General features: G+C 43.5%; 44 protein-coding genes and 2 riboswitches (2 of these 46 cut by a window edge). Of the genes, 29 read left to right on the forward strand and 15 right to left on the reverse strand.

All coding sequences use genetic code 11. The annotated features are described in order from the left end of the window. The 10 genes from ACZ5Q7_RS08820 to ACZ5Q7_RS08865 form a co-directional block, all read left to right on the forward strand. Window positions 1-23, forward strand: the 3' end of a protein-coding gene (locus ACZ5Q7_RS08820) for an NAD(P)H-quinone oxidoreductase (RefSeq protein ID WP_343751115.1). It extends 967 nt beyond the left edge of the window; 23 of the gene's 990 nt are visible here — the last part of the coding sequence; its start codon lies beyond the left edge, outside the window; it ends in the stop codon at window positions 21-23. A gap of 406 nt (window positions 24-429) precedes the next feature. Beyond that, entirely contained in the window at window positions 430-648 is a 219-nt protein-coding gene (locus ACZ5Q7_RS08825) for a hypothetical protein (RefSeq protein WP_343751114.1), read from the forward strand. 219 nt (window positions 649-867) lie between these two features. Next, entirely contained in the window at window positions 868-1,017 is a 150-nt protein-coding gene (gene sspO / locus ACZ5Q7_RS08830; protein WP_343751113.1) for a small acid-soluble spore protein O, read from the forward strand. A 60-nt stretch (window positions 1,018-1,077) separates the two neighbouring features. Then, window positions 1,078-1,752 (forward strand): reverse transcriptase-like protein, encoded by a 675-nt coding sequence (locus tag ACZ5Q7_RS08835; protein WP_343751112.1) that lies wholly within the window; start codon window positions 1,078-1,080, stop codon window positions 1,750-1,752. A gap of 441 nt (window positions 1,753-2,193) precedes the next feature. After that, a complete protein-coding gene (locus ACZ5Q7_RS08840; protein ID WP_343751111.1) occupies window positions 2,194-3,387 on the forward strand; it encodes an exonuclease SbcCD subunit D in 1,194 nt (397 codons plus the stop codon). A 27-nt stretch (window positions 3,388-3,414) separates the two neighbouring features. After that, window positions 3,415-6,507 (forward strand): SMC family ATPase, encoded by a 3,093-nt coding sequence (locus ACZ5Q7_RS08845; protein ID WP_343751110.1) that lies wholly within the window; start codon window positions 3,415-3,417, stop codon window positions 6,505-6,507. 142 nt (window positions 6,508-6,649) lie between these two features. Beyond that, window positions 6,650-7,072, forward strand: a complete 423-nt coding sequence (locus ACZ5Q7_RS08850; protein ID WP_343751109.1) for a YugN family protein — start codon at window positions 6,650-6,652, stop codon at window positions 7,070-7,072. A 185-nt stretch (window positions 7,073-7,257) separates the two neighbouring features. Beyond that, the gene (locus ACZ5Q7_RS08855) at window positions 7,258-8,415 is read left to right on the forward strand and encodes an acetylornithine transaminase (protein WP_343751108.1); all 1,158 of its coding nucleotides are present in this window, start codon (window positions 7,258-7,260) and stop codon (window positions 8,413-8,415) included. A 110-nt stretch (window positions 8,416-8,525) separates the two neighbouring features. Continuing rightward, a complete protein-coding gene (locus ACZ5Q7_RS08860; protein WP_343751106.1) occupies window positions 8,526-10,349 on the forward strand; it encodes a MotA/TolQ/ExbB proton channel family protein in 1,824 nt (607 codons plus the stop codon). After that, window positions 10,339-11,031, forward strand: coding sequence for an OmpA family protein (locus ACZ5Q7_RS08865; RefSeq protein ID WP_343751104.1), 693 nt, complete (start codon window positions 10,339-10,341; stop codon window positions 11,029-11,031). Before ACZ5Q7_RS08860 ends, ACZ5Q7_RS08865 begins: the two co-directional genes overlap by 11 nt. 139 nt (window positions 11,032-11,170) lie before the next feature. Here ACZ5Q7_RS08865 and ACZ5Q7_RS08870 read toward each other — a convergent pair whose 3' ends face one another. Continuing rightward, window positions 11,171-12,487 (reverse strand): Na+/H+ antiporter NhaC family protein, encoded by a 1,317-nt coding sequence (locus tag ACZ5Q7_RS08870; RefSeq protein WP_343751102.1) that lies wholly within the window; start codon window positions 12,485-12,487, stop codon window positions 11,171-11,173. A gap of 155 nt (window positions 12,488-12,642) precedes the next feature. Continuing rightward, window positions 12,643-12,756, reverse strand: a riboswitch (SAM riboswitch). A 168-nt stretch (window positions 12,757-12,924) separates the two neighbouring features. Between ACZ5Q7_RS08870 and ACZ5Q7_RS08875 the strand changes: the two genes are divergently transcribed. The 11 genes from ACZ5Q7_RS08875 (at window position 12,925) to ACZ5Q7_RS08925 (ending at window position 29,531) form a co-directional block, all read left to right on the forward strand. Beyond that, window positions 12,925-13,677 (forward strand): DeoR/GlpR family DNA-binding transcription regulator, encoded by a 753-nt coding sequence (locus ACZ5Q7_RS08875; protein ID WP_343751101.1) that lies wholly within the window; start codon window positions 12,925-12,927, stop codon window positions 13,675-13,677. After that, a complete protein-coding gene (gene pfkB, locus ACZ5Q7_RS08880; RefSeq protein WP_343751100.1) occupies window positions 13,674-14,600 on the forward strand; it encodes a 1-phosphofructokinase in 927 nt (308 codons plus the stop codon). Before ACZ5Q7_RS08875 ends, pfkB begins: the two co-directional genes overlap by 4 nt. Beyond that, window positions 14,601-16,493 carry a PTS fructose transporter subunit IIABC gene (locus ACZ5Q7_RS08885; protein WP_343751099.1) on the forward strand — a complete coding sequence of 631 codons (1,893 nt, stop codon included), beginning with the start codon at window positions 14,601-14,603 and terminating at the stop codon, window positions 16,491-16,493. A gap of 684 nt (window positions 16,494-17,177) precedes the next feature. Then, complete coding sequence (locus ACZ5Q7_RS08890; RefSeq protein ID WP_343751098.1) at window positions 17,178-19,562, forward strand: hypothetical protein; 2,385 nt, start codon at window positions 17,178-17,180, stop codon at window positions 19,560-19,562. Then, on the forward strand, window positions 19,559-20,491 hold the full coding sequence (locus tag ACZ5Q7_RS08895) for an ABC transporter ATP-binding protein (RefSeq protein ID WP_343751097.1): 933 nt from the start codon (window positions 19,559-19,561) through the stop codon (window positions 20,489-20,491). The genes ACZ5Q7_RS08890 and ACZ5Q7_RS08895 overlap by 4 nt, the downstream gene beginning before the upstream one ends. After that, a complete protein-coding gene (locus ACZ5Q7_RS08900; protein WP_343751096.1) occupies window positions 20,492-21,370 on the forward strand; it encodes an ABC transporter permease in 879 nt (292 codons plus the stop codon). Between the two features lie 3 nt (window positions 21,371-21,373). Further along, window positions 21,374-23,047 (forward strand): coiled-coil domain-containing protein, encoded by a 1,674-nt coding sequence (locus ACZ5Q7_RS08905; protein ID WP_343751095.1) that lies wholly within the window; start codon window positions 21,374-21,376, stop codon window positions 23,045-23,047. Further along, window positions 23,043-24,041 (forward strand): AAA family ATPase, encoded by a 999-nt coding sequence (locus ACZ5Q7_RS08910; RefSeq protein WP_425542342.1) that lies wholly within the window; start codon window positions 23,043-23,045, stop codon window positions 24,039-24,041. The genes ACZ5Q7_RS08905 and ACZ5Q7_RS08910 overlap by 5 nt, the downstream gene beginning before the upstream one ends. Window positions 24,042-24,045: 4 nt before the next feature. Next, window positions 24,046-24,927 (forward strand): DUF58 domain-containing protein, encoded by an 882-nt coding sequence (locus ACZ5Q7_RS08915; RefSeq protein WP_464432763.1) that lies wholly within the window; start codon window positions 24,046-24,048, stop codon window positions 24,925-24,927. A gap of 4 nt (window positions 24,928-24,931) precedes the next feature. Beyond that, window positions 24,932-26,758: a VWA domain-containing protein gene (locus ACZ5Q7_RS08920; RefSeq protein ID WP_343751092.1), complete on the forward strand. Its 1,827-nt coding sequence runs from the start codon at window positions 24,932-24,934 to the stop codon at window positions 26,756-26,758. Further along, complete coding sequence (locus ACZ5Q7_RS08925; protein WP_343751091.1) at window positions 26,742-29,531, forward strand: VWA domain-containing protein; 2,790 nt, start codon at window positions 26,742-26,744, stop codon at window positions 29,529-29,531. Before ACZ5Q7_RS08920 ends, ACZ5Q7_RS08925 begins: the two co-directional genes overlap by 17 nt. 250 nt (window positions 29,532-29,781) lie before the next feature. Here the strand turns inward: ACZ5Q7_RS08925 and ACZ5Q7_RS08930 are convergent, their stop codons facing one another. After that, window positions 29,782-30,993: an MFS transporter gene (locus ACZ5Q7_RS08930; protein WP_343751090.1), complete on the reverse strand. Its 1,212-nt coding sequence runs from the start codon at window positions 30,991-30,993 to the stop codon at window positions 29,782-29,784. Window positions 30,994-31,129: 136 nt separating this feature from the next. On the opposite strand from ACZ5Q7_RS08930, the gene ACZ5Q7_RS08935 reads away from it, so the two are divergent. Both ACZ5Q7_RS08935 and ACZ5Q7_RS08940 read left to right on the forward strand, forming a co-directional pair. Beyond that, window positions 31,130-31,561, forward strand: coding sequence for a MarR family winged helix-turn-helix transcriptional regulator (locus ACZ5Q7_RS08935; protein WP_343751089.1), 432 nt, complete (start codon window positions 31,130-31,132; stop codon window positions 31,559-31,561). 134 nt (window positions 31,562-31,695) lie between these two features. Then, the gene (locus tag ACZ5Q7_RS08940; protein ID WP_425542341.1) at window positions 31,696-32,133 is read left to right on the forward strand and encodes a PCYCGC motif-containing (lipo)protein; all 438 of its coding nucleotides are present in this window, start codon (window positions 31,696-31,698) and stop codon (window positions 32,131-32,133) included. Between the two features lie 36 nt (window positions 32,134-32,169). On the opposite strand, the gene ACZ5Q7_RS08945 is transcribed toward ACZ5Q7_RS08940, so the two are convergent. The 9 genes from ACZ5Q7_RS08945 to ACZ5Q7_RS08985 all read right to left on the reverse strand — a co-directional run bounded on the left by ACZ5Q7_RS08945 (window position 32,170) and on the right by ACZ5Q7_RS08985 (window position 41,531). After that, entirely contained in the window at window positions 32,170-33,264 is a 1,095-nt protein-coding gene (locus tag ACZ5Q7_RS08945) for a GerAB/ArcD/ProY family transporter (protein ID WP_343751087.1), read from the reverse strand. Window positions 33,265-33,308: 44 nt separating this feature from the next. Then, complete coding sequence (locus ACZ5Q7_RS08950; RefSeq protein WP_343751086.1) at window positions 33,309-33,536, reverse strand: hypothetical protein; 228 nt, start codon at window positions 33,534-33,536, stop codon at window positions 33,309-33,311. After that, complete coding sequence (locus ACZ5Q7_RS08955) at window positions 33,533-34,720, reverse strand: Ger(x)C family spore germination protein (protein WP_343751085.1); 1,188 nt, start codon at window positions 34,718-34,720, stop codon at window positions 33,533-33,535. Before ACZ5Q7_RS08955 ends, ACZ5Q7_RS08950 begins: the two co-directional genes overlap by 4 nt. Continuing rightward, complete coding sequence (locus ACZ5Q7_RS08960; protein WP_343751084.1) at window positions 34,717-35,835, reverse strand: GerAB/ArcD/ProY family transporter; 1,119 nt, start codon at window positions 35,833-35,835, stop codon at window positions 34,717-34,719. The genes ACZ5Q7_RS08955 and ACZ5Q7_RS08960 overlap by 4 nt, the downstream gene beginning before the upstream one ends. Before the next feature lie 31 nt (window positions 35,836-35,866). Beyond that, window positions 35,867-37,426: a spore germination protein gene (locus ACZ5Q7_RS08965; protein ID WP_343751083.1), complete on the reverse strand. Its 1,560-nt coding sequence runs from the start codon at window positions 37,424-37,426 to the stop codon at window positions 35,867-35,869. Window positions 37,427-37,571: 145 nt separating this feature from the next. Then, a complete protein-coding gene (locus tag ACZ5Q7_RS08970) occupies window positions 37,572-38,381 on the reverse strand; it encodes an ABC transporter ATP-binding protein (RefSeq protein WP_343751082.1) in 810 nt (269 codons plus the stop codon). Between the two features lie 161 nt (window positions 38,382-38,542). After that, a complete protein-coding gene (locus ACZ5Q7_RS08975; RefSeq protein ID WP_343751080.1) occupies window positions 38,543-39,670 on the reverse strand; it encodes a M20 peptidase aminoacylase family protein in 1,128 nt (375 codons plus the stop codon). A gap of 50 nt (window positions 39,671-39,720) precedes the next feature. Further along, window positions 39,721-40,422, reverse strand: coding sequence for an N-acetyltransferase (locus ACZ5Q7_RS08980; protein WP_343751079.1), 702 nt, complete (start codon window positions 40,420-40,422; stop codon window positions 39,721-39,723). After that, entirely contained in the window at window positions 40,419-41,531 is a 1,113-nt protein-coding gene (locus tag ACZ5Q7_RS08985; RefSeq protein WP_343751078.1) for a mandelate racemase/muconate lactonizing enzyme family protein, read from the reverse strand. Before ACZ5Q7_RS08985 ends, ACZ5Q7_RS08980 begins: the two co-directional genes overlap by 4 nt. A 650-nt stretch (window positions 41,532-42,181) precedes the next feature. Between ACZ5Q7_RS08985 and ACZ5Q7_RS08990 the strand changes: the two genes are divergently transcribed. Next, a complete protein-coding gene (locus tag ACZ5Q7_RS08990; RefSeq protein ID WP_464433198.1) occupies window positions 42,182-42,232 on the forward strand; it encodes a hypothetical protein in 51 nt (16 codons plus the stop codon). Window positions 42,233-42,464: 232 nt separating this feature from the next. Here ACZ5Q7_RS08990 and ACZ5Q7_RS08995 read toward each other — a convergent pair whose 3' ends face one another. After that, entirely contained in the window at window positions 42,465-48,275 is a 5,811-nt protein-coding gene (locus ACZ5Q7_RS08995; RefSeq protein WP_343751077.1) for a DUF3320 domain-containing protein, read from the reverse strand. A gap of 664 nt (window positions 48,276-48,939) precedes the next feature. Between ACZ5Q7_RS08995 and ltrA the strand changes: the two genes are divergently transcribed. The 3 genes from ltrA to ACZ5Q7_RS09010 all read left to right on the forward strand — a co-directional run bounded on the left by ltrA (window position 48,940) and on the right by ACZ5Q7_RS09010 (window position 52,205). Next, window positions 48,940-50,394, forward strand: a complete 1,455-nt coding sequence (gene ltrA, locus ACZ5Q7_RS09000; RefSeq protein WP_464432767.1) for a group II intron reverse transcriptase/maturase — start codon at window positions 48,940-48,942, stop codon at window positions 50,392-50,394. A gap of 562 nt (window positions 50,395-50,956) precedes the next feature. Then, window positions 50,957-51,727 (forward strand): DNA-binding protein, encoded by a 771-nt coding sequence (locus ACZ5Q7_RS09005; protein WP_425542356.1) that lies wholly within the window; start codon window positions 50,957-50,959, stop codon window positions 51,725-51,727. Then, window positions 51,720-52,205 carry a hypothetical protein gene (locus tag ACZ5Q7_RS09010; RefSeq protein ID WP_343751777.1) on the forward strand — a complete coding sequence of 162 codons (486 nt, stop codon included), beginning with the start codon at window positions 51,720-51,722 and terminating at the stop codon, window positions 52,203-52,205. Before ACZ5Q7_RS09005 ends, ACZ5Q7_RS09010 begins: the two co-directional genes overlap by 8 nt. A 226-nt stretch (window positions 52,206-52,431) precedes the next feature. On the opposite strand, the gene ACZ5Q7_RS09015 is transcribed toward ACZ5Q7_RS09010, so the two are convergent. Both ACZ5Q7_RS09015 and ACZ5Q7_RS09020 read right to left on the reverse strand, forming a co-directional pair. Beyond that, entirely contained in the window at window positions 52,432-54,156 is a 1,725-nt protein-coding gene (locus ACZ5Q7_RS09015) for an EAL domain-containing protein (RefSeq protein ID WP_343751778.1), read from the reverse strand. A 271-nt stretch (window positions 54,157-54,427) separates the two neighbouring features. Further along, entirely contained in the window at window positions 54,428-55,231 is an 804-nt protein-coding gene (locus ACZ5Q7_RS09020; protein ID WP_343751779.1) for a LysM peptidoglycan-binding domain-containing protein, read from the reverse strand. A 253-nt stretch (window positions 55,232-55,484) separates the two neighbouring features. On the opposite strand from ACZ5Q7_RS09020, the gene ACZ5Q7_RS09025 reads away from it, so the two are divergent. Beyond that, window positions 55,485-56,357, forward strand: a complete 873-nt coding sequence (locus ACZ5Q7_RS09025; protein WP_343751780.1) for a hypothetical protein — start codon at window positions 55,485-55,487, stop codon at window positions 56,355-56,357. Between the two features lie 259 nt (window positions 56,358-56,616). Here ACZ5Q7_RS09025 and ACZ5Q7_RS09030 read toward each other — a convergent pair whose 3' ends face one another. Continuing rightward, a complete protein-coding gene (locus ACZ5Q7_RS09030; protein ID WP_343751781.1) occupies window positions 56,617-56,976 on the reverse strand; it encodes a Lin0512 family protein in 360 nt (119 codons plus the stop codon). A 158-nt stretch (window positions 56,977-57,134) separates the two neighbouring features. Further along, a riboswitch (PreQ1 riboswitch) is annotated at window positions 57,135-57,179 on the forward strand. Window positions 57,180-57,185: 6 nt separating this feature from the next. On the opposite strand from ACZ5Q7_RS09030, the gene ACZ5Q7_RS09035 reads away from it, so the two are divergent. Beyond that, window positions 57,186-57,671 carry the 5' portion of a QueT transporter family protein gene (locus ACZ5Q7_RS09035; protein ID WP_343751783.1) on the forward strand. The gene runs 6 nt beyond the window's last position, so 486 of the gene's 492 nt are visible here — the first part of the coding sequence; its start codon is at window positions 57,186-57,188; its stop codon lies beyond the right edge, outside the window.

Here is a 57,671-nt window from a genome sequence, read left to right on the forward strand (position 1 = left end):
ACGTGGGATCAGAGGCTAATTAAATAAGTGAAAAAAATCGTGCCATCTTAAGGAAACGGCACGATTTTTAGTTGGCTTTCGAGCGTGAATCACTTTATCATTTTCTTGATAAACGGTTTTAAGTACACAACAAATAATCCTTTACTTATGTAATATAATGCAAGCGTTTCTTACAAGTGACATAAGAGTAGCAATCGTCATTATTACAAAAATGACGGTAATGTTCGAAAAGCTTTTTTCAAGATACATCTCGTCCTTAACCTCACCATCTTTATCTAATTGTAACATGTAAATGGAAACCCTTAGGTGAAGAGGAACGTTTCCATCCTGCGATTCACCGTAAAGATTTCTAACATGAGAACAATTGTTTCCTTTACATGTGTTATATGTTAAAATACGAACAAAAGTTCTTGTTAAGGGGTGGCTGCTTTGAATCAATTGCTTTTTCGATCATTGCAAACAAAAATGAAACTTGAAATGATCTACTTAAAAACCGATAATAGAACAAGCTACCGTGTTATCCGTGTGCTTGGTATGCATGGGAATCGGGTAACAGCCTATTGTTTCACCCGGCAGAAAGTAAGAACATTTAAAAAAGATATGATATTGTCAATTGGATCAGTTCAAAAGGGGAAAATGGAGGCATAGCAATGTGTTCAAATGGACAGAGAATAGCACATTGGACAAATGAAATGCAGTCAGAACACGTGGAAAAAATAAAGGAAATTTTGTATGAGTATGAAATGAAAACAAAACAATCATCCCATTAACGATTCTGTTGCCTGTTTTCCGGCTGAATGGTTTTTGTGAGGCCATACATAGAAACCATTCGGCTGGGCCAGACTATTGCGTGCGGAGGTGTTTTTAATGGGCAAAAGACGAAAAAATGACACAGGCATCAGTGATGAACAAGCGGTTAGAAAAGAATTGTCGAACGAATTTGACCATGAATTTGCCAATGAGCCATTGACGGAAAACGAACGTCAGCACAATAAAAAAACGAAAAAGCGGCAATAAAAACAAGGAAGGGATGGATTATCCCCTCCCTTCCCGAAAATACATAAGGGCGGTTATAGTGTGAATGTGCGAATCGAAATAACATATCAGACCCCCAAAGGGAATCAAACAGAATTTACATCGGAAGAGATGCGTGCTGAAAAGGCATTGTTACTGGCAGAAGATCTGAGGAAAACGGGACGAATCAGCACGATCCAGTTCATGGATGATTTTGAAAATAGATGGAATGTGAAAGAACTATCCAAGCAATTGGAGGAAATTGAGACAGAGCCGCATCAAATCACCGTTACCTTCGATGGTAGTTTTGATTGGAAGACACAAACATCCGGACTGGGATGTGCAATTTATTATAAACAAAATGAAAAATCGTACCGACTCCGTAAAAATGCTCATGTGGACGAGTTAGCATCCAATAATGAGGCAGAATATGCAGCATGCCATCTCGCCCTTCAGGAATTGGAATATATGGATGTCCATCATTTACCGGTTACGATTACGGGTGATTCGCTCGTTGTCATTCAACAATTAAAAGGGGAATGGGCCTGTTATAAATCGGAGTTATCTAAATGGGCTGACCGAATTGATGATTTAATCAGTCGTATGGGAATTACTCCGGAATTTAACCTTGTATCCCGAAAAAAGAATAAAGAAGCGGACCATCTGGCATCCCAAGCGCTTGAAGGCACCGAGGTTACAAGCACGAAGGAAATCCCCAACCAATCATCGGGTTCGTAGTGGTTCCTGACTTGCCAGGCTAATTTGCTGATGACACCATACAGATTGTAAATTTCGGGTAAACGTAATACGCCTTCATTCCGGTATGCAATCGTCTTCAGCCAAGGCAATCACACCGGGTCGCGGCATACGGACTGTTTCTGTCATGGGCATCAGCACTTTTTTATCCGCGTATAATTATTGTTTCATGGTAAAAGGCCTGCATCTTATTGCAATATCTGTACTTACGCTAGGCGATCTATGGACAAGCATTCTTCCTCTCATATATGGCACCAGAGTTATGCTCTTCGACGATTATATGAATACATTCCTTATCCAGTCCTCTCTACAACAGACTGATAGCTGCTGAAACGTGGTTTTATTAAATGATCAACGTTTAAACGTCAAATATATTATAATGATGATAGAGATAATTTATGTAACGGGAAAGGAGCATTCGCTATGAAACTATTCCATACAGCGGACTGGCATTTGGGCAAGCTAGTGCAGGGCGTATACATGACTGAGGATCAGAGGTACGTGCTGGAACAATTTATCCAGGCGGTTGAACAGGAAAAACCGGATGCCATTATTATTGCAGGGGATCTGTATGATCGAGCAGTGCCGCCCACGGAAGCCGTGCACTTGCTTGATGAAGCGCTGGATCGAATCGTGCTTGATCTGAAAACGCCTGTCCTTGCCATAGCGGGGAATCACGACAGCCCGGGCCGTCTGAATTTCGGGAGCAGTATCATGAAGGAAAATGGGTTCCATGTTGCCGGCCATTTCAAGAAAAATAGGCAGCCGGTTGTCCTTTATGACGAACACGGACCGGTCCATTTTCATCTTGTCCCGTATGGCGATCCGAGTGTCATTCGCAATGAATTGGGCGATGAAAACATCCGAACGCACAATGACGCTGCTGAAAGAATTATAGAAACGATTCACAGACAAATGGATCCAAACAGCCGGCATGTTTATGTTGGACATGCTTTTGTAACACCATCTGGGGAAGAAAAACAGAATACAAGTGATTCAGAGCGCCCGCTTTCAATCGGAGGTGCGGAATACGTCAACGCTCAATATTTCAATCGTTTCCATTATACAGCATTGGGACATCTGCATCAGACACACTATGTCGAAAATGAAACCATTCGATATTCCGGTTCAATTATGAAATATTCTATATCGGAAGAACATCATCATAAAGGCTTCCATATCGTGGACATGGATGCCGATGGAAACGTGTCCGTCGAAAGGCGCACGCTAATACCGGCAAGAGATATACGGACAGTGGAGGCGACGATGGAGAACCTCTTAAGGCATCCGGTCAGTGATGATTATGTTTTTGTTCATTTGCTCGATGCGGGGCCCGTGTTATCACCAATGGAGCGGATTCGCTCCGTTTATCCGAACGCCATGCATGTAGAGCGAAAACATGTTATTACCGGTCCCCGTGCAGACAACAGTGAGACAAAAAAGGACCGCACCAATATGAGTGACCTTGACCTATTTAAATCGTTCTACAAGGAAGTGAAGGGGTCCGAAGCTACGGAGGAAACGGAAGCTATTTTCCGGGATGTTCTGGAAACAATGTTGAAAGAAGAAGAGAAATCGGATACCTCCGAGAAACAGAAGACATTTGTATCACCATAAGGGCTGGAAGAAAGGAGGAAGCGTTCATTGAAACCACGTAAATTGACATTGACCGCATTCGGACCGTATAAACGGACAGAAACGATTGACTTTGCCGAACTTGATGCATGCAACCTGTTTGTCATATCCGGTAATACAGGTGCAGGCAAAACGACGATATTTGATGGGATATGTTTTGCTTTGTACGGCAGTGCCAGTGGGTCTGACCGGGAAGATCACCGGATGTTGCGCAGTGATTTTGCAGACGACGACACACATACGTCCGTCGAATTGATGTTTGACCTGAAAGGACGTACTTACCGTATTCTTCGTCAGCTGGGTCACGTCAAACAAGGTAACAAGACGAAAACCGGTGAGCGTTATGAGTTTTATGAACAAATGGCCGACAAGGAAGTTCCATGTGTTGATCGACAAGTGGTTTCTGAGATTAATAGACAGATCGAAGCTTTGCTTGGCCTGACTCAGGATCAGTTCAAACAGATTGTCATGCTTCCACAAGGCGAATTTCGGAAATTATTGACTTCGGAAACGGAAAATAAAGAAGCGATTTTACGTCGGATTTTCAAGACGGAGCCGTACAAGTATTTAAATGATCTGTTAAAGCGAAAAAAGGATCATATCCATGAGCAGGTCACACAAGAGAAACAAATGCACGACCATTATATTCAAACAATACCCGCAACATTGCCAGAGCGGGAGGAGTCAACACTGTTTTATGTATTGGCGCAAGATTACTATAATGCGAATCAGGTTATGGACGGTCTTGATAAGGAAAGACAGTTTTATCAGGACCAAGTGACAACGGATCAGCAACAATACGAAAAAGCTTATCATAAACACGCTGAAAAACAGACGGAATTCCACCAAGCTAAAGCAGTGAATAATCGTTTCCAGGAACTTGAGCAGAAGCAAAAGCAGCTGCGGGGACTTCATGAACAAGTTCCGGCGTATACGGAAAAAAAGGAGCAACTGGAAGCGGCTGAACGTGCCGCTGGAATAGAACCTTATGAAAAACAGACCGAAGACCAGCGCCGTGAGGAACAAGAAAAAGAGAAGGCCTATCGCCATGCTGTAGCGGCAAACAAACAGGCGAATACGAAGTTGGATCATGCCCGATCGGTTTTTCAACAGGAAGAACAGAACCAACAGAAACGTGAAGAAACCAGCAAGAAACTCGACCAATTGCAGGGATTTCTTCCAGATGTTCAAGCTATCGATGAACGAAAACAAGAAATGGAGCAACTGCAAAAACAGACCACAGAAACAGCAGCAGACCTGGAAAAACAGAAAAAAGCATTGCAAGAAAAGCGAGAAGAAGCGGATTCCTTGCATCAAAATATTACTAAGATGGATGAGTCTGTCAGTCAGTTGCCTGAAAAGCAAGAAACTTTGAACCACATGCGCGAGCAGGTTAAAGTGCTGATGAGGTATCTGGATCTGCAGGAAAAGCAAAGTCGTCTCCAGCAGGATCTCCGTACAAAGGAACAGGCTTTTCATGATAAAAAACGATTGTACGAAAAGGCCGAACAACGTTGGATGAATGATCAAGCAAGTGTTTTGGCAGCCCATTTGGATGATGGGTGTCCTTGTCCGGTTTGTGGTAGTAAAGACCATCCGGATATGGCAATCAATGATACGAGTGGTGTGACTAAAGAACAACTGGATGCTATGAAAAAAACCATGGATGAAAACGATCGCCTTTACAGGGATGCGGTGGCGAATCAAAAGTCAAATGCATCACAACTGGAAGAGGTACAAGCTGAGCTTCACGAACTTCAAATACAAACCGCCGATGCGAAAGCCTTGAAGGATGACTTATCAGAAAAGGGAAAACAGTTAAATGATGAAGTGGACACATTGAAAAAGAAACGGGAAAAACTGGCCAAAGCGAAAGAAACGCAAGCGAAAGCGGCTGAAGACATTAAACAACTGGAAACAGATAAAGAAAAACTGGACAAAACCTATCACGACAACCAAGCAACCTATGAAAAAGTCAAGGCCGTCTATAATGAACGCATAAGCAAGATTCCGGAAGAAGTGCGTGTCCTGTCTGAATTGGAACGGCACATTAAAGAAACGTCCGACTATAAAGCACAGCTTGAACAAGCATGGGAACAGGCACAGAAACAATTTCAAGAGGCTCAAAATGAACAGACGAAGGCAACAGCTAACCTGACAAACATGCAAAAACAACTGGAGGATGCCAACGAAAAACGGAAAAAAGCAGAGGCGTTGTTTCAAGAAGCGCTTGGAAATGCGCATTTTGATTCCGAAGAAGTGTATCAACAAGCGAAAATGACCGCATCTGAGCGGGATAGGCAGAAAAAAGACATCCAGCAATTTAATGAAAAACGTGCTGCTCTTGAGCAAGCGGTTGCCGAATTGCATGAACAATTGAAAGACTATACAAAGACAGATTTGACCGTGATACAAACGGAGCTTGATCAATGGAAGCAAGCTTACGAAGCCGCATTGAAACAATTGAATCGGTCCAAGCAATATGCACAAGATGCAGCCGATTTACGAATGAATATTTTAGAAACGCAAGAAAAACTTGCCGCAAGTGAAAAAGACCTCGAACGAATAGCTGATTTGCATGATATGCTCCGGGGACAGAATGATCAAAAGATTTCCTTTGAGCGTTATTTGCAAATGGAATACCTTGAACGGATTATCGAAGCAGCCAATGCACGATTGAAAGATTTGTCCAATGGCCAATTTTATTTGATGCGAAGCGACCGGCAGGAATCACACGGCAAACAGAGTGGCTTGGCCCTTGATGTTCATGACGCATATACCGGTCAGACGAGAGATGTCAAAACCCTTTCCGGTGGAGAAAAATTCAATGCGTCTCTGTGCCTTGCGTTAGGCATGTCCGATGTGATTCAGAGCTTTCAGGGCAATATCCGGATTGATACAATGTTTATTGATGAAGGATTCGGGTCACTGGATGAAGAATCGCTAAACAAAGCAATCGAGACATTAATCGACTTGCAAAAATCCGGCCGCATGATTGGTGTCATTTCCCATGTACAGGATTTGAAGACATGGTTTCCGGCACGATTGGACGTTGTGAAAACAAAAGAAGGTTACAGTAGAACAGAATTTACAGTAACGTAAATGAAGGTGAGGGCAAGTACCACGATTGTCACAACAGCTATTATTCCAAAGTTGTTAACTTATGTTAAAAATTGGCGTATGTTATTCCTGTTTTGGTGAAAACTAATGTGTGAGACATCTAAAAACAGGGAGTGACAACGGAATGTTAAAGTTGGAAACAGAACTTGAAGGAAGAAAAGCTTATTTCGGCGACGTTTTTAAAATATTCCGATCCAATGGCTATACATTATGTGGGAACTGGGAATATGACCGTGGCAAGTTTGATATGGTTTTATGCCGGGAAGACGGTGAGACGATTTATGTCCGTGTCCCTTTCAGTGTATTGGAAGGAGAACTGGACAAATCGGATGCCTACCTGCAATTTCGTACACCATATGTCATCAAACATGTCGTGAATACCGGCCTTGACTGGGATGAAAACTCGCTTTTGTCCACCACCGGATTTAATCAGTTTCAAAAACCTGTTGATAAGGATGGGAATATTAGCGATAAAAGCAGGTGGGAAGCAGCAGGCGAAGAAGAAGTGCAAGAGGTGATGGAGTCGCTTCAATCGCAAATATCATAAATGTGACTCGATCTTCATCAATGTATCGGGTCGTCGCGTATGAACCTCCCCGATCATGCCTGATAAATAGGCGCTTGACATTATGATCATGCATTTTATAATAGGATAAAATGGCAAAATGTATAACGATTATTCATACGGATGTTCATACAAAATCGTAAAGCATTCAGGGGAGGTTGCAGTAGTTGACGACACTTTTTCCAACGTATAAACGGTTTGATTTATCGGTGAAACGCACGTCTGGCATGACTGTGGAAGACACTAACGGGAAAACGTACATAGATTTTGGTGCGGGCATTGGGGTCTGTGGTCTCGGTCATCGCCATCCGGATGTTCAAGAGGCTTTAGAGAATCAATTGAACCAATATTGGCATGTATCAAATCTATATCACAACCCCATACAGGAAAGTGTGGCAAATAAGCTGACACGCCATAGTTCAGGTGATCAGGTGTTTTTCTGCAATAGTGGCACAGAGGCGAATGAATCGGCAATTAAACTTGCCCGTAAAGCGACTGGAAATCATAAAATCATTTCATTTGAGAAGTCGTTTCACGGGCGAACTTATGGTGCTATGGCGGCAACGGGGCAGGAAAAAATCCATACCGGTTTTGGTCCGATGCCTGAAGGGTTCCATTACGTCCCGTTTAATGATATCGATGCAGTAAAAGAAGCCGTGGATCATGAGACTGCTGCCGTTATGATGGAAGTGATCCAGGGCGAAGGCGGCCTTAACGTCGCTGATGGTGAATTTGTGAAGGAAGTCGAACGCATTTGCCGTGAACATAACGTATTGTTGATAATTGATGAAGTGCAGACAGGCATTGGTCGAACTGGCAAAGCTTTTGCTCATCAGCATTACGGGATTTCCCCGGACATTATTACATCCGCCAAAGCACTTGGCAATGGTATTCCGGTGGGTGCTATGATTGCTGGGCAATCGCTGAAAAATGTATTTGGTCCCGGCAGCCACGCAGCAACGTTTGGTGGTAATCCGCTTGCCATGGCGGCAGCAAATGCTGTTTTAAACCATGTTTTTCAGGATGAGTTTTTACAAACAGTCGCGGAAAAAGGGACGTATTTTCTCAATCAACTGGCGGAATCCATCGGAAAACTGCCGGTTGTTTCGTCCGTTCGCGGCAAAGGGTTGATGATTGGAATTGAATGCCATCAGGATGTATCAGGAATGGTTGGTTCGCTGATGGAAGAAGGTTTGCTCGTTTTAAGTGCCGGTCCGAACGTTATTCGGTTGTTGCCGCCATTGATTGTGAGTTATAAAGAAATAGATACGGCGGTCCATATGATAGAACAAGTACTGAGTTCTGAAGCGGTCAATCAGTCATAAAAAGTTAACAAAAGCTCCTGGCTTTCTGGAAGTCAGGAGCTTTTGTTATACATGATTTGTCCACCCTCTGAATAGCTATGAAGAAAGAGCGACCAGCAGGGGGAGACGGTATGCTGCAATTGTTTTTGGAACTGTTCACCAGTGAGAAAACCGCGAAAGACATTTTATCGAATTCGACGACGGAACTGATCTTCATGATTTTATTGACGTCCTTTTTCGTCGCCGTTTTGGTTCATCTCAGTTTGTTTATGCGATTGAAAAAATTACGAAATGACATTGATACAACCAATCGTTTGGACATGGAACCGCTGAGCACCTTCCAAGCAGAGTATAACCGTATTCGCCAGGAAGAACCGGTGAATCCGGAGACATTTGTGCAGAAGAAATTTTCCGGCTGGCGTGTGTTTAACGTACCGGTTGTTAATCTCATTAAAATGGTCCAGATGACCGTTTCTGTTTTTATATTGATTGGTGTGTTAGGTACGTTTATCGGTCTGACCATTGCGCTGGGGAGTATCAACGGTGCGGGCAGTCAATTAGTGGAGAATATTGCTTCCGTTCTGTCAGGGATCGATGTGGCATTTTATACGAGTATTGCCGGGATGGGGCTATCCCTTTTCATGACTGTTCTTATTAAAGTGTTAAATACAGAACACATGCTGACTGATATTATGTTAAAAGTCGAATCCAGATTGGAAGCCAGTGAACAGGATGGGATGACCCGGCTTATTGGTGTGTCCGAAACCATTCATCAATCCATCCAACATCTGCAGGAGACGAATCAGCAGTCACTGACAGGGATTGAACAGGCATTCGCCGGATTTCAGGACTATACAAGCGGACTTCAGCAATCGGCGAAAGACTTGGCGGCATTTAATGACGGACTTTCCAGCAACCTAGAGAGGTTTCAGGAACTTTTCCAGCATATGAAAGACGTGACGGATGGATTTGGCGAGTCCACTACAAAGCTGAATAATAATTTTGACGCATTGTTTTCCTATTTTAAAAAGATGGATCATCAATATGAGCGTATGAACAAAGCGTTAGAGAATACGTACGAGCGGGTGAAAGACGTGTCGGAAGCGCAAACGGCGACCTTGAATCGTTTCGAGGAATCCGTCGGAGAGCTGAGATCGTTTACGTCATCCATTATGGAAGAGCAACGATCCATACACACGTCCTTTGAAAACATAACGAAAAAAACGAATGATCTCGCGGAAAAAATGGATGCACATAACAAAGAATTCAAGCAAGTGTTTGGATCGGATCTAAGCGCGAAACTTTCCGGAATCATCACTGCTGTCGGTGATTTATCCAAGGATTTCGATAGGATGGGTGGATCGATCAGTCAATTGCCTGAGGCTCTGGAAGTGATCAATCAGACTCAGGCGGAGTATAAGCATCTGTTGTCGGATCGATTTGACGATTTGAAAGAGTTTAACCGAACGTTCAACAACCATTTGAAGGCTCATTCCGAGGAATCGCATGCCTTTGAAAAACAAATGCGAGAAGCGTCACAAACACATGAAAAGCTTGCCGCACAAAATAATCAGCTGATCCAGGAGATTAACAAGACAATATCCCAGTTGAACCAATCATTTCAACAGCGTGAAAATCAAGTCGAAGCAAGTGTGGATGTTTTAAAAAATACGCTGTCCGATTATGTGGCTAATCTGGAAGGCAAACTCGGGGATAAATTGGATACGGTATCGCGCAACATTAATGATTCGGTGGAAATGACAAACGATGGTCTTAAGAAGGAATTTCAGGAAATACGGCGTCTGTCTGAGGAAGTCCAACAAAACAATAGCCGTTACATCCAAAAAACATTGAAGGACCTTAGAGGGGAGATAGAAGAATTGAATCGGCAGCTTGATCGTATGGACCGACAAGACCGTATGAACGATGAAAGGTTGAACCGCGATGACGACTAAATATGGGCGGTTGTTCAAAAAGGAGCAGGAAGAAGACCACTTCTGGCCATCGTTCACCGATCTGCTGACCATTATTTTGTTATGTTTTATCCTGATTTTTATTGCAATGATGATTATTAAATCCTTGCAGATTGAAGAGATGAAAAAGACAATCGATCAACTCATGGGGGTGCGTTCCGAGCTAGTCAATGAACTGCAGGCGGAATTCAGTGATTCATCTATGGGAATTGAAGTGGATAAGGAGACAGGTGCGATTATTTTTGATACGGAAATATTATTTCCTTATAATAAATCGGAACTGAAGCCGGATTCTTTTCAGTTTTTAGATGAATTCGTCCCGAAGTATTTGGATATTTTATTGCAGAGCGGCTATGAAAAGTATGTTGCTGAAATTATTATAGAAGGCCATACTGATCGTGACGGCGGCTATTTATATAATATGGAGCTCTCGCAGGACAGGGCGTACAGTGTGGCGGAATATATTCTTAGTGATGATTTTCCCTATCAAAATATTCAAGAGCATCTAAAGGATAAATTAACCGTCAACGGCAAGTCCTACACCGACTTCCGGACGGATGATGAAGGTGATTATAGTGCGAAGGCCTCCCGAAGAGTGGAATTTAAATTCCGGCTGAAAGATGAGGAGATTCTCGAGAAAACGCGAGAGATTTTAAAGGAATAAATGGAAGAATCGTTCATTATTGTCACAACGATTTCACAGAAGGTATCCTGCGTTTGGTTAAAAATGTAAACTAATCCAACCCAACCATTGCCAAATGAATAACAAATCACCCTGCTGCCAGGGTGATTTGTTTCGTCCATTATTGATGAGAGTTGGTCCCCTGCACTGAGAACCGCGGGAATCCTGTTGCTATGGCAATCATGCCGGCGATCCCCAGTAAGACCGGGTAAATGCAGTATGGCATAATGGAAACGGGGGAGATGGACGCAACGCCGGCAACTGCCAGTAATTGAGCACCATAAGGTAAAATCCCCTGAAAGGCACTTCCGAAAATATCCAAAACGCTTGCTGTGCGACGTGGGTCAACACCAAATCGTTCAGCAATTTGTTTGGCCAAAGACCCGACACTGATAATAGCGATGGTATTGTTAGCTGTAGACAAATCAAAAACACTGACTAGACCGGCGATACCAGCTTCAGCTCCTTTTCTGGAGTTAATTCGATTGCTGATCGTGTATAACAGAAAGTCAATGCCGCCATTCACGCGGATAAGTTCAACCAACCCGCCAAGTAAAATGGCTAACAGAGCCAACTCCTGCATGCCGGCCATACCATCGCCAAGCAACGTCATTAGACCCATCACGTCGAAAGTTCCATAAATAAAACCAACCAACCCCGCAAGAATAATCCCGCCGATTAAAACATAAAGAACATTGACACCAGCAACAGCAAAAATAAGGACAGCTAAATAAGGCACCACCTTGATCAGATCAAATGGGTGGTCGCCACTGATCGATCCACCGGTATTCCATGTTAGAGCAATGAAAATAACAGCTGTCACGATAGCAGCGGGAAGAGCTATGAAAATATTCACTCTGAATTTATCGCTCATCTTGACAGCCTGTGTTTTGACAGCAGCGATGGTTGTATCTGATATGATGGATAAATTATCGCCAAACATCGCGCCACTGATGATAGCACCTAAAATAAGCGAGATGCTCATGTCTGTTTGCTCAGCCAGTCCGACACCAATGGGCGCAAGCGCAACAGCCGTACCGACCGACGTACCCATCGAAATGGATATGAAACAGCCGATGACGAATAAGCCAACAATGAGTAGATTTCCTGGCAGGATTGTCAGCCCCAAATTGACGGTGGAGTCGACCGCACCAACCCCTTCAGCAACGGCGGAGAACGAACCGGCCAAGAGATAAATAATGACCATGAGCATAATATTGGGATGCCCCGCTCCTTTGGTCAGGGAATCCAGTTTATCGTTAAAGGCTATGTTTCGGTTCATAAATAACGCAGCCAATACAGCGATAAAGACCGCGACCAGTACCGGCAACTTATAAAAATCCCCACTAGCCACACCGGAACCGATAAATAAAAATAGAAAAATGATAAATGGTATTAACGCCGATGCGCGTCCCTTGTTCAAATCTAAAGAATTCATGTCGTTACCCCCATTCATGATTGTATCAAGTGTATTCAGGCTTTTTGATCAAGATCGTCGAATGATCAATGATGTCATTTCGAAAAGGATATCTGCGCCGACGTTTTTAATGAAAAATAAAAAAGCCCTCCGTTTTGGAAGGCGTCAGTCCGAACACCTTATCTGCCAAAACGCCTGAAACGCGAATTGCTGGAATTGGCACCTTGCCATGAATTAAGCAGGTTGCCGGGCTTCACTGGGCCAGATCCCTCAGCCACTCTGGATAAGATATATGAAATTTGTTGGTAGATAAAAAGTATAATAGACAAGTACAGATGTGTCAACGCGTTCTATTAGAGATATATGAATGTTGTTGATTGATTTTGAATACTTTTGATTGATTTTTGTAATCGTTTTCGATATAATGACCGTGAAAGATGATGATGGGGAGGTGGCGTATGCTTACAAGTGACCGTCATCAAAAAATCATTGATTTAATTAATCAAAAACAAACCGTTACTATTCAGGATGTTTCCGCGATAACGGGAGCATCGGAATCAACTGTTCGCCGGGACTTAACTGAATTGGAAAACCAGCATAAGCTGCGACGCATTCATGGCGGTGCGACCATTCATGAACAGATAAATAGTGAATCAAGCATTGGTGAAAAGGCAACCAAAAACCATCAAGAAAAAACAGCGATTGCCAAACACGCAGCATCACTTGTTGAGGAAGGCGACTGTATTTTTTTGGATGCCGGTACAACGACAATGCAGATGATCCCTTTTTTAAAGGGAAAACAGGTAACCGTCGTCACCAATGGCCTCACACATATTGATTCGCTCGCGGAAAATGGGATAGCCACCTACATGACCGGTGGCTATATGAAGTCAAAAACAAGTGCTTTGATTGGCACACAAACCATGGAAATGCTGGAAAATTACCGGTTTGATGCTTGTTTTATCGGAGTGAACGGGTTTGATACAGTGTATGGGTATACAACGCCGGATCCCGAGGAAGCAGTTGTTAAACGTTCAGCATTGAATTTGGCTCGAAGCAAATACGTACTAGCTGACGACAGTAAATATCAAAGTGTGACATTTGCCGGCGTTGCTGAATTAGATGCCGCTTGTTTGATCACGACGTTGACAGACGAGCACATGCTTAACTCTTTAAAAGATCATACTGACGTTAGGAGCGTGTCGCCATGATATATACGTGTACCATGACACCATCGATTGATTATACGACCTATGTGCAGACCTTTCAAACCGGCGACTTAAACCGTACCGAACAGGTTGCGTACTATCCCGGAGGAAAGGGTATCAATGTATCCCGTGTGTTAAAAAGACTGGGTACGAATACGGCAGCACTGGGATTTGTCGGTGGATTTACCGGCGATTATATAGAGACATTTTTACAGAACGAAGGCATTTTTACCGAATTTGTTCGTACTGGCACGACGACGAGGATTAATGTAAAAATAAAAGCCGATGAGGAAACGGAAATAAATGGTCCAGGTCCTGTTCTCGGAGAAAACCTTCAGGCGCAATTATTTTCCAGACTGCAGGCATTACAGCAGGGGGATACGGTCGTGCTTGCCGGTCGGATACCTGACAGTATTCGGGATACATTTTTGGAAAAAGTCGGTGAGTTATGCCGGACACGACACGTGCATCTTGTTGTGGATACGTCCGGTCCAAGGTTAAAAAAGCTTGCTAAACAGCAGCCATTTTTAATGAAACCGAATCAGGAAGAATTAGGCGAACTGTTTGATACCACGATTCATAATTGGCATGACGCACATTCGTGCTCGCAGCAATTAGTGGAACAAGGTGTGAGTAATGTGATTGTGTCGATGGGTGGGACAGGTGCTCTCTTTGTCAACAGCGACATCGCCCTAGCAGCATCGGCTCCTGATGGCCATGTTGAGAACACAGTTGGTGCGGGTGATTCGGTAGTTGCCGGGTTTTTGGCTTCTTATGAAAAAGGATTAAACATGGTGGAGGCTTTTCAATTCGGTGTCGCTTGCGGCAGTGCCACAGCCTTTTCAAGTGATTTATGTGAACGACACCAGGCAGAAGAATTGTTCCAATCAGTAAAACTTTCCACGATAAGCAAGGATGTGATGTAAATGAAAATAACCGAGCTTTTAAAGAAAGACACGCTGATACTCGATTTAAACGCTAATACGAAAGACGATGTGTTAAATGAACTGGTTGAAAAGCTGGATGAGGCAGGGAAATTGACAGAAGCCGAAACCTTTAAACACGATATTTGGTCCCGAGAAGAAGAAAGCACAACCGGCATCGGTGAAAGTGTCGCCATTCCGCATGCGAAATCAGCTGCAGTGAAAACACCGGCCATAGCGTTTGGACGTTCCGGCGATGGGATTGATTTTGCTTCGCTGGACGGACAGCCAGCTCATCTTTTTTTCATGATTGCGGCAAGTGAAGGGGCGAATAACGACCATTTAGAAGCTCTCTCTCGATTGTCAACGTTTTTGATGGATACATCGTTCCGAGATCAACTGTATGCGGCGACGACAACAGACGAAATTATTCAAGCAATCAATGACAAAGAGGCGGAAGTGGAAGGGGAAGAAGATGAGAGTTCCGAGGACACCGCTTCTAAGCTGCTCGCCGTTACAGCGTGTCCAACGGGTATCGCGCACACGTATATGGCTGCTGAAAAATTACAAGAGACAGCTAATGACTTAGGGTTATCGATCAAAATCGAAACAAACGGATCAAGCGGCATCAAAAATAAACTGACACAAGACGATATTGATCAAGCGGATGCCATCATCGTTGCAGCCGATACGCAAGTAGAAATGGCGCGTTTTGACGGCAAACCGGTCATTCAAACAGGCGTCGGTAAGGCCATCCATGAGGCGAAAGACCTGTTAAAACAAGCGTCACAAAGCGATGTTTCCATCTATCATCATGAGGGCGGCAAAAGCGAAAATGAAGATAAAGACGAACGCACTGGATTTTATAAGCACCTGATGAATGGTGTATCCAACATGCTGCCATTTGTGGTGGGTGGTGGTATTTTAATTGCCCTTTCCTTTTTCTGGGGAATTAATGCTTCTGATCCCGATAGCCCCGAATATAACGCGTTTGCGGCGATGTTGAATGAAATTGGTGGCGGTAAAGCATTCTTTCTTATGGTGCCGGTACTGGCTGGATTTATCGCTTCAAGTATCGCTGAACGGCCTGGCTTTGCACCGGGTATGGTCGGTGGTTTGATCGCAACCACGGTTTCCGGTGCATCGGGTGCTTCCGGTGGGTCAGGCTTTTTGGGCGGATTAATAGCCGGTTTTCTGGCCGGTTATGTGACACTGTTTGTAAAAAAAGCATTCAACCGTCTGCCGGATGCGTTGGAAGGATTAAAGCCGGTACTGTTCTATCCGCTTTTCAGTATTGCTTTGACAGGAATCATTATGATGCTCATCAATCCACCATTAACCCAGATATATACGGGTTTAACAAACGTTTTGGAAAGCATGGGTGGAACGAACCAGCTGCTTGTCGGATTGATTATTGGTGCGATGATGGCATTTGATATGGGTGGTCCGCTCAATAAAGCAGCATACACATTCGGAATTGCCATGCTTGATGCGGGAAACTATACGTTTATCGCAGCGGCTATGGCCGGTGGTATGGTACCGCCACTCGGATTGGCTCTAGCTACTTCGTTGTTTAGAAATCGTTTTACAAAACAGGAACGGGAAGCTGGCAAAACCGCTTATGCATTGGGAGCTTGCTTTATTACCGAGGGGGTTATTCCATTTGCTGCGGCGGATCCTGTCCGTATCATTCCAGCCACTGTTACAGGTGCAGCGGTGACAGGTGGGTTGACGATGTTGTTTGATATTGGACTGCGCGCACCGCATGGCGGCATATTCGTAATGGGACTTGTCGAAGGCGGTGCAGGGACAGTACTTCTTTATGCGGTATCGATTATTATCGGTGCCATTGTTACGGCATTGCTGGCAGGCATGTTGAAAAAGCGCATAAACTAGCTGTGCTGCTCCACTGGGAAAAGGGCAGTCACCACGCTGATGAGTGCCCGAGCAATGCGGTTTCATCGGAAAAAGGGTACTCATGCCTTGCACACTAAGGGGCTGGGACATAACTAAATAAATCACTTTTAAACACGAACAATATAGTTAAGATGTAGTAACCGCTCCGGAAAACACTACGCTTTCACCTTACCAGGCACAAGCGCGACATCTGTTTAAGCTTCCTTTGGTCGCTTTCACAGTGTCTTCTTTGCCGCGGGCGCTGATAAGCCTCCTCGTGCTCGTCGCGTTGCAAGCTTATTCGTCGAAGCCTACGCTCCTCGCAGGTCGAAGCCTACTCATGGAAGCTTTGCCTTGTGCTTATCGCACTGCGGGGTCTTATCTAGGCTTTTCATCCCGCAGGAGTCTTCGTGTTTTTCCTACGCTAAACGAAAAATCCGAACTGATTCAGATTTTTGCGAATCATAGTTCGGATTTTTATTTGCCTAAACGTCTATTGTCCCAGCCCCTTGTTCTTACTGCACAAAATCACCTCCCCCCCCCCCCCCCCCCCCCCTGTGTTATTCCTTTTTATGTATCATTATCCCTTAGTGTCCTAGAATATGGTACAATTTGAAATGCATACATATTGACGAAACGTTTTACTAATGTGGATCGTCTATAAAGATACAAAGGGGGAAGAAGATGAGAAGGCAAGTTAGAATTATTGGACTTTTAGCATTTGTTTTAGTCTTATTTAGTTTTGGTCTTACATACATAGTCCATGCCGATGAACAGAATAGGCTGGACATACAGGTAGATGCTGGATTAAATGGAAAAGTGAAACAGCAACAAGGCTATCCTGTTACGTTAAAGGTTACGAATAATAAAGCGGATTTCACAGGGGATCTTGTCGTTACATTACCCGTTGACAACAAGGTAATACCTATTGATATTGCTGCTGATACAACAAAGACGATCACTTTTTCAGTGCCGGCAATGCGAGACAATGGCATGTTGCGACAAGGACCTAATCAAAATGTGCAACGTTTTCATCTATATAAAGGAAGTTGGGAAAATGGCGAGGAGGTAACCATTGACACCAGTCTTGAATGGTCTCCTGCCCATATCTCGCGAGAAAAATTAGTGATTGGTGTTCTTTCGGACCGGCCGGACAGCCTGAATTATATAAAATTAGCATCCTTCCATGGGGAGAATCCGGAAGTCATCCATTTGCAGGCAGACGATCTTCCTGAAGATGCAGCAGGGCTTGATGTTCTTGATTTGCTTGTTATCAACGACTATTCGGTGGCAACATTACCGGACACCATTCAAGCGGCTATTAAAGATTGGACAGGAGAAGGTGGAACACTCGTAACCGGTAGTGAGCCGGGGATGCAGCAACAGTTTGGTGAACTTGCCGACTTATTGCCACTAACGGTTAAAGGTAAAAAAACGGTTCAAACGATTCAAGGTTTTAACAAACTCTACCAAAAGCCGCTTCAGGCGGATAACCTGGAATTGTTTACAGGAACTGTCAATGAAAAAGCTGACGTGCTTTACAAAGAAGGGTCGACCCCGTTAGTTGCTGAAAAGTCGTTTGGCAAGGGTGTCGTTACTCAATTAACATTTGATTTAGGATTACCGGTGTTGGCTGACTGGAAGGGAAGCCAACCACTATGGGAAACCATTGGGAGCGATTCAGGCAGTATGAATCCGCAAATGAGGCCGCCTAACTTGCGGATGAATGATCAACTGGCAAACATGTCAAAAACCTTTCCAACGTTGGCGGACTTTAAGGTTTCAACACTGTCTCTACTATTTGTAGCGTATTTGTTGTTGATTCTTCCTGTTCTTTATATGGTTTTAAAGAAAGCAGATAAACGAGAGTGGGCATGGATTGTCATTCCTGTTATTGCGGTTATATCGAGCGTTGGATTATATACCGTTGGCGCAAAAGATCGGGGTGGTCATGTAAAAACCAATACAGTGTCGGTTATTTCGGTGGATGAGAAGGGTATTGGAAGTGGTGATGGAGCTGTTTCTATGTTATCCAAAGGGGCTGGAACATACACGTTATCTATGGATAGTAAGCTTGATCCTGTATCAGCAACCAATCGACATAATCCACGTCCATCCTTTTCGGATTTACCATTTGTAGAGGCAAAAGGTAATAAAACGGCGATTCACTATCGTGATGTGGAATTTTGGTCACCACGGAGTGCAGCAATCGATTATCCTGTAAAGCAATATGGTCACTTTCAATCCGATTTAACACGGGGTGATGATAACATAAGCGGACAGATTACAAACAAATTTGAGCATGATATGCAAGATATTTATTTAATTAGCGGTCGGAATTACCACAAAGTAGGGGATCTGGCTGCCGGCAAGTCAAAAAAAATACGTTTCAGTGTAAAAAACAAAGACTTTTATCAGCGGCCAACTGAGGGAGTCGCCCAACAAATATTTGGTCAGCGTGGTTCCATGGCCCAAAGCAGTGATAAAGCGTTACAATCGGAACTGCTTTCGAACACCATTCGAAGTAATATGAAGCATAACGTTAATACTCCTGTTTTAATTGGATTTACCGACGAAGTGTTGTATCCGATAACCGTAAATGGCGATGAGACGGTTCAAAATAATCATCATTTGTTCACTCAACCTGCAACCATTCAATTACCTGATAAGGAAAGAGGTTCGTTTTCAACCAGAATGAAGTTACCAAACGTCTCAGTTCTTGACGGTCAAATGATCCACAATGGGACAAAGCAAGGTCATCCTTTCATTGATGCTGAAGCAGGCTCTTATTTATTGACATATGAACTGCCGGCATCGATACGAAATCATTCCTTTCAACTGAACAAAATAGACGTTTCGATTTCAAATCGACGGGGTAGTGCTTCTTACTCTCTTTACAATGCTAAAAAGGATACGTATGAGAAGATTGATCAAAATCAGGCTTCGTTTGATCAGCGTGTTCATAAAAAATATCTAAAGGATAATGATGTCGTCATTCGTGTGAGTTCGTCCGGAGATGGCCCCATCGATGTTCCAACGGTCCGTGTAGAAGGAGTGATAAACCCATGATAGAGATGATCAATTTAACCAAACGATACGGTTCGTTTACGGCACTTGACAATTTGACTTTAACAATCGATAGAGGGACTGTTTTTGGGTTTGTCGGACCGAATGGAGCGGGAAAGTCGACCGCCTTTTCCATATTGGCAACCCTTTTGCCATCAAGTGAAGGATCCGCATATGTGAACGGCTATGATGTCATAAAACATCCCAAACAGGTGCGCAGGCATATCGGTTATGTACCTGATTTCTTTGGTGTATATGATCAATTTAAAGTCAATGAGTATTTGGATTTTTACGGTGCCAGTTACGGCATTTCCAGTGCGGAAAGAAAAGCCGTTATTCCTCAATTACTAGAGCTTGTCAATCTCACTGAAAAAGCGGACAGCTATGTTGATTTACTCTCAAGAGGAATGAAGCAGCGCCTCTGTTTGGCGCGAGCATTAATTCATGATCCGGAAGTATTAATACTGGATGAGCCTGCGTCCGGGCTTGATCCGCGTGCCCGTGTGGAAATGCGAGGAATATTACGCGAGCTGAAAAATATGGATAAGACTATTATTATTTCATCCCATATTCTTCCGGAGCTTTCGGAAATCTGTGACGAGCTGGGAGTTATTGAAAATGGGCAATTGATCGCCAGTGGAAATGTCAGTGATATTGAACACCAGTTGCAGGGGCAAAAAATATTACTGGTAACGGTCAACGACAATGTGGAGGAGGCAGTCGCTTTTTTTGAAGACGATCCTAACGTACGCCAGGTTGACCGGGATGAACAAAACGAGCAATGTTTGCAGCTTTCTTATCAAGGGTCGAGTGATGATCAGGCTGAATTATTAAGAAAAGCCGTCAATAGTGACTTGCCGATTGTAACGCTTTCACAAAAACAAACAAATTTGGAAGATATTTTCATGGAAATCACCGAGGGAGGCGAATAAATGGAGCGGTTACAAGCATTATTCATCAACCCTGTCTTAAATAAAGAAATCAAACTGCGCTTTCGGTCTTTTAAAAACTTTTTAGGCATCTTTTTGTTTTTAGCTATTTGTGGCGCGGTTAGTCTCGCGTTCATTTATATTGAGACACAGTTATCGCATGATAGTTTTACAGCGTCTGACAGCAGAAATTTGTTTATGCTGTTGTCGATGGGACAGCTCGGATTAATTGTGTTTATCACACCTGGATTAACTGCTGGTGCGATTAGCGGAGAAAGAGAAAAACAGACATTGAATATCATGTTGACGACACAACAGTCATCCACATCGATTATTTTAAGTAAGCTGTTTTCCTCCATTTTATTCCTGACGTTAATGTTAGTTGCGTCCTTGCCGCTATACAGTATTGTTTTCTTGTATGGTGGTGTATCGCCGCAAATGGTATTCGCCACATTCGGATATCAATTATTGACGATGTTGACCATCGGAAGCATCGGCATTATGTTTTCGACATTTATGAAGAAGACAATGCTTGCTACCATAACGACTTATGGAATGATGCTGTTTTTTGTTGTGGGTACCATGATTTTGTTTTTTATTATGATTCGTTTCATTTTAGGAGTTACGCCTGGACCGACGGGAGCAGGTCAATCCAATAATATCCTCCCATATTTGGTGTTAATGCTGAATCCTGGTGTTGCCATGTTTACATCGTTTGAAGATTTGTTTTTGCACCAATTTCAGCAATTGGGAATTGATTGGCCACTTTGGCGAGGGTTTACACTATCGTATATAACAATGACGGTGGTTGCGTTGTTGATGGCGATTAATCGGCTACGACCGTCGATGCGATTGAAGACAGCGCGAAAGAAGAAGGAGTAATCTATGGAGGAGCAAAATCAGCTTTTTCAGCTGCTTAAAGACGTGAAAAGAAAATTATGGCTACAAAAGGCGGTGCATCGTTTTTATATTGTCCTGCTATTAGGTGCTGCCGTTGGGTTAAGCTGGCTCGGTCTCAGTCGTATATTTGTCATTCTCTATGTCGGTGAAAAAATAGCGATCAGCTTTGGCTTGCTCATGATTGGTTTTGCTTTTTATGTTTTCGTAAAAAAACCTACCAATCTTGAAGCAGCCAAAAAGTTTGACCAACAAGGACTGGATGACCGAGTGATAACCGCGTTGCACTTTCGAGACGAGACATCGTCTATTGCTAGATTGCAGCGAAACGATACGCTGACAAAGATGAAGCAGGTCTTGCCGGCTATTAAACAAGAAAAGATCAATTGGCTTCCATGGAAAAAATGGATTCTCTTATGCAGCATGGTTCTGCTCGCTTATCTCAGTATGACTTTTCCAAATGATGTAAGAGAAACGGCTAAAGAAACAGAGGAAGAACTGAAAATTGTGAACGAAAACAAAGAAGAGCTTGAACAATTTGCTGAAGAACATAAAGAAGACGTAGGTGAACAGGCAGAAGAAAAAGTGGATAAACTTATGGAAGACGTTAAGCAGGAGAAAAAGGCTGCGGAAATGCAAGAAGATGTCCTGCAGGCAGAAAAACAGCTGAATAAACTAAAAAAACAAGCTAAAACGAGTAAGCAGCAGTTGAACAATGCTGCAAAACAATTAGAAGAAAACGGATTAAACACACTGGCCGAGGCTACCAAACAGATGAATACCGGACAAATGGAAAAACAAATGACGAAAATGCAGGAGAAACTGAACACCTTCGATAAACAGGAGCTACAAGCGCTACAGGAGACATTACAATCGGCAGCGGATTCGATGGGAATGGACAGTCAATCGTCTAAAAACGATGAACTATCTAAGGAAGAACTCGAACAAATGATGAATAATATGGAAAAGCAAATGCAGCAGCTTGCAGAAGACGCCGAAAATGGATCAACGCTTGCGGCGGCGCAGAAAGATTTACAAAAACTTGCTCAAAACATGAATCAGCAAATGGCTTCTGCCGGTCTTGGGTCGCCTGGTTCACTGGCTTTTTCCAATGGTAGCTCATCAGCAGGTAGTACGACTGGGACGACTGGGTCATCCAGCCAAAACCCTCAGCAAGGGCAGTCAGGAAAAGGTTCAAATTCAGGAAATAGCTCGGGGTCAGGAAGCGGTTCAGGCTCCGGGAGTGGAAGCAGCTCAGGATCCGGAAACGGCCAAGGTTCTGGCAGCGGATCCGGCTCAGGTTCTGGTAGTGGTTCAGGATCAGGCAATGGGTCCGGATCGGGCTCTGGAACCGGCAGTGGCTCGGGCGGTAATGGTGCTGGTCTTGGCTCGGGGAACCACAATTTGACGGTTCCTGAAAAATTAGAAGGACAGCAAAATCAAACGGTAGATAAAGGTAAGACGGGGAAAGGTCCAAGCGAGCAACAAATAGCACCGAATGCGCCCATTCTTCCTGGGGAAGTGCGTTCCTATGAGGACGTTTATCAAAATTATGAAAACACCTATCGGCAGTCTATGGAACGGAATGATTATCCGGACCATTTGCAGCAAATGATTAAAGATTATTTTTCTGATATTAAGCCAAAAGAGGGAGCGAATTAGTGTGGAAGCATTACAAGAAGAAGCGATCGCAGACGTAAAGCAGCGAATCGACGCTGTGAAAGCTGAATTGAGTCGCTTTATCGTGGGGCAGGATGATGTTGTTGAGCATCTTTTATGGGGAATGGTGGCCGGGGGTCATGTATTACTTGAGGGGCTTCCCGGCCTTGGAAAAACAATGGTCGTTCGGAAAATATCGGAAGTTATGGATTTACAATTCTCCCGTATCCAATTCACACCAGATTTAATGCCGACAGATATTACCGGAACGAACATGATCCAACCAAATGACCAAGACGGGCAATCATTTGTTTTTCATCAAGGCCCGCTTTTTTCTAATATTGTTTTGGCAGATGAAATTAATCGGGCAACACCAAAAACGCAAAGTGCCTTGTTGGAAGCGATGGGTGAGCGTACCGTTACGGTAATGGGGGATATGCATACATTAAATGAACCATTTTTTGTGCTTGCTACCCAAAATCCCATCGACTTGGAAGGGACGTATCCATTGCCAGAGGCCCAAATGGACCGTTTTATTATGAAAATTAACGTAGCCTATCCAACACAGGAAGAGTTAAAAGAGATAGCTGTACGAACAACAGGCACAAGTGGTCAAGCCTTAGAGCAATTGGTCGATGCGTCTTTCGTCATGCAGGCCAACCAAATGGCAAAGCAGGTGCTTGTAGCTGATCAAGTATTGAACTATGCTGTCACTATTACGATGGCGACCCATCCGGATAACGACCATGCAACAGATGATGTGAAAAACTATGTGCTCTACGGTTCCGGACCAAGAGGGCTGCAAAGTTTAATCGCTATTGCTAAGGTTCGGGCATTATTTGACGGGCGTTACAACGTATCGATAGGAGATATTAAAAAGAGTGCGGTTGCTGTACTGCGCCATCGTATCTTTCTCAATTTTGAAGGTGAGGCTGACCGGGTAGATAAGGACCAATTGATTGAGGACGTACTCGTGTCTGCAGAAGAAAGGGCGTGAACGGATGCATCCGCTTCTATCACCCGTTCTGGCTAACCGTCTGACGGCTTTCAGGCTTACGTCCAAGCGAGTTGTTCAGGGAGGGCATAAGGGCGAACGCCGATCACCACGCCTTGGCTCTTCCTTGGAATTCTCTGATTATCGTTTATACAGTCCTGGAGATGACTTGCGCCAAATCGACTGGAATACCTATGCCCGAACCCAAAAATATTACGTGAAACGTTTCCTCGATGAACAGGAGCTTTCAGTTTCCATTTATTTGGATTGTACAAAATCAATGGGAATAAAACAAGAAAAATGGACAAGGGCAAAGGAATTGGCTGCTGCATTTGCGTTTTTAGCGTTGACCAATTCCGACCGGTTAAGCGTGATACCGGTTGCTTCCTCAACGGATGTTTACCCGTATACAAAAGGAAAAGCAATGACGAAACGTGTGCTGCCATTTATCGAACAAACTTCTTTGACGGATGGGGAGGACGCCTTCGGGGAGCATCTTAATAAGACATTGCATCAAAGCAGAAAAGGAAGTCTTAATCTCGTCATTAGCGACTTTTTAGATGATCCAACCGATTTGTTTGCAGCGCTAAAAAAGATGCAGGCAAAACATCAGCAAGTGCTGCTTATTCAGATCGTATTGCCGGAAGAAGTCCATCCTGATCACTTCGGAGATTTACAACTGGTTGATAGCGAAACAACTGAGCAGCGTGATGTAACGATGTCGCCAAACGTTATTAAGAACTATAAGCAACTATTCGAAGCTCATACCGAATCGATTAAATCATTTTGTCGGCGGCGGGGAATGGACTTAATTACGTGTCCTACTTCCGATAGCTTGGAACAAAGCCTTTTTTCGTCTGTTATGCGCCAAGGTTGGATAGGGAGGTGAAAGCATGGGGTTTTTAGCACCTGCGTCTTTCTGGTTTTTAACTGCTATTCCACTATTGCTGGTCTTCTATCTTTTTAAAAAACAGTATGAATCGAAAACCATTTCTTCTATTTATCTATGGCAACGAACGTTCCAAGAATGGGAATCAGACCGCTGGTGGAGGAAGCTTCAGAAAAATATATTACTGCTTTTACAACTCCTTATCCTGCTTTTTCTGATTTTTGCACTGACACGTCCGTTTCTTGCCGGGGATGACGTCGATGGCGATCATCTCGTTATCGTTCTTGATTCATCCGCAACAATGGTGGCTGAACAAGATGGGAAAACACGATTGACCAGCGCCAAACAACAAGCGACAGATCTTGTAAATCAGCTGGGTAATGAACAGAAGGTCAGTGTCATTCATGCGCAAAAATCTCCTGAATTGCTTGTCTCTCACTCGATGGATCATGGAAAGGCGCTTGAGTCAATTGATCAATTGCCCGTGTCTTACCGGCATGAGAATCTCCGTGATAGTGTGCAGTTAGCCCAATCACTCATGCAACAGGGGACAGGTGAAATACATATTTTTACCGATAATCTAACGGGTGAGGAGTTAAAAGAACGGGACACTGCCAGTCCAATCGTTGTTCATAACAGCCAATCAACACAAAAAAATGTATCGCTCCGAACATTTGGTGTCAAACAGATGGACAATCACGTTTCGGCACTTGTGACGGTAAAAAATGAAGCATCACAAGCCGCAGATGTAACGCTATCGATTCGTCATGATGGAAACAACCTGAAACAGGCAACCGAAACGATACCGGCAAACGAACAACAAACCATTCGGGTTAAGGACTTACCTGTTCACGATTATTATCAAGCGAAAATAGATGAGGATGTCTATGCGCTCGATAATTACACGTATGCATTATTGCCAAAAGACCATTCGCCATCGATTTATTTGGCGGGGGAAGTTAATCCATTTGTTGAACAGGCGTTGTTGTCAGCTGGCATACAGGTGACAACCGTGCCTAAAGACGAAAATGGCGATTATTCGTTTCCGGAAAACAAGCCTGAATCTATTTATCTATTATCCGGAGTGAAAGCAAAACAGTGGCCCACTGGACCTAAGTTAATCATTTCACCTGCTACTGGAGGCCCTTTTGACGTTCAAGAAAAGGAGTCATTAGACTATAGTCTGAAGCAAGTGGCAGATGATTCTATGTTAGCTTATTCCGATGTCGACAATGTTTATTTAAAGCAGTCATTTCCAATTGGTAATTGGCATGGTTTTAAGCCGCTTGTAAAAAGCGGGGAGCAAGTTGTGATGGCGAAAGGGACGTATGAGAACACACCGATGGTTATATTTGCTTTTGACCTGGATGATTCAGACTGGGCGCTGCAACCGGGTTTTCCGATTTTATTGGCCAATAGTGTGACAGCTCTGGCGGGAAGCGGAGATTCACTCGGCTACTATCAACCAATGGAAGCAACTGATATAAATCTGTCAACGACAACGGAGGAAGCGGTTATGGAACGGTTGGACGGGGAACATGTTACTGACGTTTCGTTAGACGAACAAGAAGTAACGATGCCTCGTCAGCCAGGTATTTACCAGCTCCATGAAAAAAAAGCAACCGGCTCATCGTATCGCCGCTTCGTGGTTCAATTAGATAACAACGAACGTACAGCTGAAACGAACGAATCATTTACGGTGGGTGCAGCGGAACAACAGTCGCAGGGAGCACAACCGTCGAAGCAGGAAATCTGGCGTATTTTTGCAAGCGTGGCGTTATTCATCTTGTTGATCGAGTGGGAGGTATATCGACGTGGCATTGCAGGTTGAACATCCGCTGTGGCTCGCTGGATTCATTCCTGTGGTTATTGTTCTTTATTTGTACTGGCGGTCGAACGCACGGTTAACTAGTGGACGAAAAATCGCGCTGACGGTGTTACGTGCACTTGTTTTTACGCTTGTGATGTTGGCGTTGGCCGGGGTGCAAATGCGCTGGTCCGTCGATCAAGTGGCTACGACATTTGTCGTTGACCGCTCACACAGTGCGATAGAAAAGGAACAAACCGCATTAAACCAAATGAATGAAGCGATGGAAGATAAGGCTCCGGAAGACAAGGCCGGGGTTGTTTCCACTGGCAGAAAGGCGGCCGTAGAAAAACCTTTATCAGATCATGTTAATGGTATTCGGTCATTTGAAACCGAAACAAATCGATCTTACACCAACTTAGCTTCTGGACTACAGCTTGGTGGCAGTATGTTTTCTGAAAATGATTCGGGGCGCGTCGTACTCATGACCGATGGCAATGAAAATATAGGGGATGCTGTCAGACAGGCGAGTTATTTACATAATCGCGGCTATGTTGTAGACGTTCTCCCTTTTTCGCCCGATTATAAAGACGACGTGGCCATCACCTCATTTGATGTTCCGGAAACAATTTATACGGGCGAACAAGCTCGTCTTTCCATGACAATAAACAGCAGCATGGATACGTCCGGTCAAGTTCGAATCAAACAAAATGGCCAAACCATTATTGACCAAACCGTTCAATTGAATAAGGGCAAGAATCAACTAGCTTTTAATCAGCTGGTTTCGACAGATGGATTTCTCACGTTTCGTGCTGAAATTGTCAGCGAGGGTGATCAAGTCGTGGAAAATAATCAGCTAGAAGCTTTCGCGGAAACAAAAGGTATGCCAAGCGTGCTGATTGTGGAGGGAAAAAGCGGGGCATCAGCTAACCTGAAGAAAGCACTTGATGCATCGGCGGTTCAAGTAAAAACCATATCACCCGATTTATTACCCGGGCAATTGAGCAGTTATTTGTCGTATGACACGATTATCTTCAGCAATGTGTCCGCACACATGATAACCGGCAAGCAAATGACTTTAATGGAGCGAGCGGTAAAAGATTTTGGGGTTGGTTTTATCATGACAGGCGGGGACCAAGCGTTTGGTGTTGGTGGTTATTTTAAAACACCGATTGAAAAATTGCTGCCGGTTGATATGGAGGTTAAAGGAAAAAAAGAACTGCCGTCGCTTGGCTTATCGATTGTTCTTGATAAATCAGGAAGCATGAATGGAAATAAGATCGCTCTGGCTCGTGAGGCGGCTGCCAGATCGGTTGAGCTATTAAGAGAAAAGGATACACTTGGTGTCATTGCGTTTGATGGTACACTGTGGCAGGTTGTTGAACCAGGCCCGATTGATGATAAAGAAGACGTGTTAAAGCAAATTCGTTCAATTACAGCAAGTGGTGGTACAGATATTTTCACTCCGCTGACACAAGCCTATGACCAAATGGATCCGCTGGAATTAAAACGAAAGCATATTATTTTACTGACAGATGGACAGTCAGCAACTTCGACGAATTATCGGCAAATGATTGAGGAAGCAAAAAACAATGGGATAACCTTATCCACAGTAGCCATTGGCAGACAAGCTGACGGACAGCTATTGAAGGAAATGGCGCAACTGGGTGGTGGTCGTTTTTACCAAGTGCACAATAATTCCAGTATCCCGACTATTTTATCACGAGAAACATCCTTAGTGACCAAAACGTACATTGAGGACGATCCATTTCACCCAAACGTTACTGCGGGCGGTGGTGAATGGGGATCTTTGTTTGAAAAAGGTGTCCCACAGATGAATGCGTATATTGCTACAACACTAAAAGGACGCGCACAGCAAGTGTTAACAAGTGAAAAAAATGACCCGGTTTTGGCGAGATGGCAATATGGATTAGGTAAAACAGTTGCCTGGACATCGGATTTATCCGGCGAATGGGCTGGTGACTGGCCAAAATGGGAAAATTGGTCGCCACTATGGAATGATATTGTGACTTGGACACTTCCACAATATCAGAAAAAATCTTATCATGTGTCGAAAGAAATAGAGGGAAATCAGGTGACACTTAATGTAAAAGCTGCAGATAATAAAGCGTCCAAATTAAACGCGACATTAGTACGTGATAACGGAGAGGACGTTCCCTTCAACTTACAACCGAAAGCGCCAGGTGAGTATCAGGGGTCTTTTGAAGCAGATAACCAAGGTGTTTACTTTTTACAGATCACCGAAAAACAGGGCGATCAAATCGTTGGTTCGTTCAAAACGGGAATCGTTGTTCCGTATTCACAGGAATATGCATTCACCCCTGCAAATGATCACTTGATTAAGGAAATAGCATCAGCAGGAGGCGGCAAGGTTATCGATGGCATGAACAATGTCTTTTCATCAAAAGGATTGCCTCCACGTTACGACAATCAAGACTTGTTTTATCTATTCCTGACGTTGGCGCTGATTTTGTTTATGATGGATGTCGCTGTAAGGCGGTTTCGAATGAACGTTGCTTTTGTAACCAGGATTAGCGAACGCTTTAAACGAAAACAAGAGAAAGAGCATGAGGGTACAGAGAAAAGGGCTGCACGGTTTAGCCAATTGAAACAAGCGTCAACAAAGCGGGTGAGCACCCAATCAAGTAAGGGTAAACCAGCTGCGAAAAAACAAACAAAACCGGTGAAACAAGCCAAAACCACAAGAAATGATAACGAAAATGAAAGCAAAGAAGACCGTCTGCAACGACTGCTCAAAGCCAAACGTAAAAAATGAGGGACAATGTGTATAGAATCATTGTCCTCCTTTGCTAGTAACGTGCTGCTCCACCGAGGAAAAGGGCACTCATGACGCTAATGAGTGCCCGAACGACGCGGTTTCACCGGGAAAAGGGCACTCATAATAGTGATGATTGACCAAACATCGCCGCTTCATCAGGAATAGGGCATTCAAGCCTTGCACACTAAAAATGCTTGGAATTGTTTCCAAGCATTTTTCATGAAAATGGTAACCAATGACCATGGCATTACCGAACGTGTTTAATATGCTCGTAGTTGATGACCATAATCAGCATCGCGCCAAGTACACATGCTCCAGCAACGATAAATGGTATAGCTGGATTATATATTTCAGCCAGTTTCCCCGCAGCAAATGGGGCAATCGCACCACCAATGAAACGGAGGAAGCTATAAGCAGCTGATGCGGTTGAGCGTTCCACATCGGTTGCGTTCATCACCGCGGTGGTTATAAGTGTATTATTATTGCCAAGCATAGCCCCCGCAGCGATGACGGCTGTAATCACAAGCCATTGTGTATCATGCCAAACGCCCATAGCAAGTAAAGCTACCGCAAATAAGACGAGCATGACAGCCATTGGTCCGACCACACCGAACCGTTCCTGCAGACGTGGGGCCATCGCAACAGAAGTAATGGCGAGCAGTATCCCCCAGCCTAAAAAGACGATTCCAAGACCGTGTTCATCCAATCCTAGAATAAACGGAGCGAATGCCAATAAAGTAAAAAACCCATAATTATAAAATGCGGCCGCAATAGCAAATACCAAAAGTGACGGATGTTTTAACGCCCTGAATGGATCTTTTAACGAGGTTTTCGGTTTGGCTTCCTGTTTTTTCTCGGCTTTTGGCATTAAAGTCGTTAATCCTATAAATGCAATAACCATAAGTGTTGCCACACCAAGAAATGGCCCTCGCCAGGACATCGCGCCGAGCCAGCCGCCGAGCAGTGGACCGACGGAAATTCCCAGGCCAATGGCTGCTTCATACAAAATGACGGCTTTGACATTGCCGCTTTTGGAAAGCGTCACAATGGCGGTTAAAGCTGTTGCCACAAATAGCGCATTGCCGAGTCCCCAACCACCTCGCAGGGCGATAAGCGTCCATATATCATTGGAAAGACCTCCAAGGCCAGAAAACAACGCAATGATGACAATACCGGATAAAAGCGTGCCTTTTAAGCCAATTCGTGACGAGATGGTACCGGTAATAAGCATAGCCACTGCCATGATGGCATTATAGCTTGTGAATAGCAACGTTACCTGACTCGGTGCAGCATCGAGCTGCTTGGCAATGGCCGGCAGTATCGGATCAACAAGCCCCAACCCCATAAAGGCAATAATAGCAGCAAAAAATACGGCCCAGACCGATTTTGGCTGTTTTAAAATGTGGTTGTCTTTTTCCTGTAGCTCTTCTGTTATATCCAATGGTTTTTCTTGTTGCATATCAAAACTCCAATCTATTTACGAGGTATTTTATCCAATAAATGATTGTACCATACAACTAAGTAATTGCATAGTACAACTTTATATAACTTGCTCACAGATGAAATGAATTATAGGATAGTCGTGAGGTGGTAACATGGATGATGAATCCTTGGAATTAATTGAGCAAGAAATAAGTGTTTTTGTAAGACGTGTTACTTTGACAGAAAAGCGCTTTGGCAATCTGGAACGTTCCGCATATATCTTGCTGCGTGAACTTTATCATCACGGTCCGATTGGGGTGAAAAAACTGGCAGAACAGCTACATCTTGATATGTCAACGGTCAGTAGACAAGCTGCAGCACTCGTTCAATCCCAATATATTGAAAAAATCCCGAATCCGAATGATGGCAGATCGTACTTTTATCAAATTACGACATCAGGTATCAAGGAAATGGAAGAGTACAGGCAACAGCGTTATCGTTATTTAGCTTATATTTTGGAGGATTGGTCAGCTGAGGAGCAGGCTTATTTCGGAAAACTGCTGCAAAAATATAATGCCATCGTTCATGAAAAAACCGACTGGTAAAGTGGGTACGGGTGCAAATAATGGTGTGACAGACTTCTTTTCAGATAAAATACATGGTATGATAAGAAAAACGACGCGCAAGAAGGAGTGTACAACCATTGAAGAAATATTTCGTAATAGGCTTTGTTCTGGTGATGGTGTTTGTAAGTGCTTGTTCAAGCGGAGAAAATAACGATAAGCCGACAAACAAAGCAAATACGGGAGATGTCCGTGAAACGACCGCTTCAGTCAATGAGCTCCCTTCATTTTTGGATGCCAAGTCGGATGATATGAAAAACCTATATACGGCGGTAGCAAACAGTCAGGATTTACTGGAATCCATTCCTTGCTATTGCGGCTGTGGTGAATTTGGACATACAAGCAACTACGATTGCTTTATCAACCAAAACAAGGATGACGGATCGCTGGTTTGGGATGATCATGCAACGAAATGTCAGGCATGTCTGGATATAGCAGCCGAATCGGTCGTTGAGTGGAATAAAGGCAAATCCATAAAAGACATTCGGAAAATGATTGATGAAAAGTACCAGGAAGCCGACTATCCGGAGCCAACACCAACGCCGGAAATCTAAAAAAGAGCGAGCTTTCCATTCCGGGAGGCTCGCTTTTTAATTAGAGCCTTTCGTAGCTTTTTTCCGTATCATTGCTACGAACAACAATAGAACGGGGATAAGCACATGGACCAGTATGTCATAAAAGGGCCATGTCGTAGCCAATACATGAGCAACTTTTTGTAAATTTGGTGCCGACCAAATAGCAACAATCACTAATAAAAACCCAAGCGGGTACACAAGCTGCTTATAATCAGACAGGTTCAACCATTGCGCCGTACCGATCACAAGCACATAATGAAAGACGGCAATTTTGACAAATGTGCCAGCAACCCAAATCGCCATAACAATCGACTCCAGATGTTGAAGGAACTCGGCTATACTTATAAATCGGACAGCGCTCATGACTGGATAAACAAATGTGGATGTGATGTCGCCAAGTAACAAAAGTGAAAATAAATTAGATATTGCCAGCGTAACCATGACTGCGATCACCGATAACGACCCCCATTTCAACCCTTTCTCACCTTTGCCTAACGATGGCAATAAGAAAGCGATGAGAAAAAATTGCATAAACCAACTCGATGAAATAAACCCGCCCATTATAGAAGGACCTGGTCCATTTTCCATAACCGGCAGCATGTTTTTAGGTTTCAAATCCGGAATGAGCATGATCGCAATAAACAGAAACAAAACAATGACCAACGGGACGAATATTTGCGCACTTCTTGCCATCGCTTCTATTCCACCGCGAACCGCGAATACACAGACGAATGCCATGGTTCCGAGTAAAATAACCATTGGCGTCTCTATAAGAAAATTGCCCTTAACAAACTCGCCATATTCTCTTAAAGAAATGGCATTAAGATGTAAGTAATAGACGAGGAACAGGAATCCGATTAATTTTCCCGGGATTCGTCCGACGATTTTTTCACTGTACTGGATGATCGTTTGCTCTGGATAGGCTTTATTTAATCGATAGGCTATAAAGACGGTCAGAAAACCGGTGATCGCCCCCCATACGGGAGATATCCACATATCTTGTTTGGCAAATTTACCTATGACGGATGGCGCTATTAATACAGCAGTGGCCATGATTGTTGCATAAAGCAAAATGGCCATCTGCATTGCGCTGATTCTTACTTTGTCCATCAATTGGCTTCACCCTCTCCTATCCATACATTGTCCAGCAGCCGTTATTTCTCCAGCAGTTTTCCTAAAGGCTTGAAGATGCTATCGACTAATTGGGTGGGTCCCGGCATTTCAGGAAAATAAACGAGCAGAACGGCCAGAACGACGCTGCCTATCGTGAATACCGTAAACGCTTTTTTTTCCTTTTTCTGATCTTTGGTCATTTTCGGCCACTCATAGAGGGTTATAAGAATGGCAATGACAACAATCCCGAGAACCGTTAACCATTTCATTTCTGTTCCTCCTTATCTGGCGGTACACCTTGTGGCCCCGTTGATCGACCCGGTCTTCTTATCTTTGCGGTACTTTGGATGTTGATTTCTAATTCAGGGAATTTCTCTTCCCACTTATTTTTTGCTTTTTTCCATTGATTTGGATAGGTGCGGTGAAACGCCTCGGCAAAATTAAATACATCGGCCTCCATCCCTTTTTGCACTTTGTCAAGTGTCATTTCAATACGCTTATCGATTCTTTTTTCCAGTTGTTTTTCCAGTTTTTTAGTTACTTTTGGATCCATCATGTCCAGCTTGGTTTCATTCTCGGCAACATCATCTTCAGTCGTGATGTTAACGGTCATCGTCCATGTTCCGTTTTTGATTTTTGGTTTTAATTCCGTACTCGAACGCAGCAGTTTAAAGGAGATATAACCTTTAGCATCTTTCGGTTTAATGGTGACGGTGGATAATTGGATCTGATCAATGAGCCATAGTAGCCCTCTTGTTACCTTATCATCGATTTGTCCAACCAATTGATCTTTTTTGAAAATCGCCGTTCCATTGACACGTAACCCCTCGCCAAGCTTCCCTTTATTGACACTAATTCGTGGCAATGCCACATCTCCCGACTCGCTGGCCATTTGTTGCAGCAGATCCTTGATTGTTACATTCATTCCAATTTGGAGCTGGGCCAGCTCTCGTGCCACTTCTGCTGAATCCACCTCGAGGTTTGGTATCACTTTTAAAATTTTACTTGCTTTCCCATCGGTAAAGAATACATTTGCCCGAAGGCGAGGATTGGGAAACCGGGCAAAAAAATCGATATGCTTTCGAATGCCTGCTTCAGCCAACGATTTGCCAATAATGACAACACGGTTATGCCCTTCAAAAAGCTTCCGTGAGAATTGTTCCTGCAGTTTGGATCTGGCATCAAATATCGTTTTGCCAACAGCTGTCTCAACAGTTACGGGATTTCCGCCGCTTTGCCCGCCACCGCTGTTTCCTTGTCCACCTATGGCTTTCGGGTTAATGATTTGTACTGACAATTTAATATCGCCTTCATCTGTCTTATTGATTCCCATTCCTGAAACAATTGCCAAATCATTAACTTCCGCCCGGTCCCAGCAGCCTGAAAGAAAAATAGGGATCAAGCATAAGAGAAGCACATGTTTCCGATTTCCTGTCTTTCGTAAGAGTTTCATGATTTTCTCCTTTCAACGTTGCTGCTTTGCAGGGAAATCTTTTTCCGTGCCATAGCTGTCAGCAGCAATAGAATCGGAATGATCGTCAGGAAAAAAAGGACATAAAAAGGCCAAGTGGTGCTTGAGAAATGGGATAGCTTTTGCAAACTAGGAGCACTCCACATACTGACAATGATTACCAGAAAACCCATCGGAAACACAATCGGGCGATAGTCGGATAACTGCAGCCACTGAGCCATACCGACGACAATGGCGTAGAAGAAAACAGAAATTTTGATAAACATACCTGTGACCCATATGGCCATAACGACAGCTTCAACATGCTGCAGAAAATCGGCTACACTGATGTAACGTGCCGCATCCATAACCGGATAGGTAAACGAGGAGGTGATATTACCAAACAAAAGAAGCGCGAACACATTCGTTATGATCAACGTTATCATGATAAGCGCTGTTGACAGCATCGCCCATTTCAACCCCTTCTCTTTATGATGCAAGTAAGGCAGCAGAAAAGAGATAAGAAATAATTCATTAAACCATTGGGCAGGGATAAACGCCCCCTTGATCGATGGGGCCACGCCTTTACCCATAATAGGGGATACATTTTGTGGGTTTAACGAAGGAATTAATAACACAACGATAAACAGAAATAACACGATAAAGACAGGAACAAAAATCTGTGAGCTTCTTGCCACGACTTCCAGCCCGCCACGAACCGTTATGGCACAGACAAAGGCCATACTTGCAACAGTAACGATTAATGGTGTCTGCTGAAGAAAATTCCCAGTCACAAATTCCCCGTAATCCCGCAAATTCATACCATTCGTATGAATAAGGAAGAATAATAAACCGAAACCGATCAGCTTTCCAGGGACTGTACCTGCAATCGTTTCACTGTATTGCAGCATTGTTTGTTGCGGGAAGTAGCTGTGGAGGCGGTATGCGATAAAAACTGAAAAATAACCAAAAAGGGACGCCCAGATGGTTGACAGCCACATATCCTGTTTTGCAAATTCGCCTGTAGTAGCCGGCAAAACGAGAATGGCCGTCGCAACAACGGTTGGATAAAGTAAAACGGCCATTTGCAAAGCACTGATTCGTCCTTTTTCTATCATCTGCGTCCACCTCGTTTCTAAAAACGTTAGATTACTCTTTTCCCCGTATTGGACCCGGCTTTTGCCCGGAAGATTGACGATATTTATCATATTTTCCGGTCAGGCGTGGCCGTTTATTTAATTTCCACCAAGGCGAACGTACTAGTACATCCTTTATTTCACTGAAATGCATTGGAGCCATTGGACTCAGGTAAGGAACACCAAATGAGCGCAGTGTCGCCAAGTGCACGATAATTATAATTATTCCAAGCATGATGCCAAGTAATCCTAGGGTTCCGGAAAGGAAAATCATCGGAAAGCGCAGCATACGGATAGTAAAGGCTACTGAATAACGCGGAATGGTAAACGAGGCAATCCCCGTTATAGCCACAACGATAACCATTGGCGCGGAAACAATACCGGCTGAAACCGCCGCTTCGCCAATAACGAGCGCCCCCACAATACTCACCGCAGACCCTACCTGTTTAGGCAGTCGCACCCCTGCTTCCCGCAACGCTTCGAATGTTATTTCCATGATCAGTACTTCCACAAGTGCTGGAAATGGAACCTGTTCTCTCGATGCAGCCATACTGATTAACAGCGACGTTGGTATCATTTCCTGATGATAGGTGAGTACCGCTACATATAACGCTGGAAAAAGCAGTGACATAACAAGGAAAAGGTATCGAAGCCAACGAGTGGCCGTAGCCATTATGTAACGTCGGTAATAATCCTCATTCGACTGCAATAGCGAATAAAGCGTTGTCGGCACAACGAGTGAAAAAGGCGTCCCGTCAACCAATATCGAAACGCGGCCTTCAAGCAAATTGGCTGTTACCGTATCCGGCCGCTCCGTCGCCAATGTTTGCGGAAAAGGGGAGGATGGGTCATCTTCAATGAATTCTTCGATGACACCACTTTCCAGAACGCCATCGACGTCAATTCGATTCAATCGATTGGTCACTTCTTCGATTAACGTTTTGTCCACTAATCCCTCCACATAGGCAATGGAAACGCTTGTTTTGGTATAATGCCCTATTTCCATCGATTGCATTTTCAGTTTGGGACTTCTGATTTTGCGCCTTAACATCGATGTATTGACGGTTAAGGTTTCCACAAAGCCCTCTCGCGGCCCCCGTATCACTTTTTCGGCGTCCGGTGATTCCACCGAGCGCTTTTCCCATTTGGATAAACCTAAGGAAAATCCCGTTGAACTGTTGTCTGCTAGAACGACCGGCTTTCCGGCAGAAACAGCTTGGACACAGTCCGAGAATGTGGTGGCTTCGTTTGTATCGGCAACAGCTACCGTGTTTTTAATCAAGGTATCCACCTGCTGCTCCTGATCGCTGTCTGTTGCTTTCATGAGCGGTGAAAGCACACTGTCATCGATCTCCTCGGTATTGGATAACCCATCTATGTAAAGAAGAATAGCCTGATGCTTTCCACCAATGGTAAAAGGGTGCACGATGACATCGGAACAATTTTCATAAATCGATCGCAGCTGGTTTTCATTATCAGTTATATTGTTATAGAGCGGCTCCTGTTCCTGATTTGATTGTTTCAGGGTCGACTGCTTATTCTTTTTTTCCTTTTTACGCCATTTTCGCCACATACAATCACCCTCTCCAAAAACCGAAGAATATACTATTTTTGTAGTATGTGTGATGTTTGGAATTTTATTCTTAATTGTATAGGTGAAAGGGTGTAAGACGAACAAAAAACACCTTCGTCATTTGGAAGGTGTTTTAAGCTTATCCCTATTCATTTGTTTCAAAAGTCGTTTCTTGTAACGATATCCATTTGCGGCCATTTTGCTCGATTGCTTCAACAGGAAGTTGATAAAACTGTGATAGCGTGGGCTTGGACAATATATTTTCCGTGTTTCCTTGTTCAAAAACGGTCCCTTCCCGCAGCAATAACGTATGACTGAAGATCGGCATGATTTCCTCAATATGATGCGTAACGAAAATGATAGTAGGTGCATCCGATTGTTTTGCCAGCTGCTCAATGGAAGCAAGCAACTCTTCGCGTGCGATAAAGTCAAGGCCGTTGGTAGGCTCATCAAGAATGAGTAACGCCGGTGCGGCCATCAGACCACGGGCAATCAGAACTTTTTGCTTTTCTCCCTGTGAGCATGTTTGGTAAGACCGACCATATAGATTAGCGCACCCAATCTGTTCCATCACCTGATAAGCTCGTTCATAATCATCGTGTGTCGGCTCATCGTATAGTCCAAACGATGCAAATTTACCGCTGACTACCACTTGCTCGACACGATCAGTTCCAGTTCCCTTGATTCGTTCTTGCAGCGATGAACTGACCCAACCAATTGCTTTACGCAGCTCACGAATGTCCGTTTTTCCAAATGTCTGTCCGAGGACACGAACAGTTCCTGTCGTCGGCCAAATATAGCCATTTACCATATTCAAAAGTGTTGTCTTACCGGATCCGTTCAACCCGAGAATCGCCCAATGCTCGCCTTTGGAAACCCGCCAATTGATGGTATGTAAGATGGTTTCATCAGGTCTTTTCCATGAAACGTTTTCGAAATGGATCACGTTCGTCAAAGGGTATTCCTCCCCGTCTATTACTAGTCTTTCAGCTACTTTTGCTTATGTTGTTTCGCTTTTGTTTATTATAGCAAATGGCTACTATTCTGTAATCTTTATAGTCATTTTAGTGGACAAATAGTGATGTTTTGATGGTATTGATTATGTCTGAAAACGTACTAACTGTCATCACGGTACACGCCTTTAACCGCTTCGTACAATATGTCGACCCCGTTCATTAACGCATCATGATTAAAGGTCATATCCGGGTGGTGGAGGCCGGGTTTTAGGTCACATCCCAGGCCAAGCATGGTGGCTTTTAAGTCCGGGCGCTTAATCGTGTAAAAATGAAAATCGTCTCCACCCGGCGTGATGAGTGGCGCATCGACATGGGCCTCCCCGAGTACCCGGGCTGTGGCGTTTTCCATGATTTGAATGGCTTCGTCGTTAACGGCTGCTGCCGGGATGTATTCCATGTCCGTTATCGGGATTTCCACCCCATGGATACTTTCCATTGCCTGAAAAATATCTTTCACCTTACGCGTTAAATCATCCATCGTCTGATTATCCTGTGTGCGCATATCGACCGCAAACGAAGCATTACCTGGAATGATATTCGTATTTTTGCCCCCGGCGGTAATGTTGGTCATTTTTACCGAATGGGGGATACGCGGGTTCAGGTGAATATTGTTAAGCTGACTGACGATGGCCGATGCAACTTCAATTGCGTTGGCGTTCAAATGCGGACGGGCCGCATGAGCATCATGGCCGTTGATGTCAGCTATATACGTGGTGTTCGCCCCGTGGACAATGACCGGCGCTGCGTTATCCATCGTAGTTTCCTCGATCGGGCGGAGGTGGATGCCAAATAAATAATCGACATCATCGACCACGCCTTTTTCCACCATTTTGAGTGCGCCTTCTCCTTTTTCTTCGGCGGGCTGAAAAATGATCTTCAAGGCTACTTTATTTTTCAGCGCAGGATCGTCTGTTATTTTCGATACCAATCCAAGTACCATCGCCATATGCGCATCATGCCCGCAGGAGTGGTTGGCCTGGAATGTCCCGTTCACTTCTTGCCACAGCGCATCCATGTCGGCGCGGATAGCTACGACAGGCAGGTTGCTGTCAAAATGGCCGTATTCGCCGACAACGCCTGTGCAGTCCGAAAACGTCGTCACGGTACACCCGTATTCCTTCAAAATGGATGCGATATACGCCGTTGTTCCTGTTTCTTCCCAGCTAATTTCGGCATGCTGGTGCAAATGGTGAAACGCGTCTGCCACACGATTCTCAAGTTTTGTCATTATTTCACCGCCTTTACCAATTTCATACATCACGACTGAAAATGGTCACTCTACCGTTGATACGTGACCGCATATGTTCCAGCGTTGTCTTGAATAGACACCCCACGATAGCCGGCTTCCAGTAAATGCTGTTGGGTTTCCGTCTTACCCATGTCAACGGTTCTTACGTCATTCGTGGAAGGCTTGTCATCCGATAAAAAATCTCGGAAAAGCACATAGCGCATTTTCCCGTTGTATGTTTCGATGAGCGCAACGATTTCCATTCCGAGCGCGAGCTTATCCTTCAGACTGGCGATATTGAACGGGGCAACCGTTGTCGCCACATACCGGAAGCATTCTCTATCAACATTCGCCATGACCAGGTTGCCCATATATCGCTGCAGCCCATTGCCGCGATAATCAGGGTGGACGACCGAAATTTCGGAATGGATCAGCTTTGTAAAATCTTCTTCCTTGAGTCCAATCTCCATCCCGAGATGCTCCGGATGCTCGACCCCAGGCACCATCATGGCCCGAAACGCAATCAAGTCTTGGTTGACGAACGTTCCAATCATAAACCCGTTCCCCGATAAAATAGATTCAAATTCCTCTGTTGTAAGCGGTTGAAGGTATTCAGAATGGTCCAATGATGCTTTTACAAAGGCTTGCAGTCGCTGAATGTCCGCAAGATCAGTCATGACGAGCTTGTGGACATGAAATGGCTCGCCGGTTGTCTTCAGTTCACCTTTGGCAAGGACGGATGTTTCCATCATGGTGTAACCTCCTCTGAATAAAGGGTTAAATCGTGGAGGATGCGTTCATCAACATCCACGCCAAGTCCCGGCTGTTCATTCAATTGGATAAATGGCACGTCATAATGCAGATTGCCGATATCCCGGGAAAACTTAAGTGGACCGGTGAGCTCGACACTTGTTATCATTTTTTTGGAAAAAGCCACATGAAATCCTGCTGCTGAACCAATTGATGACTCCACCATGGAGCCGACTTGGCAGTCCATACCAGCCATTTCAGCCATAGCTGCTAGTTTGGCAGCCGGATACAAGCCGCCGCATTTCATTAGCTTAATATTCACTTTCTCGGCAGCCCGTTTGGCAATAATTTCTCGCATCTCCTTGAAACCAGTGAGTGCTTCATCGGCCATAACCGGTACCGTAGCCTTATCTTTTACTTCGGCAAGGGCATCAATATCAGATGCTGTTACCGGTTGTTCCAGCCAGTCAAGGGATACGTTGTGTAAATCATTTAGTGCCTGTAATGTGGTAGCAGCTGATTGCCACCCCTGATTGACATCAACGCGAATCTGAGCGCGGTCGCCAACACGTTCGGAGATGGCTTTAATCCGGTCGACATCATCCTGTTTATCGTAGCCCACTTTCAGTTTAAACGATGTATAGCCCTTGGCAACATGATTCTCCGCCTTGTCGGCCATATTTTCCGGCGTATCAATGCTGAGTACATGGGTAATAGGAAACGTGTCATGGAAGCGGCCGCCAAGCAGGGCATAAGCGGGTACACCAAGCGCTTTTCCGGCAATATCGAAACATGCGATATCCAGTGCAGCTTTCGCGGTCGGGGCGCCAAGAATTGCCCGGTCCATCGTGTCGTGCAGTGCTTCCAAATTCAGTGGATTTTCACCAATGAGATGGGGGGCAAGCGTCTTTGTGATTACATGATAAACACTTTCGACCGATTCACCTGTCACATGTTCATCCGCAACGCCTTCCCCGTAGCCCGTCCAGCCATCGTCTGTCGTCACTTTTACAATGACCGACGGCATCTTGTCGTAGGAAACATAACTGATTGTGAATGGTTCGATTAATGGTAGTTCAATGACAAAAGCCTCAATGGTTGTTATTTTCATAGAAATCTCCTTTTGTGTTTGGTATATTTCTTTTTTCTTTTATCTAGTCTATCAGATGACGGTACATTAAGTATGAAAATACATCGGATTGCATTGATTTTCCTGCAAAATACGAAAATTGTCAATTGAATTTGAATGGAGAGGGGGGGAGTGTTTCGATTTTTGAAGGCGGTCAGGAACGTAATGGGTGCCAGATCCAAGACTTTGATGCAATGGGTGAAAGGGTAAACAAATTGCAGGACAGTATGGATCTGCTTGCCAGGAAAACTTCGAAAACGAAACCGAAATATACAGAATCAAAAAGGCAATCGGTCAGCAATGAAATGAACGCAGTCCAAATGGAGTGTTTTTTATTTAGTGGCCCGCGGGAAAATCCCCGCAAGAGAAAGACGTGCGTTTATGCCAGTCTGATCCCATTTCTAATCAGGCACGCCGAAATTATATATGCCAGGCACCCAGACCATTCTCGGACGTTTTGAGCGCTCCCACCTGTTTAAAAGAATATGCAGAAAATGTCGTGGCTATATAAGGGTGAATCTATGTCATCATAAATTCAGTGTAGTAAGGCTTTCATGGGTGGTGGCTCACTCCCTTTTCATCTATACAGAAAGGGGGTGATGCTAATAACAGTGTACGAGTCATTGATTGTAATGATATCGTTTGCGGCTCTTGTAGTTGCCATTCTGTCAGAAAAGAAATAACCACCCTGTAGGGCCTAGCAGGCATTCAGGGTGATCATCTTTACTCTAATGTGAGTCGCCCCCTTGAAGGGCTGTTACATATCTATTTATATTATACATCATTTGTTGGAATAATAAAATTAAAATGTCTGTGACTACTCCAATGACTGGGAATAGAATATGTGTGTTATTTTTCGCATGTGTATCTACAAAATAAAGGAGTCCCAAACAAGGTTTAAGACTCCAATTCCTATTATCCTGTAATCTCTATATTTTCCTTGTCATCTGCTGTGATTAACCCTTTTTCAATATTGAAATCAATAGCTTCCTGAACGTACTTCTCTGTGTTATTGCTGGTCCGGTTGTAGCCGAGCTGCTTGGATATCTCGCGCATCAGATCGGCTTTTGGCAGGCGAAGTGCCGTTTTTGTGATGCCCAGGACGCCATTAGCATATTCAATCTTACTGATATCCTGTAAAGCTCTGCGCTCATGTTTCGTCACTCGAAAGTCACAGTAGGTTTCGAATTGCTCTTCATCTAGCCAAATGAATTTTCCTTTTTCTTCTGTTGTTTCGTAAAATCCTGAATTGGTTAGGGCATTTTGGATAACTCTTTCCAACTTGGTACCGCTTCTTGAGAATCCCCAGGCATTGATAATTAGTTTGGTTAATCTGGAAAAGCTGACCGGTGCTTCTTGATGGATGACTTGCTTGATTTGTTCCCGGATGATCGGTGTGGCCTCATACGTGTAGAAGTCGTCATTTAGCCTGTGAACGTCTTCTAACACAGCTGGTTCATAAAAGGTTTCTTTCTGTTTGGCTTCTTCCGGTAGGGCAAGCTCGTCAATTTTTGCACGGATAGATTCCTGTTCTTTTTTAGGTGGCGTCTCCGGTTTACTGGCCGCCTTTGCTTGATTTTCAATAGTCTCAAGCTGGGCTATCAATTCCGTTATTTGTTTTTCTTCGTTGTGCCACCATTCCACTGACCAGATTTTAATAATATGCCAGCCTAATCTGCTAAGCATAAGATCTCCCAATTTATTGCGGTCACGCGTTGTGGTGCGGCTTGCGTATCGGTGGCCATCCAGCTGAATGGCGGCAAGGTATTGTCGGTTGTTCCCTTTATCAACGACTGCCAGGTCAACTTTGAAGGCACTGTTTCCAACGTTTGTTTCCACCTCATACCCGTGCTTCTGTAGTGCTGTCTGTATTTTTGGAATGATGACGTTGGAATTTACTTGTTTGCTATTTGGCCGGTTTTCCATGGTTAATGCCAGATTGCCTTTTTTCGCGAATTCCATAAATGCTTTCAGGCTATGCACGCCTTCCGCTTTGGTCCGTGATAGATTGATCTGATCCGGTTCCATGGAAGCAACAATCATCATTTCTTTTTTGGCACGGGAAACGGCCACATTCAGGCGACGCCAGCCTCCTTCACGATTCAACGGTCCGAAATTCAGAGTCATATGCCCGGTTTGATCAGGGCCGTATCCAACAGAAAAGAGAATAACATCCCGTTCATCACCTTGAACATTTTCCAGGTTTTTAACGAAGACAGGTTCCTCGACTTCATCGGTAAAATATTTCTCCAGAGAGGCGTCCTGTTTAAGCCGCTCATCAATCATATCTTCAATCAATGTTTGTTGCGGCTGACTGAATGTAACGACACCAATGCTTTGATGCTGTTTTTCCGGGTCCGCCAGTCGTTTAAAAATTTCATTGACAATCGCTTCTGCTTCCATTTTGTTTTGTTTCGTTTTTCCGCGATCATATACACCACCCACATTTCGGAAGGATACCCGTGAATGAATATCATCGATCGATGGGAAGGTGACAAGTTTGTTTTCGTAAAATTGATTGTTGGAAAACGAAATGAGACTTTCATGTTCACTTCGGTAATGCCACCTTAAATGTTTTTGCGGCAGCCGTATCGCCAGACTATCATCTAGAACACTTTCCAAGTCCTGCAGGTCAAAATTATCCTCTTCCTGTTTGGTGCCAAAAAAGTCAGTTGGCGGCAATTGTTTCGGATCGCCAACAATAATGACGTTTTTCCCTCGTCCCATCGCCCCGATTGCTTCACTGGTCGGAAGCTGTGATGCTTCATCAAATATAATCAGATCAAATCTCGGAAATGATGGGTCAAGATATTGGGCAACGGACAAAGGACTCATCAGCATGCACGGTTTGATTTTAGGCAACAGGTTTTTAATTCGGTCAAATAACTGGCGAATGGCAATACCTCGCCCTTTGCTGCGAATAGCCTTGGCCAAGATGCCGGGTTCGGAACTTTCGATGGCATTGTTCAGCAAATCAGGGACACGATCCATTAATTTCACATAGACTTCTAACCTAGTCAGTTCACTGATTTCATCATCAAGGTTGTAAAAGTTGTCGAGTTTATTCTCGAAGCTTGCTTTCGAAAACTGGGCCAAACGTTCACGATTTGAAATTTCTTCATCAATCCGGATACGGTAAAATCCATATAAATAGGAAGGGAGAAGTTCGTGATCGTCCAGTTCCCCTGCCAAGTAAGGCTTGGTCACATGGTGTAATCCGAATGATTCTGCTTCCTGGATGGCGCTTGCCAGCTGACAGTTATCTTTCAGCTGTGGCAATGCATTCAACAAGTTGGCAGCTTTGTTTTTGACGTTGTTTGCCCAGTCCGGCTGTTCAGGTTCATGTAAACCCTCGGCAGCTAATTCTTTCTCAACGGTTTCCCAGTGTTTCATGATGGCTTCATAACCCGCTGTATACGCGTTCATATGCTGTTGCATCTGAGACGTTGTCAGCTGCTGCTTGTTGTCCTGCAGCTGTTGCGCCATAGTTGCCAGCGTATCCTGTGACGGCTGTAATGCTTCGATAGCCGACCGGACGTCGCGCATCCATTGGACGGCAACTTCCATGTCGTCCCACATACCAGCACCGTCATTCCATAAGGCGGGGAAATATTCTTTCATGCGATCATCATGTTGCTGCAAAAATGCTTGTTTCTCCTGTATCCCGCGAACGCTGGTAATGATGGATTCCAGTTCATTTGTCTCGATTTTATCTTTTGTTTTCAAGTATTTCTTCAGTTCTTTTTTGATTTTCCCTTTATCCAGTTTTTCCTTTATAAACCAGCTGTTTTCGGCGAGTCGTAAATCCTGCAACATGGTTTCGGTATCAATTGTTAAAGCAGCTTTGTCGAAACGTTCCTTTATTTTGTCGGCTGCTTCATCGTGCTGTCTGCCAGTGCTGACCACATCATGAATTTTTGACTGAAGCTGGTCGAAATGTTCTTTGCCGATAAGGGTTAAATTGGCGTCTGGCATGTTCGTTAGATAAGGGATTAGCTTATCAATAAATGTGTACCATTGGTGATTTCGGCTGTCATGTGACAATCCAAGCGCACGAAAAGCCTCCTCTAATGGCTGAAGCTTTTCCGCAGCAGGTGCAATGCCCTCCAATTCCGCTTTGACTGTATCCTGCAGACTCAAGGAATAATTAGTTTGTTTGATCCCAATCCATGGGTTAGCTGCCACACTGCCACATGTTTCCCCGATAACAGCAATGTTTTCAATCAGCTGCCTGACGCGTTTTAGTTTTACTTCATCGACTTTCATGACCTTATCTCGCTCAAATTCGATCATGATCTGTGGCTCCGTCAAGTCGGAATAGGTTTCAATCATCTCAAAAATACTCTGGCCAAGCGATGTTGACTGATGAAGTTCATCGACATATTGATTCAATTCTTTCTTTAGTGCTTTGATTTCCTCAAACTTGTTATCCCAGTCTGTCCCCTTCACTTTACGCTGGGCCTCGAAGGATGTCTCCAGCTGATTAAGGATATCTTTTTTCTGTCCTTTATTCGAGTAAACCTCCAGGCAAAAATCACCTAGGCCAATTGATGCCAGCCGGTTTTGTACGACATTCAATGCAGCCATTTTTTCGGCAACAAACAGAACACTTTTTCCAGTTGCAAGTGCATGGGAAATCATGTTTGTAATGGTTTGTGACTTCCCTGAACCAGGGGGACCATGCAACACAAAACTTTGGTCCTCACCAGTTGCCAGAACCGCCTCTGTCTGGGTACTGTCTGAACTTAATGGTGCATAAACCTTTGCTTCTTCATCCTCTTTTGCAGTCAGTGAATCGGTGAATGAAGCCTGACATTCCCAAGTATACGTTCCTTCCATTAAGCTGTTCACGACTTTATTTTCTTTTAATTCCTCTGCATGGTTCACAAGGTCATTCCACATGACAAACTTGGAAAAGGAGAATACACCAATACTAGCATTCTCATAAACGTCCCAATTCGTCATTTGCATAATGATCCGGCGCATCGTCGTTAGAACTTTCCTGACATCAGCACCATAATCGTCTTCCGGAATGTTGTATAATCGCGATGCATCAATCCCAAACGTTTGCTTCAGGTATTCAATTAGGGAGATGTTGATTTGAATCTCTTCGTCCCGCGCCCTGATATAATAGCCTTTTTTCGCAGACATCCGTACCAGATCGACAGGCAGGAGCAGAATTGGTGCAAAGCGTTCTTGGGAATAGGACTTCGGATCATACCATTTCAAAAATCCAAGCGCGATAAACAGCGAATTGGCGCCGGTTTCTTCCAGCGTATTTTTGGCTTTCCGGTACAGTTTCACGAGTTCCTTTTCCAATTTTGTCTCTGTCAGGATTGAACGCAACCGGTTATGTTTCATATCATCTGCTAATATGTTGCTGGTCAGAAGTTCCTTTTGATCTCGGAAATCCCGGACCTTATGCTGCCACTCGTTCGGGAGCGGCTGTATAAACACTTTCTCGCCCATGGACAGAATATCCTCAATCTGATCAAGACCGGATGTGACAACCGGAATGCCCTGTGTATGAATGCGATAGTTTAAAAGACTATTACGAAGGCTCATATCAATTAACTTATTTTGCCAATAATTGATTTTACTCTCCTGCTGATTGAATTCTTCCGTCGATGTCTCATGTTCAGGGATAATCTCCACTTTCTCGAAATCAAAGTTATCATTGATTCGGACAGGTTCTTCCGGCTGGACAGCAGCCTGAATCTTTGCCCCGGCGTTTGCTTGAATGGACAGTGGTTTAATTTGGCCAATCCGGCTTCGGTGGACATCGATGAAAAATTGGAAGTAGTCCGGTTTGTTCAACGTACTTTCCGCGGAATGCACCGCACTGTTAAAATTGGATCTTTCATTGGTTAATAAAGTGGATTCCACCACGACAATCTCATTAATACCACCTGCCATATTTTTGCTGAGCAGACTTTTATCATCTTGAAAACTTTCTGGCGATGCAAAATCGTTCAGCCAAAAAGCAGGATAGGCATGATCTCGGAAAAATACGACGATAGGGTGGATGCCGATTGCCTCCGCACAAGCAGCATACAATAACGTTAAATCTAGACACGTCCCCAGCCGTTGTTCTTTAATGACATCAGGGAAGCGGATTTTCTGTCCATCTGCTTCAAAGCTTGCAGGCGGATTGGCATATGTTATCCCATAGGACTGAATAGCCGAAAAAATAGCAGACAACTGTGCAATAACCCGATTTGGATCACCACTTTGGTAGCCATCCATCGCATTCGAATCCGTGTTTTTCTGCATGATCCGGGATGCTTGTTTGATAATCTCCATCACAAATGGCCGGTTTGGTGTAATAAAACTGGAAATGATCTCCGGCAGTACCGTAGATCCGGGCCAGGAATCAAAGGAGAGAATGTCAACGGGTAAATTTATATGATACAGTTCATCCTCACCAGTTGTAACTTTTATTCCAACATTTCCTGTCATGCTTTCTTCCAAATTACTGAGAAAATCGGCTGATAGCTGTATGTCAGGATGGAGTTTCACAACTTCTCCGGGGTCCAGTTCTTCAAGGTGTATCGTTTTGGGTTCAAAGAAAGAAGGATTAGACGTTATCTCAATGTCAAGGTTTGCAAGTTTATCAGCACATTCATTTTCAATGGACAAATACTTCATAAATGGAACATGATTCTGCTGCAAAGCAAAACTTACCTTGTCATCATATTCGTAATCACAGGTTATGGATGGTTCCATGGTTATACCCCCTTTTGCGCCACTTTTATTCTATTGGGTCTTATTGACTATTATACCAGCGAATGAACACCATTTGCGTAGAAAATTGTTGGAAAGTGGTTGGGTGGGCAAAAAGGTGTGTACCAAGTACCAATTATATAAAATCTTTCCTCATGACACGTTTTCCCTACTACATACGATTATAATGATGAACCCCTCTATGTATACAATCGAAAAAAGGTGATAAGAGGTGTTACCCAGCTTGATTCGAGGGGGCTGGAAGCGGGAAAACATGGCAAACAGTGCCTGGCAGAGCGACCGGGCTTAGGTCGTAACATATAGTGGGTGGGATGCCCGCCGAGTAAGAGTTAGCCACTCGCTCGTAGCAAGTTTTGGATGATGGAAGGTAACTTCCATCATTAAGCGTAAACTGTTAGCTAGTGGGCCGTAAACGACGGTTGAAGGGATTGAGCCCCGAAATACTCAATGAAAGGGCAGATGGTTTTGCCAGTCCAGAATGCAACATCTTGATAAGTGAAATAGGCGAGCTTATTAAGACCTTTCCGGGGTCGGTGACCACGGCACGCTAGACATGGATATGTTACGGCAACCCGGGAGGTCCTATCGGGTCTTCCTGCGGAAGCAGGGAGTATGGCGTACAAGCGATACAAAGTGAGGAAACCAAATGTCTGATAGGAAGTCGGAGGGCTACATAGTACCGTTGAAGCCGGGTAATTCCGGTGGAGGAAAGGTAAGCCCCCTATCATTTCTTATTAGGGACACATTATCTACACACAGAGGTGGAATTATAATGGAAACAAAACTATCGAGAATAGCGGAATTAGCTAGATCTCACCCCAGGATGCAATTCACATCACTGGCGCATTTGTTGGATGAGGAGTCTTTAAAGCAATGCCACTATGAATTACCCGGCAATAAAGCTGCAGGTATTATGGGGGTTACAAAGGAAGACTACGGTGAAGAATTGAATGATAATGTCGAGAACCTCGTTCATAGAATGAAGAAGAAAAGCTATCGCCCCCAACCGGTCAGACGAACCTATATTGATAAAGCTGGTTCAAGGAAGAAACGCCCATTGGGGATACCGGAGCACGAGGATAAAATCGTGCAGCGGGGGTTGGCTAAAATTCTTAACACAATCTATGAAAATGATTTCCTCGACTGCTCCTTTGGCTTTAGACCCAAAAGAAATTGTCATGATGCCTTGAAGATTCTTAATGTCTACATTGAACAGAGGTACACGAACTACATTGTAGATGTAGATATTAAAGGATTCTTTGACAATGTGGATCATGATTGGATGCTGGCATTTCTGGAACATCGAATTAAAGATCCCAGTATACTGAGGCTCGTAGCCAGATTCTTAAAGGCCGGATACATGGAGGAAACCAAGCGATATAAGGAGGAGTTTGGCACACCACAGGGTGGTGTTGTCTCGCCTATTCTGGCAAATGTTTATCTCCATTATGTCCTGGACTTATGGTTTGAGCGTAAAGTACGTAAAGAATGTAAAGGACAAGCGTACCTCGTCCGCTATGCGGACGATTTTGTGTGCTGTTTTCAATATCAGCAGGACGCGTATAAGTTCTTTGAAGGCCTCAAACAGAGATTGGCGAAATTTAACCTTGAAGTTGCAGAGGACAAGACGAACATTATTCCCTTTGGCAGATTTGCGGAAAAGAACAGTAGGCGGAATGGAAATAGGAAACCCCCGACGTTTAATTTTCTGGGTTTCACGCATTACTGCAGCCAAAGTCAGAAAGGCAAGTTCAGAGTTAAACGGAAAACTGACAACAAGAAGATGAGAGCGAAGTTGCGTCAAACTAAGAAATGGCTAAAAGAAAACAGAACCGAAGGTGCCGAATTTATCATGGATAGAATTCGAAAGTCACTTATAGGATACTATAATTATTATTGTATTACAGACAATTCGCCAACGGTTGATTTGTTTCGTGACAATATAAGAACGTTACTCTTTAAATGGCTCAATCGAAGAAGCCAGAAGAAGTCTTTTACATGGGAGAAATTCGTTTTATTTCTAAAGAAATTTCCACTTCCAAGACCAACTGTGAAAGTGAATATATACCAACTTAGAGATCATATTAGTTACATTCTGTGAAGATGATAGGTGGAGCCGTGTGCGGGAAAACCGCTCGCATGGTTCTGAGAGGGGAGTGATACACAATCAGCCGTTAGGCTGAGAGGTTCACTCCTACTTGACCCGTTCACCTAGAGAATCGTACCTATGCTCTCAATGCAACGTTGTTCGTCTACCTTCCACGCTTCTCGCATATGGTTATACAAGAGTGCGGAAAGGGGAAAAGCAATAAAAGAATGAATTATTAGCAAATAGCGTTATTTAGATGAGCAACGGAGACAAGTGGATACCTTTGAAGAAGTATTGGGAAAAGTTGTACGTTCGAATACAACACTTGGGAATCGTTGAATTCGGTTTTCTAAGAGGAGAAAGATGGGAAAAACATAGAATAGAAAGAACAGATAGAATAAGAGCTGGAACGGTATTAGAAGAAAAAGAGAAGTAAAAGTTGAATGCGATTGTTGTGGAACATCGCGTATATTTTTTCTATGGCTGGATAGAATGATTAATGATTATGTATAAATCGTTAATTAATTAAAATTGACTTTTTATTAACAATAAAGCTATAATGGAGGTGAGAGAGGTGAAAATGATGACTGCGACGATATTTGAAGAAACAGAAAAAGACATTGAAAATGCTTATAAGTTAAAAAGTAAATCAAAGATTGAAAAAGAGACAAGTTATATTTTGAGCCAAATTATCGTCATCATGATAGGGACTTTTAAGGATCGCCTAAAGGAAATTACCTTTGATACGACCTACCTTCATTTCAATGAGCAATACATTTTATCGGATAAAAACCGTCTAGCGTTATTAGAATGGTTAAAACGTCTGATGTTACTTAGCATGCCAACCAGTGATTTGGAATTTGGAAAACTTAAGCTGGATTTAGAGGAATGGTATTATCAAATTAGTGGTAAAGATATTATTTTCGAATATCGGGAGGACTATTTGATCAAACCAAAACAAGCAGCAAGTCTTCTAGGCGTATCTAACGTCACCCTGAACAAATATATGAAGCAGGGGTTTGAACATATTGATACGTCTTCTCATAATAAGATTCCAAAACATGCGGTAGATCTTTGGAAGGACCCAGTGTATTGTATTAAGATGCAATACCTCTATCAAGAGAAGAAGCGATTACGTCAAACACCTGAAGAACGGTTAAGTGAAGTTTATGAAGAATTGATGCAATACAAAAAGAAATACAAGACGCCTTATATTGAAAAATCCTTTGAAGGAATAGACATTGATATGATGGATGACCCCTCTGATTATTATGAATGGCGGGATCTCCTTGAAGAGGAAGAGCAGCTAACCAATCAAATTATAGGAGAGAAGGATATTGAGTAGTGAGACGGAAAAAATCCTTCTCCCTGCGAACATACCAGAGATATTAGGGAAATATGGTGACTTGTTCTGCAATTATATTGAATTGTCACCAAAGGATTCGATATACGGTAATTATAAGCGGACCAATAATAAGTTATCAGTGCTGTTTCCACTGATAGAGCACCCTGTACACGGGAAGACAGGGTTACATGCAACCGAAAAATATGAAGATGGCTTTGTTATAGAGTACCATTACCAATGGAAAGTTATCATTCCAAAAATGGGAAAACTGTATAATCATATTTCGGCTTGGGAAAATGAGCTACACGATGCATCATGGACCCCGGGGAAATACAAAATTAAGTCAGAACCTCATCATCATCATCATGTACCCGGTAACAGGGGCCAACGAAAGGAAAATTGGGACATCTTAACCTTAGATGATGCCTTCTCTTTCGTTGATCATTACATACGAAGCGGTGAAGAGTATAAGCCATAAAGGGCTCCTTTACAGAGAAGTTCTACACAAATAAGTTCAAGCATCATAAAATCTCCTCCATTTTCAAAATGAACAGTGCCTGACACTGTTCGCATTAAGATCGGCTGTGGTCTTTTCATACGATGGCGGTAAGGTAAACTAGAAATTTTTATACCAACAACTAACATGAGCGTAAGCGCATCAGGTATGGTTTGATGCAATCCATACCTGATGCGCTTTTTAACTATTAATGTTTGCTGGCAGGTGCGCCATATTGTTCTTGTCCATTGTTGTTGTATAAATAAGGAATAGCTGTTGCATTAACCGGTTTACTCCAATAGAATCCCTGACCTTCATGGCAGTTTTGATTTTGGAGGTAGGCCAATTGGTCATAACTTTCAATGCCTTCAGCCAAAACCGTGAAATTAAGATTCTGTCCCATATTAATGATGGTATTGACGATGACGTCGTCGTCAAAGTCCAAATCATGAATGAAAGATTTATCAATTTTAAGGGTATTGATAGGCAACTGCTTGAGATAATTGAGTGACGAATACCCTGTTCCAAAGTCATCAATGGAGATGTTGACACCCAATGCCTGCAGATCGTTAATGACTGCTGCTGATTCGCTGACATTGAGAATGGTTCCTTCTGTCAACTCTAAATCCAAATAGGCTGGATCAATCTTTGTTTCCGTTAAAATAGCTTTTAAATCATTGACGAAGTCTCGATTTCTTAATTGGACGGGCGATACATTAACGGAAACTCTCTGTAAAAAAATACCTTCATTCTGCCATTCCTTTAATTGCTGACAGACGGACTTAAGAATCCATTTGCCGACAGGGATAATTAGCCCTAATTCTTCCAAAAGTGGAATGAATTCTGCGGGTGACACAGCACCTAAATACGGACTATACCAGCGCAGCAGCGATTCCAAACCAACAACCTCTTCGCTTTCTAATCCGATAAAAGGCTGATAGACAATGGTGAACTGATCATTCTCAAGAGCAAATCTTAGTTCATGTTCCATATGCTGATAGCGTTCCATATCATGGTTTTGACTTTGTGTGTTAAAGCAATACGTGTTGCCACCTTGCTTTTTGGCATGGTACATGGCTGTATCGGCGTTCCGGATAAATGTTTCAATGGCTTTTGACCGATGATCATGCCCTGGCAGGAGTTGATTAGTGCTAATACCTATACTGGTTGTCACCCTGATTGACTGGTAATCAATATAAATCGGCTTCTCAAATTGGTCGATAATCTTACTGGCAAATGTCTCAATATCTTCACGCTTATAGACGTTATCCAGTAAGATGATAAACTCATCACCGCCTTCTCTCACGATGAAATCCGAATCACGCAGACAACTCCGGAGTCTGTCAGCAATTTTTTGTAAGATGATATCTCCTGCATAATGGCCATAATTATCATTAAGTGATTTAAACCGATCAATATCCAGGAAGAAAACCGTTATCTTATGGTTTTCTTCAAGGTTGTTTCCCCATTCGTTAAGCAAATGACGATTGGGCAATGATGTTAGCTGATCATAATACGCCAGCTGCTTGATGGTTTCTTCATATTGTTTCCTTTGCGTAATATCATGACGTATGGAAATGTATTGATACGGTTTTCCATTGTCGTTTAGGAATGGCATGATGGTTGTTTCAACCCAATAATAAGTTCCATCCTTGGCTTTATTTTTGATTTCACCCTTCCAAACCTTACCGGATCCTATCGTTTTCCACAGATTATGAAAAAATGCACGACTGTGATATCCGGAATTAATGATATTTTGATAGCTCCCAATCAGTTCTTCATTCGTGTACTTGGACAACTCAGTGAATTTCTCATTAGCTGATTGAATGACACCGCGATGATCAGTAACAGCAACAATTGACGACTCATTGAGGGCTGTTTCAATATCATGACGGTTTTTAAGTTCTTTGTTTAATTCAGACTCGTAATTCATAGGACCTCCTCATGATTACGGCATTATTATATACCGGGAGAACTATGTCTTTCATACTATTAAAACATAATTAATGTCAAAATGGTGGTTTTGGTGCATGATGTCAAATAATTATCATGGTTTTAAGTTTAGGAGTGGTAGAATTAATTAATAAACACGATAATCCTATAAGAAAGGTGAAAAGTGTTATCTAGCTTGATTCGGGGATTGGAAGCCGGTTGTTCGTAGTTTTGAATTGCTATTTGCGGATGTCTGACTCCCTATTCCCACCTTAAATAATAAAATGAATTTTCACCTGGACCAAATCCTGTATTTCGTCATCTCTTGGACTCCTCGTATATACCCAAACGTCCCCAATATCAGAGGTGGGCTGCCTGTCAAATGGCAAAGAGCTTTGGAAAAATCCGTAAGCTGGTGCACCCTGGCTTGCAGTGGCAGCCCTTTTATTGGATACAATCACGCCATTGCTATCACGAATCTGATGGAGGACATTTCCCTCAAAACTGCGAACCCATCCCGCAACAGGGAAACCATCTTGGATAACCGTTCCAGGTATCGGGTAAGTGACGGTGATATTTGCTGTGGAAGGAAGCGGAATAATTAGTGAATATCCCGGCCAAATGAGATCAGGTGAAAAGCCCGGGCGGCCAAGATTAGCTCTGATTATTTCTGAACGGTGAATGCCAAATCGTTGTTGAATTTGAAAGAGAGTATCCCCTTTCTCTACATTATAAATAAAGGCTGGGACATCAAGCTGCTGGCTGGAGATGATAACATCTGGGTTATTGATAGCAGGGTTCATTGCAGTCATTAATCCATAGGTAGTCGAAAAACGTATGGTAATATCAGTTAGTGTATCTCCGGGTGCTACCATGTAATACGTGTCGATATTGCCGGCAGTGGAGACAACTAATCGTTGACCGGGGAAGATTAATTCAGGAGCGGTGACTGGCGGATATAAATGATTTGCCTCAGCAATTGCTTGTGGGGAACTCGAAAAACGATTAGCTATTTCGTAAAGGGTATCGCCCGCTTGAACGGTGTAAATATAGTGCGTACCGACTGCAATACTCAATTGAATCAACTCCAATAGTGCAAAAGTCGTTATATGTTATGTTTTATAGCAGGCGGGTGTGTAGATTCTGTCAAAAGAAGCCTAGAAATAACTAGGATCAGCGAGCATTGCTCATACTTGCTCGCTCTATGGAACAACCTTTGTTAAGTGCTTTCCGAAAAAACTCTAACAATTGTAATTCACGAATCTGATTCATACAAATATAATACGGGAATGGTGTTATAAGTACGCTCATTAGGAGGGAAGAGAGCTTATGAAATGGGTTATCACAATTGCAATGACAGGAATTCTTGTACTTGGTTTAAGTGGCTGTGGAACACCGGAGAATGATCAGGGAAAGTCTGAGAACACGTCTGGCAATCAGGAACAGCAAACGGAAATGGACGGCCATAGCAACGATGGTTCTGACAAGGGTCAAAACAATCATGAGGCAGATGAGGGACAAACGAAAAACGGACAAAATCAGCCGGATAATAAAGCGGCTGAAAAACCGCCAGTTGAAACATTGAGTCATACCTTTCAACAATTATTGATTCAGGAAACGAACAAGAACGGCCGGGTCCAAACGTTCGATTCAAAATCAGAATTAATCAAGAAGCTAACAGACGTTACAACGAAAGAACTAGCCCAAATGTATGTCAACGAATACTACCATGAAAAAGACGGCAAATTGTATTTGGAGGCGCAAGATGCTCCCGTATGGATTAATACGAATCAGCCGTATCAGACAAAGAAGCTAAGTGATCAAACATATCAAGTTATTCAAGAAGCGGAAAGCGAACTTTACGGGGCTTACACTTTAACCGTAACATTCCAGCTTCAGGATGGACAATGGAAGATCAACAAACGAAATAGGACAAGGAAAGACGTGAATGACCAAGGGAATAATCATGCGAACAACGAACAGGAATTAACAAGAAAAGAGGCGCAAAAGTTGGTTCGTGATCATGCGGGGCTTACAAATAAACCAAATGTAAAAGTGGAATACGATCATATGGAAAATGATCGATACGTCATTCATGTCTATGATGTCGTGGACCATGAACAAGATAGTGCTTCTCATACAGCGACTCGAAACTGGTATTATGTAGAACCAAAAACAGGCGGGATCCAATCAATGTTCTGATAAAGTGAAACGTTATTCAATTGGGCCCTTCTGCCCGCTGAATGGCAGTTTAACGAAGGATAAATGCTGGTAGTAAGGTTAGTCTCAGCATAGGACTCACCAATTACTTCCTATTGTGTCATAACAGCGTTTTATATCCTCCCCGCCGACGTTATCAAAATACACATCATCCCCATTAGGGCAGGCACGCTTCAAGTTACGTTTGATATCGTTTGTTGTCTGGTAATTGATGCCATCATGGGGAGTTATGTGTTCGTTGTTAGTAACCTACTTCCACCACCGCGTTGACAATATACATAAGGTCGTTTGTGTCTTGTTGGTCCTCCAAATAAATGCCACTCGTCGTGGCCATACCTCCGTTCATTACTTCCACAGTGACTGTCCCATATGGAATAAGTGCCTTGATATTCTCTTCGTTCAACTGATCATGATCTTCCGGAATAGCCAGCTTCACATATACGTGCATATTATTCAAGCTATTGTCCGGCAACATGGTTCGCACGCCGGGCATGGAATTATAGTGGATAGCGTTGGTCACAGCCCGTTCCGACGCCACGTTGACATCCTGACCGTGCACGTCAATACCCATTCCCGTTTCAATGAATAGAATGTTTTCCATAACATTTTCCTCCTTCTAGTAAATGTCTAATTTCCTCCAATTTCATTGTATCCTTTCTCGATCGTTGTTCAAACTGATATGGATTAATATTGGTGTAGTAATCGTCTTGCACATTCCTTTTTTTCGGGTATAATAGAATCGTTTGGAACGAGTATCTCCAAACCGTGGTTCGAAACCATCCCACGATAAAAAACTAAGGAGTGATATAATTGAATATCAAAACGTTAACCGCCAATGCACTGGTGGCAGCTACTTATGTCGTTGTGTCATTGGCCATCGCACCGATTGCCTTCTCGAACATTCAGTTTCGCATCCCTGAAGTGTTCAACCACCTCGTTGTCTTCAATAAAAAATATTTTTTCGGCATCGTATTGGGTGTCCTCTTGACGAATTTATTTTCGCCGACTGGTGTGTACGATTTAACATTTGGCGTTGCTCACTCGGCGCTATCGCTAGGAATCATCATACTTTTGGCTAAATTTATTAAACATAAGTTGACATTGCTCGTCATCAACACGATCGTATTTACATTCAATATGTTTATCATTGCGTTTGAACTCTATCTTGCAGCTGGTTTGCCATTTCTGTTGACATGGCTGTTGACTGCTATGGGGGAATTCGGAATTATGGCTATCGGGATCCCAATAATGTATGCTCTAAATAGAAAATTGAATTTTAATGATATGATGGAAAAA

Source organism: Lentibacillus halophilus, assembly GCF_055395055.1.

Coding starts and splice junctions, on each gene's coding strand:
- sspO (WP_343751113.1), top strand. CDS start 868: ATGGGCAAAAGACGAAAAAATGACACAGGCATCAGTGATGAACAAGCG.
- ACZ5Q7_RS08840 (WP_343751111.1), top strand. CDS start 2,194: ATGAAACTATTCCATACAGCGGACTGGCATTTGGGCAAGCTAGTGCAG.
- ACZ5Q7_RS08850 (WP_343751109.1), top strand. CDS start 6,650: ATGTTAAAGTTGGAAACAGAACTTGAAGGAAGAAAAGCTTATTTCGGC.
- ACZ5Q7_RS08860 (WP_343751106.1), top strand. CDS start 8,526: ATGCTGCAATTGTTTTTGGAACTGTTCACCAGTGAGAAAACCGCGAAA.
- ACZ5Q7_RS08865 (WP_343751104.1), top strand. CDS start 10,339: ATGACGACTAAATATGGGCGGTTGTTCAAAAAGGAGCAGGAAGAAGAC.
- ACZ5Q7_RS08870 (WP_343751102.1), bottom strand. CDS start 12,487: ATGAATTCTTTAGATTTGAACAAGGGACGCGCATCGGCGTTAATACCA.
- ACZ5Q7_RS08875 (WP_343751101.1), top strand. CDS start 12,925: ATGCTTACAAGTGACCGTCATCAAAAAATCATTGATTTAATTAATCAA.
- pfkB (WP_343751100.1), top strand. CDS start 13,674: ATGATATATACGTGTACCATGACACCATCGATTGATTATACGACCTAT.
- ACZ5Q7_RS08885 (WP_343751099.1), top strand. CDS start 14,601: ATGAAAATAACCGAGCTTTTAAAGAAAGACACGCTGATACTCGATTTA.
- ACZ5Q7_RS08890 (WP_343751098.1), top strand. CDS start 17,178: ATGAGAAGGCAAGTTAGAATTATTGGACTTTTAGCATTTGTTTTAGTC.
- ACZ5Q7_RS08895 (WP_343751097.1), top strand. CDS start 19,559: ATGATAGAGATGATCAATTTAACCAAACGATACGGTTCGTTTACGGCA.
- ACZ5Q7_RS08900 (WP_343751096.1), top strand. CDS start 20,492: ATGGAGCGGTTACAAGCATTATTCATCAACCCTGTCTTAAATAAAGAA.
- ACZ5Q7_RS08905 (WP_343751095.1), top strand. CDS start 21,374: ATGGAGGAGCAAAATCAGCTTTTTCAGCTGCTTAAAGACGTGAAAAGA.
- ACZ5Q7_RS08915 (WP_464432763.1), top strand. CDS start 24,046: ATGCATCCGCTTCTATCACCCGTTCTGGCTAACCGTCTGACGGCTTTC.
- ACZ5Q7_RS08920 (WP_343751092.1), top strand. CDS start 24,932: ATGGGGTTTTTAGCACCTGCGTCTTTCTGGTTTTTAACTGCTATTCCA.
- ACZ5Q7_RS08930 (WP_343751090.1), bottom strand. CDS start 30,993: ATGCAACAAGAAAAACCATTGGATATAACAGAAGAGCTACAGGAAAAA.
- ACZ5Q7_RS08935 (WP_343751089.1), top strand. CDS start 31,130: ATGGATGATGAATCCTTGGAATTAATTGAGCAAGAAATAAGTGTTTTT.
- ACZ5Q7_RS08940 (WP_425542341.1), top strand. CDS start 31,696: ATGGTGTTTGTAAGTGCTTGTTCAAGCGGAGAAAATAACGATAAGCCG.
- ACZ5Q7_RS08945 (WP_343751087.1), bottom strand. CDS start 33,264: ATGGACAAAGTAAGAATCAGCGCAATGCAGATGGCCATTTTGCTTTAT.
- ACZ5Q7_RS08950 (WP_343751086.1), bottom strand. CDS start 33,536: ATGAAATGGTTAACGGTTCTCGGGATTGTTGTCATTGCCATTCTTATA.
- ACZ5Q7_RS08955 (WP_343751085.1), bottom strand. CDS start 34,720: ATGAAACTCTTACGAAAGACAGGAAATCGGAAACATGTGCTTCTCTTA.
- ACZ5Q7_RS08960 (WP_343751084.1), bottom strand. CDS start 35,835: ATGATAGAAAAAGGACGAATCAGTGCTTTGCAAATGGCCGTTTTACTT.
- ACZ5Q7_RS08965 (WP_343751083.1), bottom strand. CDS start 37,426: ATGTGGCGAAAATGGCGTAAAAAGGAAAAAAAGAATAAGCAGTCGACC.
- ACZ5Q7_RS08975 (WP_343751080.1), bottom strand. CDS start 39,670: ATGACAAAACTTGAGAATCGTGTGGCAGACGCGTTTCACCATTTGCAC.
- ACZ5Q7_RS08980 (WP_343751079.1), bottom strand. CDS start 40,422: ATGATGGAAACATCCGTCCTTGCCAAAGGTGAACTGAAGACAACCGGC.
- ACZ5Q7_RS08985 (WP_343751078.1), bottom strand. CDS start 41,531: ATGAAAATAACAACCATTGAGGCTTTTGTCATTGAACTACCATTAATC.
- ACZ5Q7_RS08995 (WP_343751077.1), bottom strand. CDS start 48,275: ATGGAACCATCCATAACCTGTGATTACGAATATGATGACAAGGTAAGT.
- ltrA (WP_464432767.1), top strand. CDS start 48,940: ATGTCTGATAGGAAGTCGGAGGGCTACATAGTACCGTTGAAGCCGGGT.
- ACZ5Q7_RS09015 (WP_343751778.1), bottom strand. CDS start 54,156: ATGAATTACGAGTCTGAATTAAACAAAGAACTTAAAAACCGTCATGAT.
- ACZ5Q7_RS09025 (WP_343751780.1), top strand. CDS start 55,485: ATGAAATGGGTTATCACAATTGCAATGACAGGAATTCTTGTACTTGGT.
- ACZ5Q7_RS09030 (WP_343751781.1), bottom strand. CDS start 56,976: ATGGAAAACATTCTATTCATTGAAACGGGAATGGGTATTGACGTGCAC.